At 44.4% G+C, this 57,671-nt stretch carries 53 protein-coding genes (1 of these 53 only partly in view); 23 read left to right on the top strand and 30 right to left on the bottom strand.

Translation table 11 applies throughout. The features are described 5' to 3' along the window. On the bottom strand, positions 1–244 hold the beginning of the coding sequence (locus H6G17_RS16175; RefSeq protein WP_192158848.1) for an alkene reductase. 869 nt of this gene lie to the left of the window's left edge; the window shows 244 of its 1,113 coding nt (coding positions 1–244); its start codon is at positions 242–244; its stop codon lies beyond the left edge, outside the window. Between the two features lie 88 nt (positions 245–332). Further along, a complete protein-coding gene (gene trxA, locus H6G17_RS16180; RefSeq protein ID WP_192158849.1) occupies positions 333–692 on the bottom strand; it encodes a thioredoxin in 360 nt (119 codons plus the stop codon). A 200-nt stretch (positions 693–892) separates the two neighbouring features. Between trxA and H6G17_RS16185 the strand changes: the two genes are divergently transcribed. The 3 genes from H6G17_RS16185 to H6G17_RS16195 all read left to right on the top strand — a co-directional run bounded on the left by H6G17_RS16185 (position 893) and on the right by H6G17_RS16195 (position 3,919). After that, positions 893–1,249 (top strand): metalloregulator ArsR/SmtB family transcription factor, encoded by a 357-nt coding sequence (locus H6G17_RS16185; RefSeq protein WP_192158851.1) that lies wholly within the window; start codon positions 893–895, stop codon positions 1,247–1,249. Between the two features lie 255 nt (positions 1,250–1,504). After that, positions 1,505–3,568, top strand: coding sequence for an elongation factor G (locus H6G17_RS16190; protein WP_192158853.1), 2,064 nt, complete (start codon positions 1,505–1,507; stop codon positions 3,566–3,568). Between the two features lie 162 nt (positions 3,569–3,730). Further along, positions 3,731–3,919 (top strand): hypothetical protein, encoded by a 189-nt coding sequence (locus H6G17_RS16195; protein WP_192158856.1) that lies wholly within the window; start codon positions 3,731–3,733, stop codon positions 3,917–3,919. Positions 3,920–3,996: 77 nt separating this feature from the next. Here the strand turns inward: H6G17_RS16195 and ctpC are convergent, their stop codons facing one another. From ctpC to H6G17_RS16250, 11 genes are all read right to left on the bottom strand, one after another. Next, on the bottom strand, positions 3,997–5,271 hold the full coding sequence (ctpC, locus tag H6G17_RS16200; protein WP_192158858.1) for a carboxyl-terminal processing protease CtpC: 1,275 nt from the start codon (positions 5,269–5,271) through the stop codon (positions 3,997–3,999). 150 nt (positions 5,272–5,421) lie between these two features. Beyond that, positions 5,422–6,648 carry a (E)-4-hydroxy-3-methylbut-2-enyl-diphosphate synthase gene (gene ispG / locus H6G17_RS16205; RefSeq protein WP_015152693.1) on the bottom strand — a complete coding sequence of 409 codons (1,227 nt, stop codon included), beginning with the start codon at positions 6,646–6,648 and terminating at the stop codon, positions 5,422–5,424. 169 nt (positions 6,649–6,817) lie between these two features. Then, positions 6,818–7,738, bottom strand: a complete 921-nt coding sequence (locus H6G17_RS16210; protein ID WP_192158860.1) for a WecB/TagA/CpsF family glycosyltransferase — start codon at positions 7,736–7,738, stop codon at positions 6,818–6,820. Positions 7,739–8,283: 545 nt separating this feature from the next. Continuing rightward, positions 8,284–9,585, bottom strand: coding sequence for a hypothetical protein (locus H6G17_RS16215; protein WP_192158862.1), 1,302 nt, complete (start codon positions 9,583–9,585; stop codon positions 8,284–8,286). A 54-nt stretch (positions 9,586–9,639) separates the two neighbouring features. Then, positions 9,640–10,803, bottom strand: coding sequence for a glycosyltransferase (locus H6G17_RS16220; protein ID WP_192158863.1), 1,164 nt, complete (start codon positions 10,801–10,803; stop codon positions 9,640–9,642). Beyond that, complete coding sequence (locus tag H6G17_RS16225; protein WP_192158864.1) at positions 10,781–12,040, bottom strand: glycosyltransferase family 4 protein; 1,260 nt, start codon at positions 12,038–12,040, stop codon at positions 10,781–10,783. Before H6G17_RS16225 ends, H6G17_RS16220 begins: the two co-directional genes overlap by 23 nt. After that, positions 12,037–13,185, bottom strand: a complete 1,149-nt coding sequence (locus H6G17_RS16230; protein WP_192158865.1) for a glycosyltransferase — start codon at positions 13,183–13,185, stop codon at positions 12,037–12,039. The genes H6G17_RS16225 and H6G17_RS16230 overlap by 4 nt, the downstream gene beginning before the upstream one ends. A gap of 5 nt (positions 13,186–13,190) precedes the next feature. Beyond that, a complete protein-coding gene (locus tag H6G17_RS16235) occupies positions 13,191–14,336 on the bottom strand; it encodes a glycosyltransferase (RefSeq protein WP_192158866.1) in 1,146 nt (381 codons plus the stop codon). Positions 14,337–14,678: 342 nt separating this feature from the next. Further along, positions 14,679–15,368, bottom strand: coding sequence for an ElyC/SanA/YdcF family protein (locus H6G17_RS16240; protein WP_192158867.1), 690 nt, complete (start codon positions 15,366–15,368; stop codon positions 14,679–14,681). A 198-nt stretch (positions 15,369–15,566) separates the two neighbouring features. Continuing rightward, the gene (locus H6G17_RS16245) at positions 15,567–16,226 is read right to left on the bottom strand and encodes a DUF2301 domain-containing membrane protein (protein ID WP_192158868.1); all 660 of its coding nucleotides are present in this window, start codon (positions 16,224–16,226) and stop codon (positions 15,567–15,569) included. Positions 16,227–16,229: 3 nt separating this feature from the next. Further along, on the bottom strand, positions 16,230–17,024 hold the full coding sequence (locus H6G17_RS16250; RefSeq protein WP_192158870.1) for an SAM-dependent chlorinase/fluorinase: 795 nt from the start codon (positions 17,022–17,024) through the stop codon (positions 16,230–16,232). 129 nt (positions 17,025–17,153) lie between these two features. Here H6G17_RS16250 and H6G17_RS16255 point away from each other — a divergent pair, with 129 nt between their 5' ends. Together H6G17_RS16255 and H6G17_RS16260 are read left to right on the top strand one after the other, a co-directional pair. Further along, a complete protein-coding gene (locus tag H6G17_RS16255; protein ID WP_181245476.1) occupies positions 17,154–17,309 on the top strand; it encodes a hypothetical protein in 156 nt (51 codons plus the stop codon). A gap of 233 nt (positions 17,310–17,542) precedes the next feature. Next, positions 17,543–18,391, top strand: a complete 849-nt coding sequence (locus H6G17_RS16260; protein WP_192158872.1) for a DUF1361 domain-containing protein — start codon at positions 17,543–17,545, stop codon at positions 18,389–18,391. 50 nt (positions 18,392–18,441) lie between these two features. On the opposite strand, the gene H6G17_RS16265 is transcribed toward H6G17_RS16260, so the two are convergent. After that, a complete protein-coding gene (locus tag H6G17_RS16265; protein ID WP_192158874.1) occupies positions 18,442–19,044 on the bottom strand; it encodes a DUF1517 domain-containing protein in 603 nt (200 codons plus the stop codon). Between the two features lie 115 nt (positions 19,045–19,159). Here H6G17_RS16265 and H6G17_RS16270 point away from each other — a divergent pair, with 115 nt between their 5' ends. Beyond that, a complete protein-coding gene (locus H6G17_RS16270) occupies positions 19,160–20,002 on the top strand; it encodes a prephenate/arogenate dehydrogenase (RefSeq protein WP_192158876.1) in 843 nt (280 codons plus the stop codon). Between the two features lie 570 nt (positions 20,003–20,572). Further along, positions 20,573–21,349, top strand: coding sequence for a YdcF family protein (locus tag H6G17_RS16275; protein ID WP_192158878.1), 777 nt, complete (start codon positions 20,573–20,575; stop codon positions 21,347–21,349). A gap of 20 nt (positions 21,350–21,369) precedes the next feature. Here the strand turns inward: H6G17_RS16275 and H6G17_RS16280 are convergent, their stop codons facing one another. Genes H6G17_RS16280 through H6G17_RS16290 form a run of 3 tightly spaced genes read right to left on the bottom strand, consistent with a single transcriptional unit; the run spans position 21,370 to position 23,696 of the window. Next, the gene (locus tag H6G17_RS16280) at positions 21,370–22,665 is read right to left on the bottom strand and encodes a PAS domain-containing sensor histidine kinase (RefSeq protein WP_192158880.1); all 1,296 of its coding nucleotides are present in this window, start codon (positions 22,663–22,665) and stop codon (positions 21,370–21,372) included. 58 nt (positions 22,666–22,723) lie between these two features. Next, positions 22,724–23,377, bottom strand: a complete 654-nt coding sequence (locus tag H6G17_RS16285) for a chemotaxis protein CheC (RefSeq protein ID WP_199316757.1) — start codon at positions 23,375–23,377, stop codon at positions 22,724–22,726. After that, positions 23,337–23,696, bottom strand: a complete 360-nt coding sequence (locus H6G17_RS16290; protein WP_192158882.1) for a response regulator — start codon at positions 23,694–23,696, stop codon at positions 23,337–23,339. The genes H6G17_RS16285 and H6G17_RS16290 overlap by 41 nt, the downstream gene beginning before the upstream one ends. Positions 23,697–23,860: 164 nt before the next feature. Here H6G17_RS16290 and H6G17_RS16295 point away from each other — a divergent pair, with 164 nt between their 5' ends. The 5 genes from H6G17_RS16295 (at position 23,861) to H6G17_RS16315 (ending at position 30,270) form a co-directional block, all read left to right on the top strand. Further along, entirely contained in the window at positions 23,861–26,173 is a 2,313-nt protein-coding gene (locus H6G17_RS16295; protein WP_192158884.1) for a chemotaxis protein CheA, read from the top strand. A gap of 125 nt (positions 26,174–26,298) precedes the next feature. Then, positions 26,299–26,754, top strand: coding sequence for a chemotaxis protein CheW (locus H6G17_RS16300; protein ID WP_192158886.1), 456 nt, complete (start codon positions 26,299–26,301; stop codon positions 26,752–26,754). Positions 26,755–26,916: 162 nt separating this feature from the next. After that, positions 26,917–28,266 (top strand): methyl-accepting chemotaxis protein, encoded by a 1,350-nt coding sequence (locus H6G17_RS16305; protein ID WP_192158888.1) that lies wholly within the window; start codon positions 26,917–26,919, stop codon positions 28,264–28,266. Between the two features lie 31 nt (positions 28,267–28,297). After that, entirely contained in the window at positions 28,298–29,392 is a 1,095-nt protein-coding gene (locus tag H6G17_RS16310; protein WP_192158890.1) for a chemotaxis response regulator protein-glutamate methylesterase, read from the top strand. Between the two features lie 26 nt (positions 29,393–29,418). Further along, positions 29,419–30,270, top strand: coding sequence for a protein-glutamate O-methyltransferase CheR (locus tag H6G17_RS16315; protein WP_192158892.1), 852 nt, complete (start codon positions 29,419–29,421; stop codon positions 30,268–30,270). A gap of 196 nt (positions 30,271–30,466) precedes the next feature. On the opposite strand, the gene H6G17_RS16320 is transcribed toward H6G17_RS16315, so the two are convergent. After that, a complete protein-coding gene (locus H6G17_RS16320; protein ID WP_192158894.1) occupies positions 30,467–32,755 on the bottom strand; it encodes a recombinase family protein in 2,289 nt (762 codons plus the stop codon). A gap of 166 nt (positions 32,756–32,921) precedes the next feature. Here H6G17_RS16320 and H6G17_RS16325 point away from each other — a divergent pair, with 166 nt between their 5' ends. Next, entirely contained in the window at positions 32,922–34,292 is a 1,371-nt protein-coding gene (locus H6G17_RS16325) for a proton extrusion protein PcxA (protein ID WP_192158896.1), read from the top strand. Positions 34,293–34,435: 143 nt separating this feature from the next. Here H6G17_RS16325 and H6G17_RS16330 read toward each other — a convergent pair whose 3' ends face one another. Continuing rightward, positions 34,436–35,380, bottom strand: a complete 945-nt coding sequence (locus H6G17_RS16330; RefSeq protein WP_192158899.1) for a methylenetetrahydrofolate reductase — start codon at positions 35,378–35,380, stop codon at positions 34,436–34,438. 63 nt (positions 35,381–35,443) lie between these two features. Next, a complete protein-coding gene (gene trpS, locus H6G17_RS16335) occupies positions 35,444–36,448 on the bottom strand; it encodes a tryptophan--tRNA ligase (protein WP_192158900.1) in 1,005 nt (334 codons plus the stop codon). Between the two features lie 144 nt (positions 36,449–36,592). On the opposite strand from trpS, the gene H6G17_RS16340 reads away from it, so the two are divergent. Beyond that, positions 36,593–37,153 carry a pyridoxamine 5'-phosphate oxidase family protein gene (locus tag H6G17_RS16340; RefSeq protein ID WP_192158901.1) on the top strand — a complete coding sequence of 187 codons (561 nt, stop codon included), beginning with the start codon at positions 36,593–36,595 and terminating at the stop codon, positions 37,151–37,153. Between the two features lie 140 nt (positions 37,154–37,293). On the opposite strand, the gene H6G17_RS16345 is transcribed toward H6G17_RS16340, so the two are convergent. From H6G17_RS16345 to pstS, 5 genes are all read right to left on the bottom strand, one after another. Next, entirely contained in the window at positions 37,294–37,581 is a 288-nt protein-coding gene (locus H6G17_RS16345; RefSeq protein WP_192158902.1) for a hypothetical protein, read from the bottom strand. Continuing rightward, positions 37,578–38,378 (bottom strand): phosphate ABC transporter ATP-binding protein PstB, encoded by an 801-nt coding sequence (gene pstB / locus H6G17_RS16350; RefSeq protein WP_192158903.1) that lies wholly within the window; start codon positions 38,376–38,378, stop codon positions 37,578–37,580. The genes H6G17_RS16345 and pstB overlap by 4 nt, the downstream gene beginning before the upstream one ends. 106 nt (positions 38,379–38,484) lie before the next feature. Beyond that, the gene (pstA, locus tag H6G17_RS16355) at positions 38,485–39,387 is read right to left on the bottom strand and encodes a phosphate ABC transporter permease PstA (protein ID WP_192158904.1); all 903 of its coding nucleotides are present in this window, start codon (positions 39,385–39,387) and stop codon (positions 38,485–38,487) included. An 84-nt stretch (positions 39,388–39,471) separates the two neighbouring features. Next, complete coding sequence (gene pstC, locus H6G17_RS16360) at positions 39,472–40,452, bottom strand: phosphate ABC transporter permease subunit PstC (protein ID WP_192158905.1); 981 nt, start codon at positions 40,450–40,452, stop codon at positions 39,472–39,474. Between the two features lie 63 nt (positions 40,453–40,515). Beyond that, entirely contained in the window at positions 40,516–41,565 is a 1,050-nt protein-coding gene (pstS, locus tag H6G17_RS16365; RefSeq protein ID WP_192158907.1) for a phosphate ABC transporter substrate-binding protein PstS, read from the bottom strand. A 533-nt stretch (positions 41,566–42,098) separates the two neighbouring features. Between pstS and H6G17_RS16370 the strand changes: the two genes are divergently transcribed. The 3 genes from H6G17_RS16370 to H6G17_RS34670 all read left to right on the top strand — a co-directional run bounded on the left by H6G17_RS16370 (position 42,099) and on the right by H6G17_RS34670 (position 45,207). After that, entirely contained in the window at positions 42,099–42,410 is a 312-nt protein-coding gene (locus H6G17_RS16370) for a hypothetical protein (RefSeq protein WP_192158909.1), read from the top strand. Between the two features lie 170 nt (positions 42,411–42,580). After that, positions 42,581–44,308 (top strand): succinate dehydrogenase/fumarate reductase flavoprotein subunit, encoded by a 1,728-nt coding sequence (locus H6G17_RS16375; RefSeq protein ID WP_192158911.1) that lies wholly within the window; start codon positions 42,581–42,583, stop codon positions 44,306–44,308. Positions 44,309–44,586: 278 nt separating this feature from the next. Further along, positions 44,587–45,207, top strand: coding sequence for a TMEM165/GDT1 family protein (locus tag H6G17_RS34670; RefSeq protein ID WP_192158914.1), 621 nt, complete (start codon positions 44,587–44,589; stop codon positions 45,205–45,207). A gap of 8 nt (positions 45,208–45,215) precedes the next feature. On the opposite strand, the gene H6G17_RS16385 is transcribed toward H6G17_RS34670, so the two are convergent. Further along, positions 45,216–45,779, bottom strand: coding sequence for a Uma2 family endonuclease (locus H6G17_RS16385; protein WP_192158916.1), 564 nt, complete (start codon positions 45,777–45,779; stop codon positions 45,216–45,218). A 329-nt stretch (positions 45,780–46,108) separates the two neighbouring features. On the opposite strand from H6G17_RS16385, the gene H6G17_RS34675 reads away from it, so the two are divergent. After that, the gene (locus tag H6G17_RS34675; protein WP_199316758.1) at positions 46,109–47,512 is read left to right on the top strand and encodes a polymorphic toxin type 33 domain-containing protein; all 1,404 of its coding nucleotides are present in this window, start codon (positions 46,109–46,111) and stop codon (positions 47,510–47,512) included. Between the two features lie 18 nt (positions 47,513–47,530). Then, positions 47,531–47,953, top strand: coding sequence for a DUF4279 domain-containing protein (locus H6G17_RS16395; protein WP_192158918.1), 423 nt, complete (start codon positions 47,531–47,533; stop codon positions 47,951–47,953). Between the two features lie 227 nt (positions 47,954–48,180). Here the strand turns inward: H6G17_RS16395 and H6G17_RS16400 are convergent, their stop codons facing one another. Beyond that, on the bottom strand, positions 48,181–49,518 hold the full coding sequence (locus H6G17_RS16400; RefSeq protein WP_192158921.1) for an FAD-dependent oxidoreductase: 1,338 nt from the start codon (positions 49,516–49,518) through the stop codon (positions 48,181–48,183). A 164-nt stretch (positions 49,519–49,682) separates the two neighbouring features. Here H6G17_RS16400 and H6G17_RS16405 point away from each other — a divergent pair, with 164 nt between their 5' ends. Next, positions 49,683–50,108 carry a universal stress protein gene (locus tag H6G17_RS16405; protein ID WP_192158923.1) on the top strand — a complete coding sequence of 142 codons (426 nt, stop codon included), beginning with the start codon at positions 49,683–49,685 and terminating at the stop codon, positions 50,106–50,108. Positions 50,109–50,432: 324 nt separating this feature from the next. Here H6G17_RS16405 and H6G17_RS16410 read toward each other — a convergent pair whose 3' ends face one another. Both H6G17_RS16410 and queA read right to left on the bottom strand, forming a co-directional pair. Then, complete coding sequence (locus tag H6G17_RS16410) at positions 50,433–53,384, bottom strand: zinc-dependent metalloprotease (protein WP_192158926.1); 2,952 nt, start codon at positions 53,382–53,384, stop codon at positions 50,433–50,435. A 269-nt stretch (positions 53,385–53,653) separates the two neighbouring features. After that, entirely contained in the window at positions 53,654–54,844 is a 1,191-nt protein-coding gene (gene queA, locus H6G17_RS16415; RefSeq protein WP_192158928.1) for a tRNA preQ1(34) S-adenosylmethionine ribosyltransferase-isomerase QueA, read from the bottom strand. 177 nt (positions 54,845–55,021) lie between these two features. Between queA and H6G17_RS16420 the strand changes: the two genes are divergently transcribed. Further along, the gene (locus H6G17_RS16420; protein WP_015152735.1) at positions 55,022–55,411 is read left to right on the top strand and encodes a hypothetical protein; all 390 of its coding nucleotides are present in this window, start codon (positions 55,022–55,024) and stop codon (positions 55,409–55,411) included. Between the two features lie 61 nt (positions 55,412–55,472). Here the strand turns inward: H6G17_RS16420 and H6G17_RS16425 are convergent, their stop codons facing one another. Continuing rightward, positions 55,473–56,054 (bottom strand): YraN family protein, encoded by a 582-nt coding sequence (locus H6G17_RS16425; RefSeq protein WP_192158931.1) that lies wholly within the window; start codon positions 56,052–56,054, stop codon positions 55,473–55,475. Between the two features lie 13 nt (positions 56,055–56,067). Between H6G17_RS16425 and H6G17_RS16430 the strand changes: the two genes are divergently transcribed. Together H6G17_RS16430 and H6G17_RS16435 are read left to right on the top strand one after the other, a co-directional pair. After that, complete coding sequence (locus H6G17_RS16430) at positions 56,068–56,577, top strand: pentapeptide repeat-containing protein (RefSeq protein WP_192158933.1); 510 nt, start codon at positions 56,068–56,070, stop codon at positions 56,575–56,577. 67 nt (positions 56,578–56,644) lie between these two features. Continuing rightward, positions 56,645–57,646, top strand: coding sequence for an NAD(P)-dependent alcohol dehydrogenase (locus H6G17_RS16435; RefSeq protein WP_106169011.1), 1,002 nt, complete (start codon positions 56,645–56,647; stop codon positions 57,644–57,646). Positions 57,647–57,671 lie beyond the last annotated feature (25 nt).

The following is a 57,671-nucleotide window of genomic DNA, read 5'->3' on the forward strand; positions in this document are numbered from 1 at the left end:
CTACCTGTTCTTGAGAGTGAATACCAGGGGTAAACGGATAACCTAAGCCTTGTGGCGACACCTGAGTCGCTTCTGTAATAATCAGTCCTGCCGATACTCTTTGAGCGTAATATTCTGCATTCAATTCTCTCGGCACGTTACCCTCTCCCGCACGGTTGCGCGTTAAGGGAGCCATCACCATTCGGTTAGGTAATTCGTAACGACCGAGCCGCACTGGTGAGAATAGATCGATGTTGGTATTCATAGGCTTTACTAGGGTAAATGGGTAAAAAGTGTATGAAATAATGTGGACTGTAGAAGCGCGAAATTTCACGCCTCTACAGATGTAATGTCTAAGCAGCTTGTCGATCTACTGCTGGCTCTAACAAAGCATTCAATTTTTGCGCGATCGCTTTTGCCGGAACAACACCAACAACTCGATCTACAACTACGCCATTTTGGAAAAATAACAGCGTCGGAATTGCCTGCACCTGATATCGAGAAGCAATTTCTCCGTACTCGTCAACATTCAGCTTGCCTACTGTGGCGCGTTCGGCAAAATTGGCAGCAATCTCTTCCACAATCGGGTTAACCATCCTACAAGGTCCGCACCAGGCTGCCCAAACATCTACTAGCACTGGTGTTTTACTCTCAATGACCTCTATTTGAAAGTTCTCGGCAGTGAGAGTCAACGGCTTGACACGATCTGTCATACCTATAAGTCTCCTTCATCATCAAAACCGGATTTGTACAGGCAACAAGCAATTACCAACTACCTATTACCAATTACCAACCGTAGGTTAAAATTTAAGTAGTTAAACAACCACTTGACTATTATGTTAGACAATATAAATTAAAAAGTCAAGTAGCTATTTAACTATTTGACAAGTAGCGCGATCGCGGACGAACGACCATGAAAGAGACTAATTCAGAAAAGCTCGTGTCCCTACCTGTAGCTGAAGTTGACGATAGCTGTCGTCGGGCAAAAATCTTTGCAGCCCTTGCCGACCCGACCAGATTGAAAATTGTAGAGTTACTCGCCTGTGCTGGAGAATTGAGCGGTACGGAGATTGCTCAAAAATTAAGTATTAGCCTTGCCCTCTTCTGCCACCACTCTAAAACTCTAGCGGAAGCAGGGTTGCTCGATATTCGCAAGGAAGGGCAGACAAAATATAACTCTTTGAATTGGGAGTTACTCAATGCTTGCTTGCAAAGCTTGGAGAGAGGCAGCAGGGAGCAGGGAGCGGGGAGCAGGGGAGAAGAGAGCTGAGGGAGCAACTATCAATTCACAATTAAAATACGCACCACGCACCACTCTCTCCTTGATAAAACTCCAAATATCTGCATAAAACTTCAAGCTAATTAACTTTAATTTAGCTAATTCTTACGAGAAACTACAATTTTCATTCTTACGATTAAAGACAAGATAAGGTCGGATTAAAGACGGGATAATTCTCTACAACATTATCCATTGTCTACTCACGATCGTGCGGCTTCTCATAAAAGAATCCGCGTAGGAGGTTGTATGAATGAAAATGTCAGAGCGAGTACGCGCAATGTTGCAATTGTCGGTCCTTATTTGAGCGGAAAAACAACTTTGCTCGAAAGTTTGTTATCCGTCACGGGAGCTATTACTCGTAAAGGTAGCGTCCGCGATGGTAACACCGTAGGAGACAGTGCAGCGGAAGCGCGCGATCGCCAAATGAGTGTAGAAGTGAGTGCCGCTAGTACCGAGTATGAAGGTGTTCGCTTCACGTTTGTTGACTGTCCGGGTTCAGTCGAATTTGCCCAAGAGACATATAACGCTCTCATGGGCGTAGATGCAGCAGTTGTTGTTTGCGAACCAGCAAATGATAACAATGAAAACGGTTTGCGTCAGAAGGTACTTACCCTCGCTCCCTTATTTAAATTTCTTGATGATTGGGAAATTCCCCATCTCGTATTTATTAACAAAATGGATCGGGTTAGCAACAATTTTATGGATATGTTGCACGCCCTCAAAGCTGTTTCCAAGCGTCCGCTCGTACCGCATCAATATCCCATTATTCAAGACGAACAGCTAACTGGATTTATCGATCTAGTCAGCGAACAAGCATATCAATACCATTCTGGCGCACCAGCCGACCCGATTCCATTGCCAGCATCTTTAAAGGCGCAGGAACAGGCAGCTAGAGCGGAAATGTTGGAAGAATTAGCTAACTTTGACGACCATTTATTGGAAGAACTTTTAGAAGAGATCGAGCCGCCTCAAGAAGAAATTCTGCAAGACTTGAGATTAGAACTCGGAGCAGATTTAGTCGTTCCAGTATTTTGTGGAGTTGCAGACCGAGATTTTGGAGTTAGACCGCTTTTAGAAGCATTGTTACGAGAAGCACCTGAACCACAAGACACTGCCCAACGGCGAGGGCTTAATGCTGCTGCGGAAGCCCCCTTAGCCCAAGTGCTAAAAACCTATTACACGCCCCAAGGAGGCAAACTTTCCCTAGTACGGGTATGGCAGGGTAAGTTAACCGATGGCATCGTGTTGAATGGTACTCGCGCTGGCGGGATTTATCGACTGCTAGGACAGCAACAGAACTCGATAAATGAAGCTGAAGCTGGTGAAATTGTTGCCCTCAGCCGTCTAGATAGCGTGAAAACTGGCGATACTCTGTCTGCAAACGGACAAGCCACAGAACTACCTAAAGCAGATATACTCAGACCAGTTTATGCTCTAGCGATCGCCCCGGAAAAACGCAACGACGAAGTTAAACTGAGTGCAGCGTTGACTAAGCTGTTAGAAGAAGACCCATCATTGATGTGGGAACAGCACGGCGATACCCACGAAGTGATCCTGTGGGGACAAGGTGAAATTCACTTGCAAGTAGCCCTCGATCGCCTGCGTCGGAAGTATAACTTACCGATGGGGACTCACTCACCACAAGTCCCTTACAAAGAGACAATCCGCAAAGCAGCCGCCTCAGTTCACGGGCGCTACAAGCACCAGTCAGGAGGACACGGGCAGTTTGGCGATGTTTACTTAGATATTAAACCGCTTGGACGCGGAGAAGGCTTTAATTTTAGCGAAAAGATTGTAGGTGGCGTTGTCCCGAAGCAATATATTCCTGGCGTTGAAGTTGGCGTGAAGGAATTTTTGGTACACGGTCCCTTAGGTTTCCCCGTAGTTGATGTTGCCGTCACCTTGACCAACGGCTCATATCATACAGTTGATAGCTCCGAGCAAGCATTTAAACAAGCGGCACGGCTAGCTATGCAAACGGGAATGACTCAGTGCGAACCGACGCTATTAGAACCGATTGCCTCAATTGAAGTCAATACGCCCAGCGAATTCACCTCCAAGGTGATGCAACTGGTGAGCGGGCGAAGGGGACAAATTCTAGGCTATGAAGGAAGATCTGATTGGTCTGGTTGGGACAAGCTGATTGCTTACTTACCCCAAGCCGAGATGCAGAACTTCATTGTCGAGTTGCGATCGCTAACTCTAGGTGTTGGTTCTTTCCAGTGGCAATATCATCACTTGCAAGAAGTTCCTGACAAGTTAGCCGAGCGAGTTTTGGCAACTGGCAGTAACGGTAACGGCAACCGTTGATGCATCAGGCTTGATTACCTTTGCTGAAAAGATCTGTCGTTTTCGATTAGATAAATTACACGATCTGTAGGGGCGCACAGCTGTACGCCCCTACAAATGTGCTCTTGTCTGCGAACAGCTTAGAATTGAGGATCCAGATAGAACAGCGCTCAACTTTTTTCTATGATGAATTCACAAACTTGGTTTATTGTCAAGATAGCGGACGGTCATTGTCAAATTGTATCTGACGAGCAGGTGAATGTAGAGCCAGATCCAGAAGCCAGGGAACGTTGGGGACCGTTTCCATCTCAAGCAGAAGCGATCGCCCGTCGAGTCGGACTCATCCGTGCCGGAAAATGCCAGCCTCTGTAAAGGGTATGGGGAGCAGCGATCGATTATCAGTTACCAGTTACCAACAGTCGCAAGTTGTCAGTTTCTTACTTTCGTTCCTATCTTGTCGCAGAGTTCCCCTTAGCCGCAATCTGCTTTTGTAATATGTCTAATGCTTTCGCATACTGCGGATCTGATGGCGTACCAACTTTGTCGCGGTTGCGCAGGAATAAAGCCTGTTTTTCTTTGTCCGTCAGGGACACTACCACATTAGGAGCAATCCCAGACTTATTGATGTCGCGCCCGTTGGGGGTAAAGTACTTCGCGATGGTCACAGCTAAGCCGGAACCATCTCCCAAGCTGCGTACCGACTGTACCAACCCTTTACCAAAAGTTTTTTCCCCAACTAAAACCGCGCGTTTGTTATCCTGTAGAGCGCCAGACAAAATTTCACTAGCACTTGCCGAGCCATCATTCACTAGCACGACTAGAGGCTTATTTGTTAACGGTCGGTGATTAGATCTTTCAATATCTTGTTTTCCTTGTCGGTTCTTGGTTGAAACGATGACTCCGTCTTCCAGCCACATTTGAGCAATTTCTACACTAGCCAGTAACAAACCACCAGGATTATTACGTAAATCCAAAATGTAACCAGAGACCTGCTTCTTTTCTAAATCTTGAATCGCATCGCGCATTTCCGTGGCAGCATTGGCACTGAATTGATTCAAGCGAATATATCCCACACCACCTGCTGGATTATTTTGATAGCTGTAACGCACTGGATGAATTTCAATTCGCGCCCGTTTAATCCGAAAATCTTTCTGCTGTCCGTTGCGCAAAATTGTGATTTGTACTTCTGTACCTGGTTGTCCCCGAATCAGAGACACGGCTTGATTCACATCCATTCCCTTAGTGCTTTTACCATCGATTTTGACGATTGTATCCTTGGCAAGAATTCCAGCACTGAAAGCAGGTGTATCTTCAATTGGGGCAATTACAGTTAGTTGCTTTGTTTTCTCGTCTTGGGCGATCTGAATCCCAATTCCCGTTAGTTCTCCAGAAGTATCTACCTGCATATTCTTGAATTCTTCTGGGTCCATAAATCGGGTATATGGATCTTTGAGCTTTTCTAGCATTTGACGGACTGCTTTGTAAGCATCCTCTCGATTGGCATAAGAGCGGCTCAAGTACTCTTTGCGCACAGCTTGCCAATTGACCTTGTTGAAAGTCCCGTCCACATACTGTCGATCGATAATTTGCCAAACTTCATCGACTAATTCTTTCGGACTTTCACGAAAGAAAGCTTGAGTTTGAGAGCGATCGCTAAAACTGGCAACTGCGGCAGTCGAGAGCATCACTGCTGTTGCACCCAAGAAAATTCCACGCTTATTCATGATCGTATTGACACTGCACAGCCGGAGAACAAAGCAAACCAAGTAAGCCCAATTTAACACAGGGGCGCTTAAACAGTGACCAGTTTTGACAGTCACCAGTGACCGCAGCAGACCAACTTTGGTAACTGGTCACCGATCGCTGGTCACTGCTTACGGATCGACCCAGCGATCGTCTGCCTTAATTAAGTTAATCAATTCTTCCACTCCTCGATCTTCAGGAACGCGCTTGATTTCTTCTCGACCGCGATAGAGAGAAATGTAACCAGGTTGCTTCCCTACATAGCCGTAGTCCGCATCCGCCATTTCCCCTGGACCATTGACTATACAACCCATAACGGCGATATCTAAACCTGTTAGGTGCTTTGTTGCCTCTCTAACTTTATGCAACACTTCCTCTAAATTAAACAGAGTGCGTCCGCAAGAAGGACAAGCAACGTACTCTACCATTGTTTTCCGCAAACCTAAAGATTGCAGAATGCTGTAACAAACGGGAATTTCTTTTTCTGGCGCTTCCGTCAGCGATACGCGGATGGTATCGCCAATCCCTTCAGCTAACAGCGTCCCAATCCCAGCTGTAGATTTGATTCGACCGTATTCGCCATCTCCGGCTTCCGTTACGCCTAAATGCAAGGGATAGTCCATGCCTAGCTCATTCATACGCTTGACCATCAGGCGATTAGCGGCGATCATTACAGGCACTCGCGATGCTTTAAGCGAAATCACTAAGTTGCGAAAGTCCAGCGATTCGCAAATCCGAATGAATTCCAGCGCTGATTCTACCATTCCTTCTGGGGTGTCGCCGTAGGTAAACAGCATTCTTTCTGCCAGGGAGCCGTGATTCACGCCAATCCGCATGGCTTTACCTTGGTCGCGCAAGCAGACTACCAGTGGTTCCAAAGTTTGGCGAATCTTGTCTCCAATTTCCTCGAATTCTGTTTGACTGTACTCAGTGCGATTGGATTTAGGTTTTTCAAATACGTACAAGCCAGGATTGATCCGCACTTTATCGATGTGCTTGGCAACTTCCAAGGCAATTTTCATCCCATTATGATGCACGTCAGCCACGATTGGAACTGGTTGGTATGAGGCATACAACTTTTGTTTGATTTCTGCTAAGGCTTGAGCGTGTGCCATACTTGGTACGGTTACGCGGACTATTTCGCAGCCAATTTCATGTAGGCGACGAATAGCAGCAACGGAACCATCTATGTCCAGGGTGTCTTCGTTGATCATGGATTGCACCACCACTGGATGACTACCACCAATCGTGACGTTTCCTACCTGAATCGGACGAGTCTGGCGGCGATGAATAGTAGTATCAGTGGAAAGTTCGCCAGAAGAAGATTTTACTGTAGCTGGGTTGGGGAGAGTCTGCATAACCTATTGGCTGAATTTTTGTAGCGAGATTATCAGATGAGTCTATCTGTCTCTCAGATTGCCACAAATTAGGGGCAGGGGGCTAGTTATCAGTTATCAATTATCAGTTATCAGTTATCAGTTGTTTGTGAAGAGCGGTGATAGGTAGTTGTTGATTGTTGGTCACCGGTCACTGGTCGCTGCTCCCTGCTCGTGCGCCCCCTGCTCCCTGAGTTAATAGCTGCCTCAAAGCTAGCCAGATAAACAGGGGCATGGTGGTAGTGTATCTTTTCCATAGTCTACGTGGTTCTTGAACTAATCTGTAAAACCACTCTAAACCAAAGTTTCTCATCCACAAGGGAGCGCGTTTGTGAATTCCTGCATACACTGGAAATACTCCGCCTACACCAATCATGACGGCATGAATTTTGTCTTTATGTCGATCCATCCAGTATTCTTGCTTGGGACATCCTAGAGCTACTAACACAATTCCAGCTCCACTATCATGGATTTTTTGAATGACCGCCGCATCCTCTGCTTTTGTAAGCGGACGGAATGGTAATGGCTCCATTCCGGCAATTTCTAAAGCGGGAAAGTCACACTCTAAGCGCTTTCGCATCTGTTCTAATATGGAGGCTTCCGAACCAAGAAAAAAGACTTTTATCTGACGCTGAGGAGCCTGTTGACAAATAGATAACATGATGTCTAGCCCAGCAACGCGATTCTGATGCTGCGCGCCCATTAGTTTCATCATCCATACTAAGGGCATACCATCAGGAGTGACTAAATCTGCACGGGCTAACACTGCATGAAATTCTGGATGCCAGTAGGCTTCTGCCAGCATGTGGACGTTTGCCACGCATACAAATCGGCTAGCACGACTGCTAGCCCACTCCAACATCATTTCTATTTGGCGATCGAAAGGTGCTATCGTGACGGGTGAGCCAATAACACAAATTCTGATTTGAGGAATTTCAGCCGGAATAACTTCTAACTCCGATTTATTTACTGGAGTATGAAACGATTGAGTGATGGCTAGACCGGGAAAATCCGATGTTATTTGTTGGATTAACTCCACTGCTTCTACTTTATTTGTTGTATCAAATCTCATTTCCCTGAACTCTTCACTTGAGTCATTGCCATGAATGACAGTATAGTTTGAAAGTAATTTATAGCATCGCTAATCATTGATTATTTGCGCCTTTAACGATAAAAGAAAGATTTCAAATCCCTCAAAACTTTAGTTTTTACTAGAAATACTTTGGAAAAATCTTGATTTTCTTTCTACTGTTTTGACAGCTCATAATTTATTTGATTAAATTCAATATGCATGGTAAATGAGCCATAGAAGTGATGACAAAAATATAAAGATTATCTGTTAAATATTAATCAACAGAGATAATAGCACCTATAGATTTGAGAAATTGCTACACGTCTTCTCAAAGTACGGTGGGATTGATGAGATCTGCCCTGAAAATTATTTACATGTCTAAATTTATACCAAAACTTACTGGCAAGCAATAGTAGTTCAGTAACTTCATTAAAAAATAATAATTGCTTAGTCATGGTACGATCAGTACCCAGCTATAGTAGCAGATTTGCTTCTATTTAATAGCTCGTAGATTGCTCGATCGCAAAACTCTGAAGCTACAGAAGTTATGAAATCCGTCTCAAGCGATTGGTTTGCCATTGCAGACCGATAAGAGTAGCCATAAACAGCATGTAGCCAGGTTCTTCTATTTGAGTGAAGATCAACCCAAAAACAAATATAGTTAGGAGAAAAAACCGAGAAATATCGTCCGAACACAGCCTGCACCAAACAAGAAACGCAAGATAAAAATAAGCTCCTAACCCCAGAAAACCCAAATCTCCCCAAATTCCTGCCCAACCAAAAAACGGCGAAAACATGCTAGATTTATCGCCAAACCAGCTTGCTCCTACCGCACTCCATACAGCTTCGCTAACGGAGAGTTGAGTTGCCCCTAGAGGTGCAAGCAGATCCCAATAATCACGCAGCATCCATCCTCCTAAACGTCCGATCGTGTGACCAGGACCAAGCCCCAGTAAAGGGTTGAGCGGGGAATGATAGAAAGAAGGAATAATTGAGAATCCTACTAGTTTAAGCTTCATCCCCTCTAAAGTCATATCGACGCTCCAAGCGAGAAACCCATTATTTGCCAACCAAACTGCGATAAATATAGCTAAGATTGCTCCAATCGAGTATTTTACGAATTCTGTAATATCTTTTAATTTAGTACAAAAAAGAAGTATGAGAGCCACTAAAAATACTGCTAGAACTTGTTTGGCATCTGAAACTAATACGTGAACGATAGTAGTAAAAAATACAGACAACCGTAGCCAAAGCGGACGTTCTTTAGCAATAAATAAATAGTACGTACCAAATGTTAATGAAACTGAAGCGCTAACAACATGACCAGAACCTTGGTTTAAAAAAACTCCTTTAATATTGTCTTCTAAACCTTCCAGAAGATGTAAGTTGAGAACAAAGCGCTGGAGCAAAGCCAGCAGGAGATTGATAAAGCCAAAACGCACTAACCAACAGTGCAGTTTTTCCGTGCTAGTTAAAGACATGGGAATGCAGGCGATCGCTACTAGAAGTAAATACGGTTCGGTCAGCATTAAATAATTGAGAACCACATTAATGAATCCAGCATTATTGAGTAGTCCACTAGCACACATTAAGATGAAAAATATTAATAGACCTAAGAGAATTTCCTGGACGATGGTAAGTTGACGCTGGCTTCTAGAGCGAGCTTTGACAAGAGCAATACTACAGGCAAGTGGAACTGTAGCAAAGTGTAAAAAATTAATTGCTGCGGGTACTCCTAATGCCTCAATTATGCGGGCAAAATAAGCAGTAGCAAATGCTAATAGTACAATTGTGGAACTTTTAATGAATCCCTTGCGTTGTTGCTGACACGCTGCTTCTACGTTCATCGATCTACCTCTCGATACAAGCACCAGAGCGCACTGTATACTGCTACGTGTAAGTTAGACATGAGGAGCTAATGTATAAATTTCCATCATGCGGCGATAGTTTTCCTCCGCAGTGTACTTAGCCTCAAATTCAGCCCTAGCTGCTTGGCGCATCTGCATCAGTTCTTCTGGATGTGATAAAGCCCACTCTACTTGTTCTACAAGGTCTTGGGTGTTACCTGGAAGAAAATGAAGTCCGGTTTGCCCAGGCGTAACTAACTCGGCGATCGCACCAATTGCTGAAGCTACTACAGGAGTTCCCTTGGCAAAAGCCTCGATCGCAACTCTGCCAAAAGTCTCGTACCATTCAGAAGGAAAAATCAACAAGGCAGCTTCTCCCATTAACTCGTAAACTTCTTCCAACGGTCTGCGTCCCAGCCACTCCACTCCTGGTACGCGCTTTGTTGCCTCAACAACTTGAGGTGCTAACGGTCCATCGCCAACAATTTTCAAAGGGATTTTTTCACCCAATTGTTCCCAAGCAGCTAGTAGCGTCCCTAAACCTTTTTCTGGCGAAAGCCGCCCGACAAAAATGGCATATCCACCACGTCCTGTTCCTGGTGCGGGAGCGGGATGTAGAAAATTAGTTTTAAATAGAATTTTTTTCTCCGGTAAGCCACCTTGAACGAATTTCTGCAAAGCGAAATGGCTATACGCTACGAATACATTTACTGTTTTTGTCCAAGTACACATCATCGAGTGCAAGTTCACCATTGTCGCGACAACTCCACTCGCTGTTTGACTATCTCGGTAGCAACCGCGAACGATGCCAGGTATAGAACCGCATTTCCCCAAACAGTCTTCGCAGATCTTGCCATCGCGAAAAAACAAAGCGTTGGGGCATAAGAGACGATAGTTGTGCAAAGTTTGGACGACTGGTACACCCTCATCCTTCATGGCGTGATATGCGGCTGGAGAAATCAGAGGAAAAGTGTTGTGGAAATGAGCGACCTCCGGTCGTTTCTGGCGGACGATCGCCCGTAGGTCGCGGTATACATCGTTATTCCAGATTGTTTTTTTCGCCAGAGTCAGAGGATTCATTCCCTCAACGCGCTCGTTATGAATCGTGTAGCGCTGGACTTGATGACCGCGTGTTTCTAAAAGAGCCGATTCGGTAGCAAAGATTTGTTCTTCACCACCTGGTTGTTGGTAATAGTTATGAACTGTGAGAATACGCATGGGGAATCGTTTGTCGATTAAGAATGTTGTCGTAGCACTGAACTAATTGCTGACCCTTATTTGCCCAGTTGAACAGCTCGTTTGCCCTCTTCTGTCCTGCCTTGCCCAATTCGGCACTCAGTTCAGCATCGTTTGCCAGACGAGACATAGCATCAGCAATACCTGCAACAGCTTGCTGAGGCTCGATCGCGGGGACTTTAAAACCTGTTGCCTCGGTGACCTGAACCGCTGGTCCACCTAAATCGAGACAGACAACCGGACGACCTGCTGCCATTGCTTCTAAGCAGACAAATCCTCCAGATTCGTGCAAGCTAGGATGAACCAATGCTCGTGCATCTGCCATCATTTGCCAGATGCGATCGCGGGACATCTCAGGGCAGAACTTGACTTGAGAGATAATCCCTAATTCTTGGGCAAGAATTTGCAGCCGTTTCCGTTCGGGTCCGTCTCCCACAATCCAATATTCGGTATCAGAGGGTAAATCTGCTTGAGCAAAGGCACGTAGTCCCAGGTGAAAACCCTTCCAATGCAGCAATCTACCAATAGAAATAAACCGGACTGGGCGATCGCTAGAAATATAACTCTGACTCAGACGGGCGATCTCTTCTGGAAGTAAAGCGACTTGGGAAAGGACTTTGACGTTTTTCGCTCCCATTTGAGAGAGTTGTCGCGCCGTATCCTCAGTAGTTGCCCAAGCTAAGACAGAGCGTCTGGCTGTCAGGCGAGCAAACGGATCGAGTTCTCCTAAACGACGAGAGAAGTCACGCAGTATTTCGTAGACTTTGCCTCTCCAGCTGAAGTCTTGCCAAAAAGCCTTTGGTGCAGTTTCACCACCGCCCACAGGACCCCAGATGAAGGGAACTGGCAGCAGAGAGAGGAAACTAGGACTAGAGTACTTAACGAAAGTAACGTGCTGAATTAAGTCGAAGCTAATTTGACGATGCAGTTGACGGGCAACAAAATAAGCTTGAATCTGCCAGAGATAGTAGTGAATTTGGAAAGCTCCATTACCCCACTTCCAACCGCCACCCCAGATTGGTAAGGTGAAATAGATAAAATGCAGGTTGGGGGCTAAATGATGGGCTAGCTCTGCCTCAATTGCCTCGCGACCGTCATCAGGTCGAGTTAGTACCCAAACTTGATGGTATTTGGCAACCTCTCGAACTGTGTTCCAGCCCACGCCTAGTTCAGTTCCTCGACCTGGTTCGCAGGCATAGGCAGACAATAGAATCTTCATCGACACAGTACCTCTTGGCGGACTAACCCAGTAGTAGAGAAATCTAAATATTGCTGAGCGATTTTTAGATACTGAAAGTCTCGCGCTCGTTTACGTGCCTGTGTTTGATAATGTTGCTTGAGGTTGGGGTTGCTGAGGATTTGCAAAATTCCTGTTGCCAGTGCTTCTGAATCTCCAGCAGCTACCATCATTCCGTGCTTGCCATATTCGATCAGATCCTTCGATCCGCCCGGGGCATCGTTGACGACAACCGCCGCACCGCAAGCCATTGCTTCTTGTAAAGAGATCGGGCATCCTTCCCAAGCTGATGCGAGTACGAATACGTCACAGGCAGACATGTATCTGTAAGGATTGCGATCGTATCCAGGCATCGCCACGCTATCTTCGATTTGGAGTTCGTAGCAAAGGGTTTCTAGTTGCGATCGCAAGGGTCCTTCACCCAAAATCAACAATCTAGCGGGCTGAATCTTGACAACGCGGGCAAAAGCACGCAGCAATACATCGAGTTGTTTTTGCTTGGCTAGACGAGCTACGGTAACGATGGTTGGTGTTTCAGAGTCTAAAAACCAGGGGTGATCGGTTGGTTTTTTCGCTAGTTGTTGCACGCGATCGAGGTCAATGGGGTTGAAAATGACCCGCATCGGAATACGCGGTGGTACTTTAATTGTTTCAACTAAGTCGGCGATCGTATCTTGAGAAACGGCAATTAAGCCATCACCGTAGGGGTACGTGTACCGCATTAGCGTCGGCAGAGATTGCAGGTGCAGTTTATCTTGATGCTCGATGCCTGTTTCTAAGCTAATAATATTGTGTTCGCCAATAATAATTTTGCTATCAATTCCTGATAAATACCTCGCCCAAATTGCCGTGATATTAAAATACCAAGGCATTGGAAAAATAACATCTGGTTTACTTTGTTTAAGATAGCGAATAGTTGGTAGTAAAGAAAAAGCCGTGCGCTGAGTATTGAGAGTAAATATATTAATGTCTGAATATTGCTCTTTTTCTGCTTGAGTTGCCTTTAAAACTACAAACTCACAATTGATTCCTAATTCCTGAAAGCCGCGAGAGAGTGCAGTTCCTAAACTAGTGAACGCACCACCTCCGATGTCATGCGTCAGGATAGCAACTTTTTTCATATTCATAAAATTCAATTATTTAAAACTAGGTTTGTCACCTGAGCTAGGCATTTTGATGCTGCTTCTGGGGTATATTGAGACATAATTTGTTGCGATTTTTTACCCATGTCCGCGATCGCAGTCGGGCGCTCGATAAACTGACACATAAGTTCGGCTAGTTTTTCCGGCTGATTAGGGTCAAATACATAGCCATTCTCACCATTCACTATAAGTTCTGCCGTTCCCGCACCTGTAGAACATAAAACTGGTTTACCCATCAGCATTGCTTCTAGTACCACTACGCCCCATGTATCTTCTAGAGTCGGTAGAACGAAGACATCTGCATTGCGAAAATATGTACTGATAAGGTTGTAGTCTACTCTACCTACCCACTGTATACAGTCAGTCAGATGATGCTCTTGAACGAATTTTTCTAGTTCTTCTTGTTGCGATCCATTGCCCACAACTTGTAATGTGTATTCTCGATATCCTTGTTGCTGAAGAATCTTGCAGGCTTCTAGCAAAATCTGCAATCCTTTTCTGGGAATAATATGTCCGACGAAAAGAAAAACCGGTCGCTGGAGTTGAGAATTATCTAAATCAATATTTTCTTGAATTACTAAAGTTTTGGGATCTGGAATTTCGTAAGGCTGAACGAAAACGTGGCTGTCTTTAGCGTTAAGAATATTTACTAAATAGGCTTTTCCAGCATGACTGTTGGTAATGCAAGCATCGGCAAACTTTACCATTAGTCGCCGAACTAATAAACGTAATGCTGAATTGCGATAGTCTACACTAGGCGAACTACCTTCATAGGCAATGATGACTCGCCACCAACAAAGCGGTTTTAATAGGAGTGCTAGAATTGTCCAAATGCCAAAAGAACTAGAAAATATGGCATGAGGTCTAAGTCGAAGCAAGTGGAAAATAATACTGGGAGACAGATATGTGAAATTAGATCCGTAGCTTGTCGTTTCTCGCGCCATTTCTAGCACATGAAATTTACCGACAACTTCTACTACAAATGAGTTATCAAATCCTCGTGCAAACCCAGGAAAAAGTCCAGTAAATACTTTAGTTTGAGGAAATATCTGTGTAAATTGACCGATCGCTGGTTGCCAATAAAACCACGTAACAGGCAACAACCATGCAATACGAAAATTATGACTACGATCCACCTAAGGATACCTCTAGAAATACAAATATCAACTGCAAAGTGCAGCCGGAGAAAATGACTACCTAGCTGATTTGAATAACTCTGAACAATATCTTTGCATCTGTCTCTGATGGCGTTCGTAAAGATGTCATCAGAAGATCGGACTTAAAAATATATTTATAATGTAACTATCTTTACACCGATCGGCGCTATCTCTTTACGTAAAATTTGAATTCTACGAGAATATACGTACTCTTTTTAAAGAAGAAGTAAAAATTTGAACTATATCGTGTACTGAAAACCGATGGCGATCGCCACAAATAACTTCTGTAGGCTGCAAAGGCGATTGCTGTTTGTACTTGGTTTAAGTATTCCAGTTAATAAAACGTGCGTAAATATATGCAACTAACTCATTAATCGTTTTCCGCACGCCTGCACTGTAGCGCCACCAGTATTTCGGATCGTAATCGATAGGTGGCATCGCAATAATGCCGACTTTAGTATTTGTTGAAGCTAATGCTTGACGATACAGCAGCCAGCTTCGTCTAGCATGTAAATCGAGCGTCAGTAAATCGATCGATTTTACTGGTGTATTTGTCTTTGCCAACCATTGTTTAAAAGCAATAGCAGAAGCATAAGTTCGGTCTTTACGTACTTCTGGTGTCGGGACGGGAACGATTTTTTCTGACTCTAATCCTAACGTTTTTAAGGTTGCTGCCGCTAGCTCGGCATAATTTTTATATTCAGCTAAGTAGCATCCTCTTTCAATTGGAATACCTGTAGTCACGATCTGGCGATAGGAACCGCGTTTAAATCTAGCTAGTGCCTCTTTAACCGCATAATCTGGTAGCCAGCCTTCAATAACTAAAACTTCAGCGTTAATTGGTTGATTGACAGCTAGAAATGATGGTAAGTTGCTAATACTGACGGTTAATAAGGTAAGAATTAATAAAATTAAAAATAACCATCCCCATACCGTAGGCAACCATATTTCTTGTTGTCGAATGAGAGTGATATTTAGTAGTTTGAATTGCGATCGCTTTTTAGCAGCCATTAAAAATGTAGTTTTGCATAGCTTAGGGTGTAGAATCTACTTTAATCCAAAATTCGATTTCAGTCGTAAACTCTTCAAACTTAGCAGTTTTGAGCGAATAGCATTCGCACCTACACAAACAAAGTTCGCCTGCGCGAACTATAAGAAAGTTAACGATTTTTACGTTGATATTGTGATTTTGCTAGTGTAGAGTCACTTCTACTGGTTATCTACTGTTGCTGTCTTTTGTGCCTTTAAATAAGCAAACACAGATTTATCACCAATATCAGGTGGAATTGGTTGTACTGCTTTACGAATGGCAAAGATAACGAATAGTACAGCCCACGTACCAAGCATGATTTGTTCCCAGTGGAGCGGTAAGATTCCGCTTAAATGTCCTAACAATAGAATTGGTACTAGAGGTGTGAGAAATTTGGTTTCAAACCGATTAAAACAAAATGCCTCTTTGAAGTAAATTCCTGTGAGCGCGGCAAAAATAAAGCCAACACCCAATAAAGTCACTGGATGTTCGTAAACTGTGACAACTAGCGGCGTGCTATTACTCAATGCAATCGCGACTGCGGCGATCGTCCCGATCGCCCAAAATAGTTGTAGGACGCGATGCAGTACTGCCAGATATATATGAATAGCGAGCAAGCTAACACCCAATGCACCGCAAAAACAGAAAAATAGGGGTGTAAGTGCTGGAAAAACACTGGGCTGAGGGTTTGACAGAACTAGAGTACTACCAATCGCAAAGCTGAGGGCAGCGATCGCTAAGCCAGTCCGATAGATAATCACACCGAGGCGATCGCTTTTGTCGATTGTAAACTCACCAAACTGACCTTGATATGTTTCGGATACTATTTGTTGAGTCATAACTTACCTCTCACTAATAACCACTTCTACTCTATCTCCCCAATGCTGCTGCAATTGTAACTGGGCATTGCCGCAATTAATAGCAATTTCTACCCAGCCGTGACTACCAACTAAGGCGAGTGCCTCTTCAGGAGAGACGTTGCTGTAGGTTTGACACCCTGGGACGATTCGTTTGCCTAATTGTACTGTCCAAGTTCGATCTTCCACGTCCCTACCAGGAATATTGGTGACTAAATTGCCAAAGCGATCGACATATTGGATGCAACCAATTATTTCTGTAGGAGTATAGATTAACTGGGGTAAGTCTAACTGTAGTAGCGTAGCAAGATCGATCGTTCTCCCCAATTCTCTTAAAGGAACTCCACTCGCAAGATGCGCCCCTACTGGGGCAAAAATATCTCGTCCGTGAAAAGTCTTTGAGAGTTGGGTAGTGCGCCAGTATTGAGAGTCAGTCAGTTCTACAATGGCGATCGCGTGGCTTTGACTCAATATGCCGCTAAAAATTCCGTTGTCTGGTCCTACTAAGAATCCATGCCTGAATTCTATGGCGATCGCGCGTCTATTGCTACCTACCCCAGGATCGACTACAGCCACATGCACGGTTCCATCAGGAAAATAGCCATAGGCATCCAACAAGCAAAATCTAGCCGCAGCGAGATTTTGGGGCGGGATCTCGTGGGTAATATCGATAACTGTCAGGTTAGGGTTAACTTGGGCGATCGCACCTTTCATGACTCCTACGTACACGTCACTGAAGCCAAAATCACTGGTTAAAGTCAAAATTCGGTTTGAATTCATCTGTAGTTCGGGGATTTACTAAAAAATGTCTTAAAAAAGTTTAAATTTATTTCTGTAGCTATTGTTACTAAAAACTCTCTATGTTAGGATAATTCTACATAAACGAGATAAGTAAAAATAATGTTTCCTATGAGCAGAAATAAACAACAAGCTGTAAAACAAGCTGCCGAAGCTCACCGTCAGAATATTCAAAAAAGTCTACAACATCGTTTAGATGTTGCCAGAGCTAACGGAGATGAGAATCTCATCCGCCAGCTAGAAGCAGAAATGAGATACTTCAACTGAAGTTACAACTAAGTTTTTGTCACAAGGTTTGATGCCACTGACTTGATAAATTACAAATAACAGATAAAATACTGACATTCGCAGGATGCATTTCAAGTGCATCCTTTTTGTTTTCATATCCTTTGTTTGACTATCCACGCGATCGCGCTCAGAAAACTAAGCATCAATTGGGAATAGCTATACTGGTTGGTTAAAGTTCCTACTCAAACACCAACTTAACTAAGGATATGCCTATGCAAGCGGATCTATCAGCCGTGATGACAGACGTATGGCACGTACTAACTAAAAATAATCGTTGGATGAGCTGGAATTTGTTTCTAGCTTTTGTCCCTTTAACTTTGAGTGCGTGGCTATTTCTCAGAGGAAGCCAAAAGCGGCGTTGGCTATTTTGGCTATTATTTATAGATTTGTTGACTTTCTTACCGAGTGCGCGTCATGTTTTAACTAATATATTACGTTTCAGTACGAGTATCGTTACATCTGAGCTAATATGGGTCGTACCCTTAGTTTGTATTCCTTTGTATCTATTATTCATCTTATCCGGTAGAGAACGTTGGCAAACCTTTAATTGGTCAATTTTATTTTTAGTATTTTATGCTTTTTTGCCGAACGCACCGTATGTTTTAACTGATATCATTCATTTATATCGAGATATTAGAGATATTCACTCAGTCTGGCTAATTACTTTGGTTCTTATCCCAGTATACGTATTATTTATGGGAGCTGGATTTGAGGCATACGTACTATCTTTAATTAACCTGGGTTCTTATTTACAAAGAATTGGTAAAAGTACGTGGGTTTTGGGCACAGAGCTGATCGCTCACGCTTTGTGTGCAATAGGAGTCTATTTAGGTAGATTTTTACGGTTTAATAGTTGGGATTTCATCACCCAACCCGATATTCTCCTTACTGCTGTAGTTGAAGATTTATTCGGCAAACGTCCGGTTGTCATTATGATTGTTACCTTCGCAGTTATTACTGGTTTGTACTGGTTGATGAAGCAGGTTACGCTTAGAATTATGGAAAAAAATCATCTAGAAGCTATTTCTGCCCGGGAAGAAGGTAAAATCGATTTGTTGTAAAGTAGAGACGCAAAATTTTACGTCTCTATTGCTTTTACACTCTATTCCTTTTATAAAGGAACCAATTCGGGGAAATGTAGTAATAGTTGATCGTTTGTTAGTTCTTCGCCAAATTGAGCGGGGGAAAACTGGACTTGAATTGCCCACAGTCTTTTTTGATAGTGAAGATTAATCAGGGCTTTTAATCCAGCCTTCATCGCATTTATATCTGCCAGATTAGTTTCTAATTCCGGCACTTCTCCGTCATAAACCACGCTTAGCATGACGACTAAGTTACGAGTAACGGGCAAGGAAAAAGATTCATCTGTAGTAGCGGGTGAACTTAAATCTGGTTCGCTTAAATAGCGTTGGGCAGAATCAGTAAATAATTCATTGAAATAGTCGCTGGCTGCACCTTCATCCCAAAACACATCGCCTTCGTTTGCACCGGAAAGCCAATACTCGTCGTATTGCAGCAAGCTTTGACAAATTTCTACCAAACCTTCGCCTACGACTTCAATCTCGCCGTCAGTGTCTATGGCTTCCCTAGCCTGACGGTTGAGAATTCCTAATAGCGGTGCTACTTCTTGCCCTGCAAGATGGAGAAATATCCGACAGCCAACAAACCGAGTCCGCCCTGACATCCGATTCATCCGATCGCGCCATGAACTCATGATCTTCCCTCCATATCCTCTTACTCAATTTATCGCGCTCTCACAAATCTTTCTCCCCCTCGATCGCTAGATTTAAGGGAATTGACGGTAAGATCGGAAGCAAAATTGTCAAGTCATGAATATCGGTATTATCGGACTGGGGTTAATTGGTGGCTCGTTGGGCTTAGACTGGCGATCGCAAGGACACAAAGTTTTCGGTGTCAGTCGGCGCGAATCTACTTGCGCCCAGGCGATCGCTTGTGGTGCTGTCGATCGGGCTAGCGCCGATCTTACCAGTCTCAAAACCGCAGAAGTTATTTTTATCTGCACTCCTTTGGCAGCGATTCGCCCTACCGTAGAACAACTGATTCCCCATATAGATCCAGCCACAGTTTTAACCGATGTCGGTTCGGTAAAAGCCCCAATTGTAGATGCGATCGCCCCCTTGTGGCACAATTTTGTCGGCGGACACCCCATGGCTGGTAAAGCCGAGAGTGGGATTGAAGTTGCCCAAACAGGACTGTTTATCGGCAAGCCTTATGCGATCGCTGCAATTGATACTACGCCACCAACAGCCGTGAAGGTTGTCGAGCAATTAGCGCGATCGCTCCAAGCTACTATATATCACTGTCACCCAGCCGATCACGACCGCGCCGTCAGTTGGATTTCTCATTTACCAGTCATGGTTAGTGCCAGTTTGATTGCTGCTTGTGCCAGCGAACCTAACCCAGAAGTGCTGGAATTAGCACAACAGCTTGCTAGTTCTGGATTTCGCGATACAAGTCGCGTTGGAGGTGGGAATCCTGAATTAGGAGTGATGATGGCGCGGTACAATCGCCCAGAGTTGTTGCGATCGCTACAACAATACCGCGATCGATTAGATGAAATGGCGCAATTAATTGTACGAGAAGATTGGCAAGCTTTAGAAAAACAATTAAATTCAACTCAGATAGCTAGACCAAAGTTTCTCCGAGAGTAAGGTCATACTTTTTAGTTTCAAGTTATTAGGTGAGCATTCAGTCAATTTTGGCAGATTCATCAATTGAACTGCCAATTCTACAATCTCTCAATCTAGAGTGAAATCAAATTTATCTCTAGATTTATTTCTAATTTCTACTCATTAAAGACAACTTACATCCGCTCGGAAGCTATAGAAAATACTAAGCGGGATAAGCAATAAAACAAATTCGGCAGCGATCGCAAATAGTTTCAGTCGATTGCTAAAAGCTCGATGGTAGATTGCAGGTTGCGATTATATTGTATTCCTAAAAATGCTTATATAACCAAATAAATATAAATCGATACATGTATTTTCAAAAATGCAGGAACATAAAAAGAGGGTAGGAGGTCTTAAATTTGGGAATGCTTTGTCTCTCATCTTCTGTATTCTTAACATTTAGTAATTTATGTATATTGCAACACTGAAAATTACAGATAAATAACAGTAGATTTAAGATTTACAACTCGTAGCGAAAAGTTATAAATCTACCTAGTATGTTTACATAGCTTAATGATATAGTGAGTATTTGTACTGCTGAGAGTAACTTCAATGCTAGACCCTGCTTTATGCGCTCGTCCTCTGAGCCAGTGGCTTGTCTTGAAGTCCACGCTTTCCCACTGGCTGATGACTCCCGTACTGGTTGTCATACCGCTAACAGCTTTCATTCTGCTAATCAAGTTTTTTCCCAAATGGCGTTGGAAGCGTTACATGTTGGTGATGGGAAGTTTATCGTTAGTAGCTTACTTTCTTGCTAGTTTTCCGGCTACAGTCGCGATCGCTAGTAAGGGATTAATTGCCTTTTTACCTGACGATCCAGGTAGGAAAGCAGATGCGATCGTGATTTTAGGTCGCGGTGCGTACATGAGAAAGTCTAGAGTAGAGGTTGCGGCTGACCTATGGAAAAGCAAACGCGCTCCCTTAATTTTTGCCAGTGGTGCAGGGGATGGGGCAGATATTGTGAAGATGCTCAAAATGGAAGGAGTCCCCAAGTCAGTATTGAAAGCCGAAAGTTGTTCTCAGACAACAGAAGAGAACGCACTATTTACAGCGACGATGTTGCAACCGATGGGAGTGAAGCGAATCGTTTTGATCACGGACTCGCCACATATGATGCGATCGCTATTAACCTTTCGCAGTCTGGGATTTACTGTTTTTCCCCGTCCTACTCCTTTGCCTGCAAACTTGCCACCCACAAGAAGAGCAATGATGATTTTTTACGAATACATGGGTTTATTTAACTATGGCATCAAAGGGTACTGGCAACCTCAGAATGCAGAAATGGAGCAAAACCCATACATAGCTCAACAGCAAGCAGCAAATGGTTGACAGTTATCAGTTATCAGTTATCACTGGTCACTGCTCCCTTCATAAATAGGTAACTCTACCGTTAATGTTGCTCCCATACCCTCACCGTAGCTTTCTGCCCAAATTGTTCCGCCATGTAATTCGACCAATTGACGAGCGATCGCTAAACCAAGTCCCAAACCGCCGTAGGCGCGAGTCATGCTACTATCTGCCTGTCGAAAATATTCAAATATGTAGGGGAGAAAATCTGCGCTAATGCCTTTACCTGTATCGCTCACTTGGATTTGGGCGTAATTGGTAGTTGGTAATTGGTAGTTGGTAGTTGGTAGTTGGTAATGGGTAATGGGTAATGGGTAATTGGTTGTGATTCTCCCCTGCTCCTCCGCTCCCCTGCTCCTCTGCTCCCTGCTCCCTACTCCCTGCTCCCTGCTCCCTACTCGTGCGAGCGAGATCTCTATCTGTCCGCCAGATGGGGTAAATTTAACTGCGTTAGAAAGTAAATTCCAAACGACTTGCTGAAGGCGGCTGCTATCACCCCGCACCAATCCTACACCAGGATTCAAACTGAGTCCAATCTGAATTGATTTTGCTTCTGCTGCCAGAACTACGGTATCTAAGGCAGATGTAATTGTATTTGCCAGATCGACTATTTCCCAATTTAGTTTCAGCTTTCCCCTCAGAATGCCGGAGACATCTAATAGATCTTCGATTAATTGTGCTTGTAGCTTAGCATTGCGTTCGATCGTATCGAGAGCGCGATCGATTGTTGCAGGATTTAACTGATTTGTTCGCAGCAGTCGCGACCAACCTAAAATTGGGTTGAGAGGGGAACGAAGCTCGTGGGAGACGATCGCCAAAAACTCGTCTTTAACACGGTTTGCTTTCTCTGCTGTTTCCTGCGCTACCAATGCTCGATCGCGCATCTGGCGATATTCTTGGACTCTAAATGTGAGATCTGTCACATCTTGAATTGATAATAGGGCGTAAAACTCATCCCCCTCTAAAGCAGGTAACGAGGTGACAGTTGTATGCTGAATGCGCATTTGCCCTTGGGGTAGGGAGGCAGGAATTACGTGTTTGTGTAACTGAGAAGAAAAGATTGTGGGGGGTCCGCCTTGAAATATTTGCTGCAAGCGGTTGGCATACTGAGTTTGATGAAAGTGGGGGTAGCGATCGCCGATACAAGTCCCTAACATTTCAGCTCTAGATAGCTTAGTCCATTCTTCTAAGCAGCTATTCCAGAACAAGATCGTTAGATCCGAACGCAAAATACAAGCCCCTAAAGGTACTTGGTCTAGAATACTAAACTTTTGCTGGGCTTGTTTCAGTTGCTCCATACTCAAAAATAAATAGCGATCGCCAAAAATTTTAGCGCTAAACTTGCATCTCTAATAACTATGACATTTCTTCGATCGCTGCAATGAGTTGGTCGAACGTTTGCAATTCAAATATAAAAATAAGATCGCCAATCACTTGAAGCTGTTCAATTGTAAAACTTGCTTGCGCCAATACAATTGTGGAGTCATCTGGTTCAACAGCAGCAAATAAATTTTCTACAGTATCTTCCGTGTATGTAGGAATTAAGTAATTCATTCGCTGCTTCAACAGATTGCCCAACGAACCGATTACGCCGTTAATGACAATGTTACCCACTTCAGTTAAAGTGCCAATTTTTACTGCGTCAAGATCGGGAGAGCCTAGATCTTCTCCTGTAAGAACAGATACGAGTGTCGATGCACTCTCAGTAGGAAATACTAGCTCTGCGCTGCCATTAATGGAGCCAGTAAATCCCAACCTTACAGTAGCTAAATAGTTCTGATTAAATCTAGCAATTAATTCTTGCTGCAAATCTTCTATAGCAAATACCTGAATGAAGGGAATCTCCAGGTGGATAGGGAAACCAACCATTTCATTTAAAAGACTAGCAGCTCGACCCACGCCAATATTAATCAATTCTTTTAATGCATCAATTTGGTCTTCTGTCAATTGCTGCACAAGAGATATACCTCTAGAAGCTAAAAACTTGTCTGACGGTTTGGCGTAGCTCATCTTCTTTTGGTGGCTTATTGATAAAAGCAGCTGCTCCTAAGTTATATCCTCGCTGACGGGAACTTTCTTGAATATCTGCCGAAATAACTATTGTGGGAATAGTTAATCCCTGCTCTTTTAAAGTCTGAAGCAATTCAAAACCATTCATGTCAGGCATGAGAATGTCTGTTACTAAACAATCTGGAGCGCGATCGCGAACGATACTTAATGCTTCTTTGCCGTTCGTCGCCTCCCAAATCTCATAGCCATCAGCTTGCAAAAATTTGCGAATCATCCGGCGGCTGAATGCAGCATCATCAACTATCAAAACAGATACCATTGCCGATTTTCTAAGCTATTCACTATCATCTTATCGAAAAGATAGACAGAAAGTATTTCACGCATCACTCACCGACGACAAATAGCAAAAGACAAATTTACATCTACCTACAGTCAGTGTAGTATGGGCTATCAAATATACGATGTATTTAATTCCTATCAGTCATGGAGTCACTCGAAATCGATGACGATATCAAAGCATTTTTAGTTGAAAGTTACGAAAATCTGAATCAGATCGAGCAAGTTATTCTCGATTTAGAAGATAATTCTGCAAATTCCGAACATTTAACTCGGATTTATCGCGCCCTTCATACAATTAAAGGTAACTGCGGTTTTTTACCGTTGCCCAAACTAGAATCAGTCGCCCATGCAGGAGAAAATTTACTAGGCAAATTGCAGGAACAGCATTTTACCCTCAATTCCCAGATTGTCAGTATTTTACTTCAAACTGTCGATGCAATTCGACAAATTCTAGCCCAAGTTGAAGCGACAGGCAATGAGGGAGATGGCGATTATGTCGCACTAATTGCAGCGTTGGAGGAAGCTAGGAGCAAAGAGCAGGGAGCAGGGAGCAAAGAGCAGGGAGCAGGGATGAGCAGGGAGCAGGGACGAGCTGGGAGCAGGGGGGAGAAGAGAGCTGAGGGAGCTGGGGGAACTGGTGAAGAAACGATCTCTTATCACACACCACGCACCACTCACCACGCACCACTTTCTTACCAACTACCAACTACCAATCCATCAGATTCTACAATTCGGGTGAATGTGGAACTGCTCGATCGCGTGATGAATTTAGTGGGTGAGTTGGTTTTGGCTCGCAACCAAATGGTACGATTTGCCGAGACTTTGGCAGACTCAGATTTGACTGCGACTTGCCAACGATTGAATCAAGTGACGGCTCAGCTACAGGAAGAGGTGCTGAAAACACGGATGCAACCGATCGCCACGATTTGGCAGAAATTTCCTCGTGTGGTACGCGATTTGGCGATCGCCTCTGGAAAGCAGGTGCAAGTAGAAATGAATGGTGCGGATACGGAACTAGACCGCACTATTCTTGAAGCAATTAAAGACCCTTTAACCCACATTGTCCGCAATTGTATCGCTCATGGAATTGAAACGCCTGAAATTCGCAGCAGTCGCGGGAAGCCGATTCAGGGGAAGCTTGCTCTCCATGCATGGCATGAAGGTAGCACTGTTAAGATTGAAATCAGCGATGATGGTAACGGGATCGATCCGCAACAGCTCAAACAGCAAGCGCAAAAACTCGGAATTCTCAGTGCAGTTGAAGCAGAAAAGATCGGCGAAGCGGAAGCGCTGAATTTAATTTTTGGATCGGGTTTTTCGACAGCAGCACAAGTCACCAATCTATCTGGACGGGGTGTAGGGATGGATGTGGTGAAAACCAATCTGGACGCGATCGATGGCAAGGTTGAGGTTGATAGCCAGGTAGGACAAGGAACAAAATTTAAGCTGAAAATTCCCTTAACGCTGGCAATTATTCCTGCCTTGATCGCTGATAGTGGGAACCATCGTTTTGCCATTCCTCAAGCAAGCATTCAAGAATTGGTACAACTGGAAGTAGAGGCATCTTTGCTTGAGGTTGAAACATTCTACAATATTCCTGTATATAGGTTGCGTGGCAAATTATTGCCTTTGGTTTATCTAAATCAAACATTACAACTACAAGCATTAAGAGCCGATGTAGAGATTATTAATATAGTTGTCATCAATGTGGACAATTACTACTTTGGTTTAGTTGTTGATGAAATTCAAGACATCCAAGATATTGTCGTCAAACCTTTAGGAAAACAATTACGAGATGTCTCAGCTTTTGCTGGAGCGACAATTCTCGGTGATGGCAAAATAGCATTAATTATCGATGCCGTTGGTTTAGCAAATTATGCTGGAGTTACTTCGCAATTACAGCAGCAACTCGCGATCGCTACAGCTACAGCAGTAGAAGAACGCACGGGCGATCGCCAATCGATCTTGCTTTTTCATGGCGGATCGGGCGCACGCATGGGACTGCTGATGTCTCAGGTTTTCCGTTTAGAAGAATTCGATCCGAACGCGGTGGAAATTGTGGCAGATCGACCAGTGGTGCAATACCGAAATACAATTTTGCCTTTGATTTACTTGCATCAAATATTCGGGAATTTTGATTTTCCTGAAAGTAGATCCCCCCAACCCCCCTTGACAAGGGGGGCAATATCTCCTCAACTGTCCTGGGCAAGGGAGGTTATAAATGGGCAAGATGATAAACTGCAAGTCATTATTGTGGAGCTAGATCGAGAGCGCAGCCTTGGTTTGGTAATAGAACGCATTCTCGATATTGTTGAGGAACCATTGGCGATCGCGGGCCATGCGACTCGATCCGGTATCCTGTATTTGGCAGCTATTCAGGGTCAAGTTACCGAAATTCTCGACCTGCATACAATAGTTCAAATTGCTTATCCGTATTTACTTCAATCAGTTAACTGATAACTGTTAATAGTTATCAAGGAGCAGGGAGTAGGGAGCAGAGGGGCAGAGGAGAATAATCACAAATGACAAATGACAAATGAGCAATAATAAATATTTTACAAATTAAATAGAGTTATATAAACATGACTGAAGTTCAGCAATACTGTACTTTTTTTATTAACGAAATTCATTTTGGGATCGACATCAAACAGGTAGAAGAAGTCATTCGGGTTCCTGAGATAACTCCCGTACCCCTTGCGCCTGTTGATATTTGCGGTTTAATCAATCTGCGGGGAAAAATTGTGACGATAATCGATTTGCAATGTAGGCTAGGAATGGGTCAGAGCTTGCTGTCTTCTACCTCCGATCCAGAATTAGATGAAGAATTTTTGGCTCATAACATTATAGTTCAGACTCAGGATGAGATTGCAGGTTTGTTAGTAGAAGACATAGGCGATATGTTGGAGTTTACATCAGATCGATTTGAATCTTCACCCGCTACGCTAGCGGGTCAAATGCGGAAATTATTACGAGGTGCATATTCATTATCACAAGGTTTTTTAATGATTTTAGATATTGAGAAAGTTTTAAAAGTTTAGATGAACGATTTTGGTCGCGCAAAGCCAAGGACACTTACGTGCGGGGGTATCCCCCGTTGAGTAAAGTGTCCGCGCAAAGACGCAGAGCGGATTCTTGTATGGTAGGTGCAGAGAATGCATCGCATACTCAAAATTTAAATTAGCAAGGGAGAAGTTCTACTAATGGCTGATGTCAATAAATCTAGTCAATCGGCTACAGAAAGCTGGGAATCTTCAGAAAATTCTGAAAGATTGCCAAATAGAAAAGCAGCTCAAACGGTTAGTAAAGCTAGAACGAGTACGAGACAAAGAAATAATAATCAAGCCCAACTAAAACCGCTATTGAAAGCTATGCAAGCGGTCAAAAATGGCGATCTAACCGTGCGTTTGTCTGAAGAAAATGGGTTAGGTGAGGTTGCCCAAGAGTTTAATCAAATGGTAGCTCAAATCAATCTTTTTGCGGGCGAAGTGACGCGGGTAGCGCGAGAACTGGGAACCGAAGGCAAACTAGATGCTCGTGCTACCGTTGAGGGTGCTGCTGGGACTTGGAAAGAACTGATCGACAATACAAATGTCATGTCTGGAAATCTCACAGAGCAGATTAGAAGTATTGCCGAGGTGACATCAGCAATATCTCAAGGAAATCTCTCTAGCCAAATTGAGGTGCAAAACGCAGGGGAGTTTCAGGACGTAACGGAGAGCGTTAATCAAATGATTGCTAATCTCAGAGCTTCCATGAAGCAGATTGGCGATATATCAATTACAGTTGCTTCTGCGGCGGAAGAAACGACAGCAGTAAGCACCGAAATGGCAGAAAACGCGAATCAAACTGCCGAACAAGCAACATCTGCTTCCGCATCCGCCGAACAAGTGAGTACAAATGCTACCAGCGTCGCTACAGCGGTAGAAGAAATGAACGCCAGCATTCGCGAGATTGCTAAAAACGCAGCCGTAGGAGCGCAGGTAGCTAATACAGCCGTTAAAACTGCCGATCGCACCAACGATACAATTACCAAATTAGGGCAAAGTAGCGGTGAAATTGGCAAAGTCATCAAGGTGATTACATCTATTGCCCAGCAGACAAATTTGTTAGCGCTGAATGCCACAATTGAGGCAGCAAGAGCAGGAGAGGCAGGTAAAGGTTTTGCTGTAGTAGCAAGCGAGGTGAAGGCATTAGCCAAACAAACCGCCAGTGCTACAGAAGATATCAGTCAACGAATTGAAGCAATTCAAACCGATACCAAGAGTGCGATCGAGGCGATCGTTCAAATTACTGATATTATCAATCAGATTAACGATATCCAAAATACGATCGCCAGTGCTGTAGAGGAGCAAACTGCAACGACAAATGAAATCTCCCGCAGTGTTGCCGAAGCCGCCAAAGGGACTACTGATATTGCCAAAAATATTGGCATCGTCGCCCGTAACGCTCAAGTTACAACCGCAGGTGCTAGCAATACATACCAAGCAGCTGCCGAACTAGCTCGTATGGCTGCCCAACTGCAAAAAGTCGTAAATCAGTTCATTTACTAATCATTTCATTGACTAAATTGTCAAATGACTAATGCCAAAAATCCGAGTTCTCGTAGTTGACGATGCAGTGGTTGTGCGCAGCCGCCTGAGTAAGCTGCTAGCTGAAGATCCAGAATTGGAAGTGGTGGGAGTAGCGGCGAATGGTCGCATTGCACTAGCAAAAATTGCTCAACTCAATCCTAATGTGGTGATTTTGGATGTGGAAATGCCAGACATGGATGGCTTAGCAACATTAGCAGCGCTTCGGCAGACTTATCCCCATATAGCTGTCATTATGTTTAGCACTTTCACCCGTGCAGGGGCGATCGCAACTTTGGATGCTCTATCTCTAGGTGCATCAGATTATGCTACCAAGCCGAGTCACATAGGCGACATTGAAGCTATCCGCCAACATGTTTTTGACGACTTAGTGCCGAAAATAAAACTGTTTGGGACAAAGCAACTCAAAAGTCAAACTAGTAAGGGCGCACAGATGTGCGCCCCTACCGACTCCCGACTCCCGTACGGGCGGGTTTCCAAACCCGCCCGTACCGACTCCCGACTCCCGACTCCCAAAATCGTCGCCGTCGGCGTTTCTACCGGAGGACCAAACGCTCTAGCCGTGTTGCTATCGCAGTTGCCAGCAGATTTTCCCGTACCAATTGCGATCGTGCAGCATATGCCACCAATGTTTACTCAACTGTTAGCAGAACGGCTTGCTGCCAAGTCCCGCTTAAAAGTAGCTGAAGCTGTTTCAGGGAGAGTGCTGGAGCCTGGACAGGTTTGGATTGCCCCAGGAAATTTTCATCTCGCCGTGCAACGGGATGGCAAGGTTGTGCGCCTAGTCACCCACCAAGCGCCACCAGAAAACTCCTGCCGTCCCTCCGTCGATGTCTTATTTAGCTCAGTCGCAGAAGTCTTTGGTGCAAGCGCGATCGCAATTGTCTTAACAGGTATGGGTCAAGACGGATTGCGGGGTTGCCAGCAGCTACGCGAGGCTGGGGGGCGAGTTTTCGTGCAAGATGAAGCGAGTAGCGTAGTTTGGGGAATGCCGGGGTTTGTAGCTAATGCCGGACTTGCTAACCGAGTGCTGCCGATCGACCAAATGGCAGATGAAACGATCCGCCAAGTGTGTAATAATACCTAAAACATAGTCAATATTTTTAGAGCGCAATGTTCAAAGTCTGTAACAAACAGACAACAGACATTAGTAAAATTAATTTTCAGTATCTTTGTCAACTAGTTTATCAACATTCGGCGATCGTGCTGGATGCCAGTAAAGACTATTTAGCAGAGCTACACTTAAAACCAATAGCAGAAACAGCGGGATTTGATTCTTTAAACAGTTTAGTAGAACATTTACGATCGCACCCATTTGGCAATCTGCATGTCCGAGCGATCGAGGCACTGAGCGTTACTGAAACATCATTTTTCCGCGATTGTTATCCATTTGAGGTACTCAAAAATTTCACCCTACCAGAATTAATTTCGCGACGGGCAGAAGAGCGATCGCTCAAGATTTGGTGTGGAGCTTGCTCTAGCGGTCAAGAACCTTATAGCCTTGCAATACTGATCCGCGAACATTTTCCTCTACTAACAACTTGGGATTTGCAGATAATTGCTAGCGACTTCTCTAGCCAGATCCTTGTCCGCGCCCGTCAAGGTCGCTACAAGCAGTGGGAAATTCAGCGCGGATTGCCCGCCGATCTACGAGAGAAATACTTTCAGTTTCAGCAACAGCAGCAGAACTGGCAGATTAAAGACCAGATCCGCCAGATGGTTGAGTTTCGTCAAATTAATCTCATCCATCCGTGGTTATCAATGCCAGCAATGGATATTATCTTCCTGCGAAATGTGTTGATTTACTTTGATACTGATACAAAGAAATCTACTCTCAAAAAAGTTAGACAGCAATTAAGACCGGACGGCTACTTATTTCTCGGTGGTAGTGAAACCACAATTTATCTAGATGACTCGTTTGAACGAATACAGCAGGAAGGAGGCATATGTTATCGTTTGCGGTGAACAGTTATCAGTTATCGTAGGGGCGGGTTTAGCCAAGAAATTAACAATTCAAATAGTAAATCTTCGAGCGAAACCCGCCCGTACAGAGGTCAGTTATCGTAGGGGCGGGTTTAGCCAAGAAATTAACAATTCAAATAGTAAATCTTCGAGCGAAACCCGCCCGTACAGAGGTCAGTTATCAGTCAACCAACAACCATCAACCATTGTCTATAACTGGAATTGCCGAGTTGACTAAAGATAACAAAGTACCGTTCTGTTCCTGTCCGTTGGCGGCTAAATCACTGTGACATAGATAAACTCTTTCTCCCACACGCCCTAATAAATCGCGTAAAATTCGCTGCAGTCTTTCTGTGTCAGCGCTTAAATCGTCTTCCGCCGTCCAAGGGCGACCGAATCGATCTTGTAAAAATAACGGCGCACCGTACAAAGTTGCCGCACCACCACGCGACCATAAAGGAGAACCAGCATCTAACCAGAATTGCCAGCGATGAAATCGCCGACTGGAACGATACTGGAAGATAGTTGCTAAGGTGACAGCACGACTAGCAGCACCAATCGGACGCACGGGATAAGAATTTGCTGTAATTGTACCTCGTCGTAGCAGTTGAATGAATTGAGCGATCGTAATGTGAGCAGGAGTATCGATCCCTTCAGACTGCCGCAGCCGCGCATCGATTTCCCAATAGTGTTGAGCGGTCTCTAGTAATTCTCGTAATGCTGCTAACTGGTCGTAAGGAAGGTTACTGCCTTGCCAGAGAAATTTCTGAATAGCGCGGTCGAGTAGAACAATGGGACTGGGGAGAAGCCGTTGTTCTTGCTGCGATCGCTGATCTTCAATCCACTGCACGATCTGAGCATAAGCTAAACTTGCCGTATAGCCCAAGCGATCCCAGCGATCGTAGGTCGTTGCTGGGAGTAAATTTGGGTGTTCTGGATGCGGTTGGAAGCAGTAATCGGCAATCAAGCCAGCACGGACAGGATCGATTTGGAATTCGGAATTCGGAAGTCGGAATTCGGAATCAATTGTGACTTGTGAGGAGTAAGGAGTGACTTGTCTTGCTCCCTCAGCTCCCTCAGCTCTCTTCTCCCTGCTCCCTATTCCTTGCTTTCCTGCCTCTCGCCTCGTACTTAATACTACTAACATTTCCGCTACCATATCTCGATCGACTAAACGTCCTAAACCTGGGTAGACGAGGGAGAGGAGGGTGAGTAAGGCTCGGATAATTGGAGAACTTGTCAATGGGCGTTGGTCGTTCAGGGATTCGACAAAGATCCCGTGTTTAGTCAGAATTTCTACTAGGGTATAACGGGCGATCGCATCTAAACCAGGAGCAATTAAAGCAATTTCCTGCGGCTGAATCTGTCCCGATTTAATCGCTTGAATGATGAAATCGGCAGTTTGTCGCAGTAAGTCGCCCCGCGATATGGTTTGGATTGCTTGCACTGATTCTGGTAGCGAAAACAGTGCCAGTGGTTCCGTGACTAACTCTACTACTGGCGTTGCCAAATCGTCAGCCAGCGCGATCGAGGAAGGTTGGATAAATTCTATCTGACAGCGCTTTGCTAAGCCTTGCAAGTATTCGGGATCGGCTCCTAGTCCCAAACGCACGGCTCCATCGGGATTATAAGTAAACGCACCAACCGCCCCTCGGTCGAGGAGAAACTCAAACAAATCGCGGGCTATAGCTGGATAATCATCGACATCATCCGCCAGAATGTAGCGATAGCGTCGTAGTAAATGCTGCTGATAGTAGGGATCGCCTAAAAGATACTTGCTGTAGAGTTCTGTCGTGATTCCATAAGTCAAAAACCCCCTCTCCCAACACCAATTACGCCACTGTAAGATTAGGGAGTCGGTACGGAATTCGGAATTCGGAATTCGGAATTCGGAATTCCTTTTGAATTTTGAATTTTGAATTTTGAATTGCTCCTCAGCTTCCTCAGCCTTCTTCTCCCCTTGTCCCTGTTCCAGTGCTGCGAGAATAGACCCTACATCTTCAATCGCAGTGCCGCTATTTGCTGCTAACTGCAAGATATCCAGCAGGCGACGCACCCAACGAGACTCGCCGATCCCTGCTGGACGGGGAATTTCATCTAGCTGCTGTCGCCACAGGCGCGTGGCTAATTCCTGTTCGGTTTCTGGGCGCAAACGCACGGGAAACTGAGCTTTTAGTCCCAAAATCTGGAGCAGCAGGGGCCAAAATAAAGTGACTTCATCTTGAAAAAAACCTAATAAGGTTTTAGCGCGAATCGGATATTTACCATCTGTTGCTGCTGCTAATTTATCTCGTAATTCCCGCCGATTATCGTCATTTGCGGCTAAGACTAAAACTGCTGGTTCTCCTTGATGAGGATATAAGCGCTGTCGTCTCCCGGGGGACTGTTGGCGATCGCCTGCTTGCAACCACGTACAAAACTGTTCGACTAAACGAGTCGTTTTGCCGCTGCGAGTAGAACCAACCATCCAAACCGAAATAATTCGCACTAACTCTATCCTCGGAGATTTGTTAATATACCCGGTATGTTAATCAGTGACCAGTGACCAGTTATCAGTCATCAGTGACTAGCGAGCGATTGCTGATGACTAGACATCAGAATCCAACCACTAGCCACTAGCCACTAACCACTATAAACTTGACTCAAGGCTGGCGATGAGAAATTATAGTTGGACGCAAAAAATTTATGCTTTCTTACGCTCTGCCCAACAGTGGTATTTTGATACGCCAGAGCGATCGCTCGATGAAGCTTACAAAGCTGCACTTCTAATTAAGACGATCGAAGATGAGCATTTTGGTGGTCGGAAAATCTCACCAGAATTTGCCAGTTTCGGACGCAATACGATGGCGATGTTTGAGTCAGATCTGAAAAAACATCTGAAAACGATTCGCATGAGACTCGTTGAGTTTAATGCCAGTCGTACTATTTTTGGAGATCCCAATCAAACTATTACTAAATTATCTAGGCAAGATGGGATAAATTCCAACAGGGATTCTTTTGCCATACAACAGAGAAACAATCCATCATTGATTTTAGAAAAACTTAGATTTATTGATGAGATCGCATCGAGATATCAGGAAGAGCAAAAAGAAAATCTTCCTGCGATTAAGCCTCAAATTATGCAACCGGATGCAGTTTTCAATAATCGAGATCTTCAAAGTACTCCAGAAAGACTTCGCTCCAATTCTATTGAAAGTTCAGAGAAAAATAAGAAACCTAGTAGTAAAACTGAAGAGACAGGTGTATTACCTCGCTCGATCTTAAGTACCTTGAACCGACTGAAAGTAGAATTAGATCCGAGCGCTGAAGAAGAAGTTGTCAAAAATTTTCGTACTTCGCAAAGAAGAACTCTCATTTCAGTTAGATTAGTATTGTTACTTGTTATAGTTCCTTTCCTAACTTTTCAAATTTCAAAAAATCTAGTTATTGGACCGCTTGTCGATCGCTTCCGCAATCCCGAACAGGCTACGATGTTCCTCAACTATGAGATGGAAGAGAAAGCATTAGAAGAAATGCGGAAGTCTGAGGAAAGATTGAAATTTCAAAGTTTTCTAAATGGAGGTGAAGAAATCTCTCCAGGTGAAATTGAAAAAAGGTTGCAAGAGAGAGTAGCAGAAATTGCTGAGGAATTCCGTGCCGAAAGTTCTAATGCAATTAAAAATGTTTTTGCTGACTTACTTTCTGTTGGTGCTTTTATCTGGTTGCTACTCATGAGTAAGCGAGAACTCGCTGTTTTGAAAGAGTTTTTCGATCAAATTGTTTACGGTTTAAGCGATAGTGCCAAAGCATTTATTATTATTTTATTCACGGATGTATTTGTTGGATTCCACTCTCCTCATGGTTGGGAAGTGATTTTATCTAGCGTGTCCAGACACTTAGGATTACCAGAAAATCACGATTTTATCTTCTTATTTATCGCGACATTTCCCGTGATTCTCGACACGATTTTTAAGTACTGGATTTTCCGCTATCTCAACAGAATTTCTCCTTCTGCTGTAGCGACTTACCGCAATATGAACGAATAGTAGGGCAAAAATCAAAAGGCAAAAATTTGTATGGTGTATTAGATAATGCACTGAAAAGTCAAAAAAATGTAGGTAATTTTAAATGATGGAAATACATCTAAAATAGCCTGCCTCCACGGCAGGCTGATTTGTATAGCGTTATTTCATCTGAGCGAACTGACTGCCTGGGATGGCAAACTATAACTAACCACCGGAGGAATTCCTGCTAAGTCGAGAATTTGGGGGATCAAATCTTCTCGTTTCACTGCCATCATATGTACGCCGTCGCAAAGTTGACGAGCAATTTGCACTTGTTCGGCAGCAATTTTTATCCCTTCTGCTAAAGGCTCTTTGGCTTGAGCAAGGCGATCGATAATATGTTCGGGAATGTTTACGCCAGGAACGCAGCGATTGATAAATTGAGCGTTTTTAGCTGATTTTAATAAGAAGATACCTGCTAAAACTGGCTTGTTACAACCAGAGGCAATCTGCGTCATAAACTTTTCTAGGCGATCGAAATCAGTAATCAACTGACTTTGGAAAAACTGCGCCCCTGCTGCTAGTTTGCGTTCAAAGCGACTTTGCAATCCCGACCAACTTTTGCACTGCGGATCGACAGCCGCACCAACAAACAAATCTGTCGCCCCATCTGTCAAAGGCTTATCATCGCAGTCTAAACCTTGATTCATTTTGCCGATTAGTTGTAACAGCCGTACCGATTCCAGATCGAAGACACTTTTAGCATCAGTGCGATCGCCTGCTTTGACAGGATCGCCAGTTAAAGCCAAGATATTGTGAATGCCAAGGGCATGTGCGCCTAGCAAGTCAGCTTCTAAGCCAATGCGGTTGCGATCGCGACAGGCGACTTGACAAATCGGTTCGATCCCCTGCTGTGAGAGAATAACGGATGAGGCAAAAGAAGACATCCGTACTACGGCACGACTACCATCGGTGATATTGACTGCGTGTACCCGTCCTTTAAGCGCCTGCGCCATTTGTAGCATGTGGCTGGGATCGCCACCCTTGGGAGGGGCAACTTCAGCCGTAACTAAAAATTCTCTGGCTTTAACGGCTTTGCGAAATGAATTTAAACGGGTTGTATTATGCATCAGATTTCAGTTTTAGTTATTAGGTATAGGTTATAGCACTGCACCCTGAAAACCTGACTCACTCTAAAGCGGTACGGAGAAGCCCAAAGCTGTTTTAACTTTGCTCAGGGTATCGTTAGCGATCGCGGCTGCTTTTTGCTTGCCATCGCGCAATACTGACTCTAGATAGCCCTTATCTGCCATTACCTCGTTGTACTTATCTTGAATCGGTTTAAGGGCAGCGATCGTTGTTTCGGTTAGCAGTGGTTTAAATTGTCCCCAGCCCATATCTTGACACTCTGCTGCAACTTCCTGCTTGGTTTTGCCAGATAGTAGCATATAAAGAGTCAGAAGATTATTACATTCCGGTCTTTCGGGGTCATCGAATACCAAGCCGCGAATCGGATCGGTCTTACAGCGCTTAATTTTTTGTTGAATTTGGTCTGGTGTATCCAGCAAATTAATTCGACTCAACTCTGAGGGGTCTGACTTCGACATTTTTTTGGTTCCGTCTGTCAAACTCATCACCCTTGCGCCTTCTGCCCGAATTAGGGGTTCTGGTAACTTCAACACTGGGTGTTCGCGGGCAAATTGATAGTTAAATCGCGCCGCAATGTCGCGAGTAATTTCTAAATGCTGCTTTTGATCCTCTCCTACGGGGACTTTATCAGGTTGGTAGAGTAAGATATCCGATGCCATTAGTACAGGGTAGTCTAATAAGCCAACGCTAACATTCTCTCCCTGTTTTACTGCCTTCTCCTTGAACTGGATCATGTCTTCTAACCAGTTCAACGGCGTTATGCAATTAAATAGCCAAGTCAATTCGCTGTGGGCGGGAACGTGAGATTGAATGAAAATAGTGGAGTGTTTTAGATCTAGACCACAAGCTAAGTATAGAGCTGCGAGCGTGTAAGTATTAGCTGCTAGTTCCTCTGGTTTGTGTGGCACGGTAATGGCATGTAGATCTGCCACAAAGAGATAATTTTCATACTGGCTTTGTCCTTCTACCCAGTTGCGAATTGCCCCTAAGTAGTTACCTAAGTGTAGATTGCCAGTGGATTGAATTCCAGAAAGAACGCGCATCGCCATAAATTATTAACTTGAACTTGAACTGGGTGTGGAAGGGATTTTATTGGTGGTGTGGGTCTATTTACTTTAGTTTCCCATTTTCTCCCGCTCTCGGCACGCGATCGCGACTGATAGAATCGAAAAATACGCGCTTGATTCTCAAAAATGGCTAAAGTCTTCGATCGCATCACGGACGAACTACAAGCATTCATCGCTAACCAACACATCTTTTTTGTAGCGACTGCACCCATCAGTTCAACCGGGCATATTAACGTTTCACCCAAAGGTTTAGACAGCTTTCGCATTCTCTCCCCCAATCGCGTCGCTTATTTAGACTTAACGGGTAGTGGAAACGAAACATCAGCCCATTTACAAGAAAACGGGCGCATCACCTTGATGTTTTGCGCCTTTCAAGGTTCACCATCCATTCTGCGACTTTACGGCACAGGCTATACAGTATTACCAAATAACCCTGAGTGGGACAGCCTACACTCTTTATTTCCACCGACACCAGGAACACGCCAAATCGTTGTAGCGGAGATCGATCGCGTACAGACATCCTGTGGCTTTGGCGTACCACTATACGAACACCAAGGCGAACGAGATATTTTGATCGAGTGGGCGCACAAAAAAGGCGAACAGGGATTACAAGACTATCAAAAGCAAAAAAACCTTGTCAGTATCGACGGTTTACCCACACCCCTAGCAGCTAAAGAACCTTCGTAGATATATTTGCAACTACCCAGATCCCTCGCTAACCCTTTGCGCCTCTGCGCCTTTGCGCGACATGACACGTGACTTGTGAGGGCGGGTTTACAAAGCAACTCCGAATTTAGTCAATCTAGTCGATAAACCCGCCCCTACGGTCATGACGATCGCTTAAAAAACCTACAGACTACCTCACCAGGATCGCCCGATCTAAAAGGCACAACCCGATCCTTTTGAACTTTAACGCGATCGCGGCAATTATAAACCTCCGTATCCCCTTTCACACCATCTATACTGACAACAGCCCGATATTCCCAATAATTTTTGGCGCTGCGTTGAAGACTCAAAATGCAGATCTGATGTCCGTCGCGAGTCTGACAAACACTAGCAGCCGCAGGAAACGCGATCGCTAACGAAAGTAATAATATCGCAACAATAATCCTCAACCGAAACGACCTTCCACATAATCCTGAGTACGAGGATCGTTAGCATCGGAGAAGATTTTCTCCGTTTCGTCGAACTCCACCATCTGACCGATTCGGCTCTCATCCGTGCTGAAAAATGCCGTATAGTCAGATACGCGGGCGGCTTGTTGCATATTATGCGTGACGATCGCGATCGTCAGTTCTCCCCGCAAACTGTGAATTAATTCCTCAATCTTCATCGTCGAGATCGGATCGAGGGCAGATGCGGGTTCATCCATCAACAAAATTTTAGGTTTGACAGCTAGCGCCCTAGCAATACAGAGACGCTGCTGTTGTCCGCCCGATAAACCCAAAGCCGATTTTTTCAGATTATCCTTTACTTCATCCCACAAAGCCGCACCCTTGAGAGCAGATTCAACGATGTCATCCAACTGCATCCGCGACGGACGAGACTGCGCCCTTACGCCATAAGCCACGTTATCGTAAATACTCATAGGGAAAGGATTAGGCTTTTGGAATACCATACCAATCTCGCGGCGCAGGCGATTCAGGTTGACACGGCGATCGTAAATATCTTGACCGAAAAACTCTACCTGACCCTCAACTTTAACTTTGCCTTCCAGTTCGCTAATGCGGTTAAGAGCTTTAATAAAAGTCGATTTACCACAGCCAGAAGGACCGATAATTGCAGTAACGTGTCCTTGGTAAATATCCATTGTCACCCGATCGATCGCCTTCCGAGTGCCATAGAAAAAATTGAGGCTTTTCACTCGCAGCGCTGGAATTAAATTTGTTGCTACTGATTTTGTGTAATTCATGGATTGGGGAGTCGGGAGTCGGGAGTCGAGAGTCGGGGGACAAGGAGGACAAGGGAGACAAGGAGGACAAGGGAGAGCTTCTAGTCACTAGCCAACTAGCCACTAGTCACTGCCTTCTGCGGGTTGCTAGACGCGAGATAATACTAATACATAAGACCAAACCTACTAAAACTAAAGCCGCTGTCCATGCCATCTGATTTTGCCCAAGGTCGGGAGAGTTAGCGTAGTTGTAAATCAGGACGGATAGCGAGGGGGTAGGATTAAACAATCCATCAGGCCAGCTAATACTAAATAAAGCGGTAAATAGTAACGGTGCTGTTTCACCAGCGGCGCGGGCAACAGCGAGTAAAACGCCAGTGGTGATGGCGGGAATTGCGGCAGCAACGACAACGCGAAATGTTGTTTGCAGACGATTTGCACCCAAGGCGGCGGAACCCAAGCGTTGGTGATTGGGAATCAGTTTCAAAGCTTCTTCCGTTGTCAGCGCTACGATGGGCAGCATGATGACTGCCAGGGCAAAACCTCCAGCTACAGCAGAAAATTGCGTAACTTTGTTCAAGATCAAAACGCCGTAAGCAAATACGCCTGCGATAATTGAGGGGATGCCCGTGAGAATAGTAATAATAAATCGGATCGAGCTACCAATAGCTGTATTTCTACCAAATTCAGATAAGAAAATTCCTGTCAGCACTCCTACTGGAATGGCGATCGCCGAAGCAATACCTACCATCATTAAAGTACCCAAAATCGCATTACCAAAGCCATTAGGAACGTCCGTTACGCCTACGGGGGCAGGTATATTTGTAAATACAGCCCAGCTAAAATTTCGCCCACCCCTCAGCAGAATTTCGAGCAAAATCGATCCTAAAGGTAATAGAGCTAGAGCCGTTAAGATTAGAGCGATTGCAGTCATACCGCTATTAAAAACCGCTCTATAAGTAGGCAAAGGACGGCGTAATTCTGCTGCCAAAGATGGGTCTATCTTTTCTACGATTGGGCGCTCGTGCATAGCTATTGAGTCTAAAAATTAGTGCGAGTAAAGATTGAAGATAGCAGAATTGATTTACATCGTGGCGATCGCTATTTAATTTAATCAATTGTGTCGGCTAATAAATTTTACCAGAGCTACTGAAGCAATATTTACCAGTAGCGTAACTAAAAACAAAATTAATGCTAAGTACATCAACGCACCGACGTGTAATCCATCTAATGCTTCGCCAAACTCATTCGCTAGCACAGCTGGAATCGTATATGCCACATCTAACAATGAAGGGCTAATCTGTGCTGTATTTCCAATTACCATCGTCACAGCCATTGTTTCCCCTAGCGCTCGTCCGAGTGCTAGAATTGCTGCTCCAACTATACCGGAAATACCTGCTGGTAAAAGCACGCCGAAGATAGTTTCCCAACGGGTTGCACCTAAAGACATCGAACCACTGCGTAATTCTTTTGGTACGGCAAGTAGAACTTCGCGGCTAATTGCTGCCATTGTAGGCAAAATCATAATTGCCAGAATCACACCTGCACTTGACATTCCATAACCTACAGGTGGAGTGCTAAATAGGGGTATCCAAGCGAAATGGTCGTACAGCCATTGTTGGATTGGTTGCAAGAATGGAATGAGTACGAAAATGCCCCACAGACCAATAATGACGCTGGGGATAGCAGCAATCAACTCTACCATGAAAGCAATGGGCGATCGCACTGAAGCAGGTAAAATATCTTCGCTCGTAATTAAAGCTACTGCTAATCCCACGGGAACGGCAATTAACATAGCGAGTGCCGAACTGACTAGAGTGCCAAAAATGAATGGCAGCGCCCCAAATTTGAGATCTGCTACATTCCATTCTTGACTCCACAAAAAACTCAGCCCAAATTGTCGAATAGCTGGCAGGGCATTTTCAAAGATAATCAAGCTAATCCAAAAAAGCAGGGCTACCATAGCAAATGCTAAGCCATATACCAGCCAGGTAAACCCTTGGTCGAACCACGCAAATTTTCCCGAAGATGCAGTTAAATTTATCTCTGACTTAAGAGGAAACTGCTGATTGCTTTCTATCTGTGGTTCTGACATACATTATTTATTTGAAATCAACTATGTAGAGACGTTAAATGTAGCGTCTCTACATGTAACTATCTACTTCACTTCGCTTTTCACAGTCTGTACAACTTGAGTAGCAACCTTGGCGGGAATCCGCGTGTAGTTGAGTTGACCGTTAATTGCCTGACCGTCAGTCATCATCCACTCTACCATCCGTTTGACGGCATCAGCTTTACCTGGCTGTTGGTAGTTTTTGTATACCATAATCCAGGTCAGACCGACAATTGGATATCCAGAGTCAGGATTGCCAAGTAGGGAATAATTCACGCGAAAATCAGGATTGAACTTCACGCCTTCTAAAGCTTGGTCTGCTGCCTCTTGAGTTGGTGCGACAAATTCCCCTTGACTATTTTGCACTTGTGCCGTCGGAATTTTATTTTCATTAGCAAAAGCAGCCTCTACATAGCCAATGCTACCAGGAGTCCGCTGCACGATTTGAGCTACACCAGGATTGCCTTTACCTTTGAGAGGACTTCCAGGAAAAGATGGAGAACGATTAGCACCAATTCTACCTTTAAAGTAGGGACTCATAGCGCTAAGGGCGTTGGTGAAGATAAAGCTCGTACCGCTAGCATCAGCACGGACAGCAAGTCTAATAGGCTGATTTGGTAATTTTGCCCCAGGATTATCGGCAGCGATCGCCGGATCGTTCCAATTTTTAATTTGACCGGCAAAAATCTGCGGTAAGACTTTACGAGATAGTCTGAGATCGTTAACTCCAGGTGCATTGTAAACCACGGCAACAGGACCACCAGCTGTGGGGACAAACACTACGCCATTCTTGACTTTTTTCACTTCTTCATCGGTCATGGCATTATCGCTAGCGCCAAAATCAACTGAGCCAGCAATAAACTGTCTCACGCCGCCACCGCTACCAATTCCTTGATAGTTGACTTGTAGTGGTGGGTTAGCTTTACGCAATTCGCTAGCCCAGCGCTGATACAAGGGTTCTGGGAAAGTTGCGCCAGCACCGTTGAGGGTGGCAGCTTGTTGGGCAATTCCCGTTAAACCCGCTCCCAAGGTCACCGTAGCTGCGACTGCTGAAGTCGCAATAACACGCTTCAGCGTAATTCCAGATAGCAGCATATTTCTCTGAGTCTCCTCATCCACTAATAGTAGTCAATCGCACAGACAATCTTAATAATCACGCACATAGTGGATGAACTCATTATCTAAAGCTTAATAGATGGTTAATTTTAGATTAAGTAAAGTTTAAGCGACTGAGGCGTTTCAACGTTAACTATACCAATAGAACGCTAGTACCCGTAGATACGTGCAACCAAAAGCCAAATAAATACTGAGTTGTAAATTATACTAAAATAGCGTTTGATGCTAACTGACTTCATCAAGATAGAGAGTAGAAGGAAAAAAGAAAGAAGCATTGCCATTTATCAAGCTGAAACTGCATTATGCAATTTCCCTCAGCCTATATCGAAAATACTTAAATTAATTGAGCTAAAAATCTACTTCTATCTTGGGATATACATTGCCAGAAAAACGTCTAGCAAAATGTAAACAACTGTTGCAAAACTGTCAAAAATCTTTAGAAACTGTCCAGAAACCTATCAGAGCTTTAACCTAGAAAAATAAGAGATGTTAAAAGGAAATCTGCTGGAATTATGAATAACATTCAAAAGTATCGCTTTGTCTGCACTCTGACCTTTGGGGATATTTACGGTCAGATTATTGTCTGGTTGATCACTATCACTGTTAGTTTGGCTGCGGCAATGGCAATGATGGGTGCAAGAAAACCAATCTACGCCTTAGCGACTGTAGGACTGATTGTATTACTTTCTTTACCTTTCCTACTGTTTGCCTTCGTCACAACCCTGCTCAATCATATCGAACTTACAGCAACAGAACCAGGCACAAAAACTGAACCTATTCCTGGTAACGTTTCGCAGCAACAACCAGCACAAGCAGCTAGTTAGGGATGAGGGGCGAGAGAGAAGACAAAGGGGACAAGGGAGATAGGGAGGACAAAAAAGCAACTCCAATCCAAAATATAAAATAATTTTCTCACTCCTCACTCCTCACTCCTCACTCCTTCTTAAGCCACTATAGAGCTAGAGAACACTTTTTTAGCAAATAATGTAATTAAATGCTAGAACACGATGTCATTATTGTTGGCGGCGGACTGGCTGGCTGTCGTGCCGCAGTAGAAATTGCCCGCCTCGATCCGAGTTTGAATGTGGCTGTAGTGGCGAAAACTCACCCGATCCGCTCTCATTCTGTCGCCGCTCAAGGAGGAATTGCTGCAACGCTGAAGAATGTGGATGATAAGGATAATTGGGAAGCTCACGCCTTCGATACTGTGAAAGGTTCCGACTATCTAGCCGATCAAGATGCAGTGGAGTTGCTAGCCCGTGAAGCCCCCGATGTGGTGATAGACCTAGAACATATGGGGGTGTTATTTTCTCGCTTGCCTGACGGGCGCATCGCCCAAAGAGCCTTCGGCGGACACTCCCACAATCGTACCTGCTATGCCGCAGATAAGACCGGACACGCTATTTTGCACGAACTCGTTAATAATTTACGACGATACGGCGTACAGGTTTATGAAGAATGGTACGTGATGCGTCTGATTTTGGAGGACGGTCAAGCTAAGGGCGTGATGATGTACCGCATTCTCGACGGACACATCGAAGTCGTACGCGCCAAAGCGGTGATGTTTGCTACGGGCGGTTACGGTCGAGTCTACAACACGACTTCTAATGACTATGCTTCGACGGGCGATGGATTGGCGATGGCGGCGATCGCGGGTCTGCCTTTAGAAGATATGGAATTCGTCCAATTTCACCCCACGGGATTGTATCCAGTAGGCGTATTGATCTCGGAAGCCGTGCGGGGGGAAGGAGCGTATTTAATTAATGCCGAGGGAGAGCGTTTTATGGCAACATACGCCCCCTCGCGGATGGAATTAGCGCCACGAGATATTACATCTAGAGCGATCGCCTATGAAATTCGTGCCGGACGCGGGGTTCATCCCGATGGTAGGGCGGGTGGTCCCTGCGTGTATCTTGACTTGCGGCACATGGGCAGAGAAAAAATTATGAGCCGCGTCCCTTTTTGCTGGGAAGAAGCTCATCGACTCGTAGGAGTTGATGCCGTCCATCAGCCGATGCCTGTGCGTCCCACAGTCCACTATTCTATGGGTGGGATACCCGTAAATACAGACGGACAGGTGCGCCGGAGTGCCGAACAGTTAGTAGAAGGATTCTTTGCGGCTGGGGAATGCGCTTGTGTCTCCGTTCACGGTGCTAATCGTTTGGGGAGTAACTCTTTGTTGGAGTGCGTAGTCTACGGACGGCGTACTGGAGCTGCGATCGCGCAATACGTCCAAAATCGTAAATTACCGGATATCCAAGAGCAACGCTATATTAACGAGGCAAAACAGCAGATTCAAGCCTTGTTAGAACAGCCAGGAAAGTACCGGATCGAGCAAGTTCGTACGGCTTTTCAAGATGCTATGACGCAGCACTGCGGCGTATTTCGGACGGAAAGCTTGATGCAAGAAGGCTTACAACAATTGCAACAACTGCAACAGCAATCCGCGCAAATATATCTAGATGATAAAGGCAGTTGTTGGAATACGGAAATTATTGAAGCCTTAGAATTGGGAAGTTTAATTGTCGTCGGACAACTCATTTTAAATTCAGCCCTCAACCGTCAAGAAAGCCGTGGCGCTCACTTCCGCGAAGATTTTCCGCAACGGGACGACAGTAATTTCCTCAAGCACACCCTCTCGTATTATTCTCCTGCTGGTATCGATCTGCAATACAAACCCGTCGCAATTACTATGTTTGAGCCACAAGAACGGAAATATTAGGGATCGGTGTTTGACGATGCATCTCAGCAATGATATTGTGATGGTTAAATAATGAAGGGGAGTAGCTACTGGCAATAACTAGCCAGATACCTGAATCAACACACTGGCTTGTAGCCTGGTTCAGGTGACAATTAAGCGTCAAACAAATGACAAAGACGCTCAGTTGTCAGTGAGACCTTCACTAAGTTCACAGAGGAAGATTGTGAGCTTGGTGAGGTCTTTTGTAACTCGTCAAGCTCGCAAGCTCAAGTTAGTCAGCTACAAAGGAGCTTGAGAGAGTGCTAGCAGCCTTCATTGCCAGTTTTTTACTGATTGCGGTATCAGAATTAGGAGATAAAACTTTTTTCATCGCGGCTATTTTGGCGATGCGCCATTCGCGACGGCTGGTATTTGCTGGTGCAGTGTCCGCTTTGGCAGCGATGACAATACTTTCTGTTTTAGTGGGACAAGTTGCGGCTTTGTTGCCTAAAACATACATTCAATATGCAGAAATTGCCTTGTTTCTTGGTTTTGGTTTGAAGTTGCTTTACGAAGCAAGTAGAATGCCAGCTAGTTCTTGCGATACAGAAATTATTCAAGAGGCAAAAACTGCGATTGAGAAAGCAGAATTTAATTTACCGAAAACTCAAAATGCCGGAGCAATTATTGCTGAGGCTTTCACGCTAACTTTTTTATCAGAATGGGGCGATCGCACTCAAATTGCAACTATTGCTTTAGCAACTCGATACCCAGTTGTAGGCGTGACTATTGGAGCAATTTTAGGTCATGCTTTGTGTGCGGCGCTTGCAGTTGTTTGCGGACGCATGTTAGCCGGACGTATCTCCGAGCGCAAGTTAACTATTGCCGGAGGAGTTCTATTTATTATCTTTGGTATTATGGCAGCGGTTGAAGCAGCATGAGTCAGATTTTATTCTATTAACCAGCCAAATAAGTTTCCTATAGTTAGTTGAACTTCTTGTGCAAAAGATGGAACAGGAATCTGTTGTTCTGGTTCATCAAATACTTCTGGTTGTTGGTTGGGAAGATAAACAAAGACAGTTTGTTCTTCTGGATCGATTAACCAACCCATTTGAGTTTCATATTTGAGGCAGTGTAGGATATTTTTAGTAACTTTTGTTTGGCTTTGGTCGGGTGAGAGAATTTCAATTGTCCAATCTGGAGCAATTGAAAAGATATTAGCAACTCCGCCATTTTCCTTACGTGGAATTCGTTTCCAAGTAAACACAGATACATCTGGTACAGTTGAACGTCCACCAAAGGTACAGCGAAGCTCTGTAAAAGCTCGTGCAATGCGCTGCGGTCTTAGAATTGCATTGACTGTTGCTGGCAACTCTGTTTGAATAGCGCTATGTTCTCCTTGAGGCATTGGTTTTTGAATAATTTCACCATTAATATACTCGCTAGCAGGTTTCGTTTCTGGTAACTTTAGAAACTCTTCCAATGTTAAAGATTTAGGTGATATTTGTATCATGAGTCGTTACCTCAAAGATAGTTTCGGTAGCTTTATTTTCCATACTAAGTCATTTGCTGAAGAATGTGACTTACAGCATATTGACCCAGTTGTACTACAGGTTATTCAGCTCTGAGTCTATATTTTCTAGTCTGAGAAAGCAGCCTGAAAAATGTGTAGCTGCTAATAGAATTCGCTTTAGTTAAAAAGGCGTGAGTTTTACCACTTGTAAATTTAATGCAATCTTTACCAAAAACTACTAACTCCTCTCAATCGCCTTACCTAATCCGCCAATTTTTCAGCTCGCTTAGATAGAGAATTTTCTATCTAAGTTATAAGGATTAACATTAGTGTCAGTAAGATTACGTAAGTCTCTATCCAAGTCATTAGGAATTTGGACATTTCTTCTCATATTGCTGTTGCAAAAAGCTTTTCCTCAAGCTGCATTTGCATTCTCTTCAGTCGATGCTTGTGCAGCTCAACCTACTTGTGCGGCAGCTCTCGGTTCGGAAGTATCTTCTGCTGTTGCTGCACCTACGACCACTGGTGTCAGCACAGCGGTTACTGCTACTAGTAGCGGCGGGGGTATTCCTCCTGTAGTGGTTCAAGCTGCGGCTGGGGTTGTGGTTGCTGGGACAACATTTGTGGCAACACAACAACCAGTTGCAGACGATACAGGTACAATCTCCTGGTATTACTGGAGTTACGAGCTGAATCAGGCAGCACAGGAGTTAGCCAAGCAAAGATTCTGCGCTACCTATCCAACTGATTATGTTTGTACGCCTTTTACTGGTGGGCAATCTCCGGTTTATTATTACGTTTATGCGGTAAGAAATGGCGTTGAATACGTTTTGCATTGGACGGATCAATACGATAGTCCACTTCCGGTACTAGGACCAATTACAAATATCATTCCTAACGGTAGCTGGGGAAGGTACGGTCAGACTTACGGACATGAATATTTGGTTTACGATGCCAATGGCAACCTTGTAGGCAATAAACCTTTAATAAGTAAGGAATATACGTTTGAATTAATTGGGACAGTCCCCAATCCACTAACAATTGTTCGCCGCGTTGACGGACTACCGGATACAAATGGCAATCCACCTCCGCTACCTTGGAAAGATTGGACGCAAGAAAAGCGAAGTCTGGCAGTAAGTTTACTCACAGCGGCTGACTGGCAAGCATTGTCAGGCGCTATGACTAAAGGAGGTGACGCGAAGCCAGGAGATACGATTAGTGGTGCAGACAGGTACATCATTCCAGGGCAAGAAGCAGACGACCCAAATACTCCTCAAGACGATCGCCTCCCCAAAACCATCCCAGCACCAACATTCACCGTTCCCACTCCCGCACCATTTGTTCCTCCTACCAATCCCTTACCTGACCCATCGCCATCACCCGATCCTTCACCCAGTCCCTCACCTAGTCCAGCTTTACCACCACAAGGCAACAGCGACCTACCCAGCACACCAGATGCATCTCCTGGTGATTCATCACAGCCGCCTAATAGTGAACCAGCGCCAGCAGAAGAAAATACTTCGAGTAAGCCGAACTCAGCGCAATACAAAAAGCTCACCAAAGCTGAAATTGAGAGGTTACAGGCAGGAGGAGAAGATATACATGAGCTTAAGGGTAAGAGGAATGCATCTAAAAGGGATTTGTACAAGGATAGGGAGGGAAATATTTATGTTATGCCAAAGGGTGGTAGAGGAGCGGGTGAACCCACAGGTTTAAACATTAATGACTTTTAAAATATTAGGAGCTTGAGCATGACATCATCTAAAATTTCTGTATCTTTCACAATACTAGGCACGGATAGTAATTCTGAAGACCTCGATCCTGATAAGATTACTGCTATTGTGGGTATACAACCAACAAAAATGTGGAAGGTTGGTGACTTAGTTAGTAAGAGATCCACATTGCGCCACAAACAAAATGGTTGGAGTTTCAAATCTAAACTCGAAGAGTCAGCTACTTTGGAAGACCACATTAGTTATATTTTTGAACAACTGAAACCCAACTGGCAAAATCTAGTAGAAATATGCACTCATTACTATACTGAGATTGAGTGTGCGATCTATTTTTACGAAGATGACATACCAGCTATTCACTTTGAGCGACAGTCTCTCAAACTTATCTCTGAGTTAAATGCTGAGATTGATATTGATATCTACGATCTATCTGAATCTTAGAAAATGTAACTTATAGCCGATTAATAGAAAAGGTGGGCAAGACCCACCTTTTTTTGCCAACTCTAAATTGCCAGATTTAATTACTTTCTCATTATAATTTCAGCTCTTGAGTAAGACGACCCCAATACCCCACAAAGCGATCGCCTCCCCAAAACAATCTCCGCACTAACACCTTTTATTTTACTTATTCTGAATAGCAAAACTTCAGCATTGAAAGAGTTACCAGACTAAGTTATCTGTTGAAGAACCTGCTTTGCGGCGTGTTGACCCGATCGCACTGCTCCATCCATATAATTAATCCAACGTCTAGAACGCTCTGTTCCTGCCCAATAAATTCTACCTACAGGTTCGTTTAGTGCTGCTCCTGCTTGCGTCAACAATCCAGGTGGTAAAGCTGCTACACAACCACTCGTCCACGATTGTTGAGTGTAATCAATTTCAAAATATTCTTCTGGTGTAGCGGCTGCATTACCAAACATATCTGTAACAGTTTGAATCGCAAATTTGCGCCGTTCTACTTCACTTAAATTAGAATATTTTGGATCGAAAAAACCAATTAATAAACCATAACTTTCATCAGCCGGAGAAACGTCAAAAACCTCTGCTTCAGTATCCATACTGTAGTAATGTCCGCTAGCTGCTTTTCCCCACCACAACGGACGCGAATAGAGACAGAAAAACTTGATCCAGCTCATCTGCTGCCATCCCGATATTAATTGCTGATGAATTGCTGGTAAAGGCGGATCGAAGTTTATTTTCCCTGCATCTTTAGGCATCATTGCCACGATCGCGTAGTCTGCTTGGATGACTCCCTTTTCTGTCACCAAACATACCCGATCGCTATGCGAAATTTCTCGTACTCTTGTATTCAACCACACGCGATCGCCTAAATGCTCGGCGATTTTTAACGTCAGGCTGTGGGAACCACCCACGAGGCGATAATCTTCGGCTGTCTCGCGTAAGTCAAAAAATCCTGCATTCGCCATGAAGTAAAGAACGAACAGCATTGATACTTGATGCGGATCGCTTGCGATTCCTTGACGAATACTACCCGCCATCCAAGCTCTTGCTTCTATTGTCTCCGTATGGCGATCGATCCACTCTCCCGTAGAGATAGAATCCAAAGTCTCAGCATTAGGTGTTTTCCAGGGTGCGTCTAGCAGCACAGTCTGGCTGAGTTGCTCGAATTTTGCCATCACCTGAGCAAAATCTTTTTGTGCTGGCGTGGCGGACTCGCTAGGGTTGTCTTCGTGCGTTGTCCAGATTCGCTGATAGCCGTAAATCGTGGCTCCATCAACTTTACCTTTTTTGGTGGCGACTCCTAATTGTTTTGCTAAGTCGAGAACGGCTGTTTGCGTGCGTCCTACCCAAGTACCACCCATTTCTAGATATCCAATTTTAGGATGGAATTGGTTAAACGTGCGTCCGCCAATGCGATCGTTTGCTTCCAAAACCACGAGTGAATCAATTCCTGCTTTATACAATTCCCAAGCTGCACTCATACCGGAGAGTCCACCGCCGACAATAGCAACAGATACTTGAGTGTTTTGGCGATCGCCTATCATATTTCTACAGCTATTGATTGAAATTCTGCCTCAGACTCTACCACTCTGGATAGATTTTGGCAGTATCGAACCTATTTGATTCTTCGATCTGTGCGATTCTTGCATAGGATCGAGACTGAATCTACTATATCGTCAGTAACAGGATAGTTAATTTGGGGGCGATCGTGAGTTTCAAGAAGATTTTTGTTGCCGTTGATGGCTCAGCTCAAGCATCTGTGGTATTCGAGCAGGCTGTAGAATTAGCTACAAAAGATCTAGCAAACTTGATGGTGTTTCACGGCGTTGAGTTGGGAGCAAGAATGAATTATCCATCTCAAATTGAAGCTAAAACGGAAGAAGGACAAGATGTTTTGCAAGTTTATCGGGAGAAAACGAAAGATTTAGGAATTTCAGTTGAGTTTAATTGTCGGGTGGGAAATCCAGGTTCGACAATTTGCGACGCAGCAAAAGAGTGGGGTGCAGATTTAATTGTTTTGGGGCGTAGGGGGTATAAAGGGATTACAGAAGTGTTATTAGGTAGCGTCAGCAATCATGTTGTTCGTAACGCTCATTGTTCGGTACTGGTAATTCAAGGAGATGTAAGTGGTTAAGAATGTCTAAATTTTTTGCTAGGAAGCAAGAGAGCTGATTTAATATCGCGCAAAGACGCATACGCGCAGCGTTCTCGTAGAGTAGACGCGAAGATTAAGAGCGCAAAGATCTCTTTGAAAGTAGCTAAGATTTGTTGACAAAGAGCGGCTTCATAAAGCTTCATGACAATTCTGGCACTTGGCGATTAAAATCGCAGCTACACAGGCAAAACCCGCCTGCGCGGGTTAATGAATTAGTTAATCAATTATGAGATTCTCTTAAAAGTCTGCGTAGGCAGACTTAGTTTGTGTAGCGGCAAATTTCATTCGCTCAAATTTATCGCGTTACCTCGACTCAACTCTTGCATCGAGGGTTTTGGCAATGCGATCGCGGGTTTCTGCTAAATGTGCTTTCGTATATTCATCTAATGTGCCAGAACGAGCAACTGCTCGATCCAATTTATCGCGTAAATGCCGCAAGTTGTACCATGCAAGCGTTCGTGCATCCTCAGGAACGTTAGATTTGCGTAACATCATATCTGTCATGATTTTCAGGTGTTCCCGTTGGACGGCTCGTCGCAAACTGGAAATATTTGTTGGTGTTTTGTCTGGATTTAAAATCTCCATCCAGATATCATTTTGTAAGGTGGTAAATAATTCTGGTAGAGTGAGGGCTTGTTTTGGCTGACTCTTGAGTTCGATGTCGCGTAAGCGGGAAAGGCGATCGCCTGAGAGTAGATCTCGTAACACTAAACTTTGCAGCGCGTAAATACTATCGTGGATCGGGTAATCGAGGCGGTTCATCACGGCTTGTTCTCCCCAATGCATCCAGCGAGAGGGTGCGAGTTTATTCAAGAGTTCTGGCGGAAAATTAAATGCATCTGGGGCAAATACGTATTTCTCCAGCACTGCTAAAGCCTGTCGCTGTTTTGCTACAGGTACGGGAACGAATGGTAATCTGCCGTTATCAGCGCTAGCGTGGTCGCGGTAAAATGACTGTCCGCCAATATATTTAGTGGCGTAGTAGGTATGACGCAAGTAGTGTAAGAAAATGCGATCGAATAGTTCGCTTAAATCGCTGTAACTCTCACCTGAAGTTGGATAGCGCCGATTCAATTTTTTCCACATTGCCCGCGCTATATCTAATTGTCCTTGAGAATAGCCCAAGACATCGCTACTGTAGTCCCAAGCATTGACATCGGGGTCGAGATCGAACCGATCCTCATCTGTAGCATAAGCTAAATCTGGACGCGAGGAGCGATCGCCAATTTGGTCTAAAAATCGTCTTTCTGCTAAGGGATGGGCTGCTGTTGTGGGCGTGTAACCGTATTCAATCGCCCACTCATCGTAGGAACCGATGCTGTCAGGGAAAAAGTCGCCCTGTTCGCGCTCGGGTGGAGCCAAATTCGGGGGAAGATAGTCCATAACTGAAGTTGTCAAACCGCGATCGCGAGTTATTTTGGTAGCATTTAACTCATTTGGTGGAAGTTGGGTACTACCGCGAAAATTGTGCCGCAAACCGAGTGTATGCCCGACTTCATGAGCGATAATCAGCCGCAAATATTGATGAATGTATTGCTGCATTTTGTCGCTGTTAGGCGTGGTATTTTGAAACAGCGTGAGTGCCAAAGAACCAAAATCAAATTGGTTTGCTGCTTCCATGCCATAACAGAGGTCGTATTCTGTTGCGAGTTTTGATAAATGGGAGTTGGTAATTGGTAATTGGTAATTGGTAATTGGTTGTTCTCCCCCTTGTCTCCCGAAGCCTTGTCCAAAACCAGAATTACAAACGCTGCGATCGTTTATCATTTGAGATAATACCGATGTTGGCTGCGATCGGCTATCTTGCACCATACGACGGTATTCTTGCTTCAGCACGCGCACGAAACTGGCATCTACTAAAATATCTGCATCTAAGATTTCCCCAGTTAGGGGGTTAACCCGCGAAGGACCAAGGGCGAAAAAGCCATCAACTGTGTTAATCCAGCGAATTACGTTGTAACGCACGTCCGCAGGATCCCATTTAGCATCATCAGGCATTTGTCGCACTTCGATCGCATTGATAAATCCTGCTTTTTCAAAGGCTTTGTTCCACATTAATATCCCTTCTTTGACCGCATCCCGATATTCCAGTGGAACGGCATTTTCAATCCAAAATACGATTGGTTTTTTGGGCGGTGATAGTTTGGCGTTAGGATTTTGCTTTTCTAATTGCCAACGGTTAATGTAGCGAACAAACGGTTCTTTACGGTCTTCAATCGCAAAATCTTGATAGGCAGTGATAAAATAACCGATGCGATCGTCAGCTAAGCGAGGCTTGTAGGTTGAATTAGCCGATAATTCAGATAGACTGTAGCGAATGCGTAAAGTTAGGGCGCGGCTGTCTGGCAGCGTCATCAAATTTGGCGTGGCACTACTCTTAGCACCCCCATAGGAAAAGCCATAAACTGACTCAATTTCCATGTTGAGGGGAAAAGCTTTAGTCGAGCCAAAATAAGATTTATTTTCATCTAATTGATAGGTCGTTCCTAACTGAGTGGAAAGCGATGCTGCTAGTCCTGGTAAATCTTTTAATAGAAGATCGCCTAAGTCAATTAAAATAGATTTACGTTGAGGATGAATGCTTTTGATTGGAATTGAATAAAGCACGGAATCGCTAAACGATCGCGTCAAAGATCGCGTTTGCGGCGAACCAGGAGTAACGCGAAAATTAACGTTACGCACGACGAAATGAATATTATTGTTGACTCGCTGAAAATAAAATAAGAAATCTTGTAGAGGCATTCCGCTATAAATACCTCGCTCTCCAATTCCTGCTTCCATTGTCATTGTACTAAGGAAGTTTTTATTGAATTGCTGCGGTTGAATTTCTAGATAAATTTTGCCTGTATCCTTCTGGCGATAAAGAGTGAATAATCCTTTGATAGCACTACTATTTTTTGTAACTTCGTTAAATGCTTTCAGCTCTGACGGTTTGGGATTTTTTGCTGTTACCTGCTGATTAGATTCTTGAGCTAGCAACAGCGTTGATTGTTGATGATCTTGCCGCTGATTATTAGCCAGCCACAGATAAGATTGTAATTCCGGCTGCTGGCTGTTATTTTTAATCACCCAGACTTTAGATTCTGGTAGCGAGATTGGGGTAATGTTAGGGGCGCACAGCTGTGCGCCCCTACAAGTCTCGTCACTGGTAACTGATAACTGATTGGAAGCTGACGCAGGAAGCCGCGCACCAACAAAAAAGATTGTAAATAACGCGCTGTGCAAGAGAAAAACACGAGCAGACAGACTTTTCATTTCTCATATCCCTAGCAATGATGCCTAGTTATTGCTAATTCAAGCAGCTTAATCGGTTAAAGCTGATGACCAAGCACTCAGTTACGTCATGCATCCGATTGCTTGCTAAAACGATTTACAGCCACCCACTGTTAATAGAGTTCCCAGAAATATTCTTCAATGCGCGGCTCTATCTATTTTTGTAGCGAAACTAGGAAGAAAACTAGGCAGTTATTTATACAATTCAACACATTAGATGAATTCTAGTAGGGGCGCACACCTGTGCGTTCCTACAAATCCTTACCTTGAGGCAAAATCAGCATGGCATCGCCAAAGGAATAGAAACGATATTGTTGGGCGATCGCTTCTTGATACAATGCCAGCAATCGTTCTCTGCCAATTGCCGCACTGACAAGCATCATTAGACTAGAACGGGGCAGATGGAAATTAGTAATTAACCCATCGACTACCCGCCATTGATAACCAGGGTAAATAAACAAATTTGTCTTACCGCAAAATGGCTGTAGTTCTCCCGATGCAGTAGCACCCTCTAAAGCCCTTACCGTTGTCGTTCCGACAGCAATAATTCTGCCTCCTCGCGATCGCGTAGCGCGAATTTGTTCTACAGTAGCAGCTGGAACTTCGATCCACTCTCCATGCATTTGATGCGTTTTTACGTCTGCCACTTCTACCGGACGAAACGTTCCTACGCCAACATGTAAAGTGACAAATGCTTGTTCTATACCGTTTTCTTGCAGGCGTTTGAGTAATTCTGGTGTAAAGTGTAGCCCTGCTGTCGGTGCTGCTGCCGACCCTGGTTTTTCAGCGTAAACTGTTTGATATTGCTCTGATTCCGCCTGAGAATCGGTAATATAGGGTGGCAAAGGTACGTGACCGAATTTATCTAATAATTGAATGACAGATAAACCTTCTGGTAGGTCAAACTGTATCACCCGTCCGCCTGTCTCTTCGTCTGTTTCTAGTACTGTAGCAGTGAGGGAGCAGGGAATATAGGAGTTTTGACTTTTAGCTTTTGACTTTTGACTTTTGACTTCCCGCTCAAAAAATACAATCCTCGCCCCAGGTGCTAAACGCCTCCCTGGTTTAACCAAAGCTAACCATACATTCGGCTGGCGTTCTTCCAATAACAAGACTTCCACAGCTGCACCGCTAGGTTTTTGTCCGTAGAGACGGGCGGGAATTACTCGCGTATCGTTCATAACCAGCAAATCGTCTTTTTGAAGAAATTCTGGTAAATCGCGAAAAATTTGATGGGCGTGACTATCGAGATTTACTACTAACAGGCGAGAACTATCTCTAGGAGAAACTGGATTTTGAGCGATCTGTTCTGCTGGTAATTCGTAATCGTAACTCGATAAAGAGTAATCTAATTCAGATCTAGCAGAAGATGTCAAGTCAAAATTAGGTGATTTTACGGAATTCAATGCAGACACTGCATCTTTAAATTGATTGATATGCATTTTTTGTGAGAGTGACGTTCGGTATTTTAACGGATTTTAAGTAAGATTTTGAGTTGATGCGATCGCATGGGTATTTGGGTGAATCTACCCAGGTGGAGTGGGTGTTTGACGCTAGTATCGTCGCGGTCAATTCGCAAAAATATAAATGTAGGAATAGCTTGTTTCCCCAGCAAGGATATGGAATACCTTTACTATCTTGCCAACGCCAGCCTCACATTGAGGATCGTTGAGCATTTGCATGGCAGACCCCAGATGCCCTTGAGTTTCATTACCGTAATTCATCAAATTGATGGCTGGGTTGTGAAGGTGAAAATGAAATCTCCTCTCAACTCTCAACAAGATGGTGATTTCCGCGCTTTTTTAAATGAATTGGGAATTCCCTACGAAGCACCGATCCGCGTCAGAATGGCGTTATGGAGTTTGGAAGCCGGACAATCTCCGGTAGACGTGATGCGCCGCTATCAAGTCGCAATTGTCTCTCACGGCAACCCAGAACGGGAAGAAATAGAAACATTTCGGCAACAATTTGTCAAGGGTTTGGGTTATTGTCCCGAAACTTTGGCTTAAATCGGCAGCAACAGAATTGCAGGCTGAAATTGAAGCCTGAAATTGAGATAGGGCGATCGCATCAATCAAAAGCAGCGGATAAGTATTCTTGTAGCACGAGTTGATAACCACCGACTATGACTGCTTGTCCCAACTGCACTGACAAAGACGATAAGTCAGGGGAAATGTCAAGTGTAGGCGATGTCTGTCTCAATCGAGCCAACGATAATTTACGATGTTGGACTAGCGCCACATCAAAGCGGCATTGGTAGGTAGCTAAATTTGGAGAGACGCTCAAAAAGTACTCCGCAGCTTGCCAAAGCTGTATTTGTTTTTGCGGTGTAATCGCCAACAAACCACCTGCATCCCAGTTATTTTGCTTGCGGGTTTTGACTTCAATAAAGGCTAAGAGGGGAGTCGGGAGTCGGGAGTTGGGAGTCGGGAATGGGTGGTGCGCGATCGTGTCCCCCTTGTCCCCCTTGTCTCCCTTGTCCCCCTTGTCCCTCTCACGTACATCCAACTTCGCAACCAAATCCAACTCTCCCCAAGGACAGCGCCAACGACGGTGCAGGATTTCCCAACCGGAAGATTGCAGCCACCGAGCGACGAGATCTTCTCCAAGTACGCCAATGTCGGGATAATGAAAGGCAGGATGGTTTGCCATGAGCTGAAAGATTATGAATTCTGGGCTAGGAAATCGAATTTGGAAATCTATATTCGCTGTTGTACTGGGGGGTGCGATCGCATTTTCAGTACTTCTTGCTATTGTTCCCCCTGCTGTAGCACTGGATTACAACAAAGAAAGTTTGATTGAGACAGATTTTTCTGGGCGCGACTTGACGGACTCTAGCTTCAGCCACGCCAATTTGCGTAGTAGCAACTTCAGTCACTCTAATTTAGAAGGAGTTAGTTTGTTTGCTGCTAATTTAGATTCGGCAAATTTTGAGGGGGCGAATTTGGCAAGCGCCACTCTAGACTCGGCACGATTAACTAGAGCCAATTTAAAGGATGCTATTTTAGAAGGCGCATTTGCGGCAAATACCAAATTTGATGGTGCTGTAATTGATGGAGCCGATTTCACAGATGTTTTGATGCGCCGCGACGTGCAAGATAAATTGTGTCAAGTTGCTAAAGGTGTTAACCCAACTACAGGACGCGCTACCCGCGATACTCTATTCTGTCCGTAAGCGATCGCAATCTTTATCGCAATCTTTTACGATGAAGCTTGTCGTGTCATTTCACGAGGACTAATAGATGATTCGTGCCTACGCAGCTTTAGAAAAAGGTGGAGAACTTAAGCCTTTCGAGTACGATCCAAAACCGCTCGGTAGTGAAGATGTAGAGATTGACGTAGAATACTGCGGGATTTGCCATAGCGACTTGAGTATGCTTCATAATGACTGGGGCATGACGCAATACCCCTTTGTCCCAGGACACGAAGTTGTAGGCAAGATCGCAGATGTTGGTAGTGCGGTAAAAAAACTCCAAGTCGGGCAGCGTGTCGGATTGGGATGGTATTCGCGATCGTGCATGACTTGCGAGTGGTGTATGTCTGGCAATCACAACCTTTGTGCTACGGCAGAAGGTACAATTGTCGGTCGCTATGGTGGCTTTGCTGACAAGGTGCGCGCCCACGAAGCTTGGGTTGCTCCCCTACCCGATGCCATGCAGCCAGTGTCAGCCGGACCCTTATTTTGTGGCGGAATTACGGTTTTTAACCCGATCGTCCAATTTGATGTTAAGCCTACCGATCGCGTTGGAGTCATTGGTATTGGCGGCTTGGGACACATGGCATTGAGATTTCTTCATGCTTGGGGCTGCGATGTCAGTGCCTTTTCCAGCAGCGCCGATAAGGAACCAGAAGCAAGGGAAATGGGTGCTAACCACTTCATCAACTCCCGCGATCCAAATGCGCTCAAATCTGTAGAAGGCTCTTTTGACTTGATTCTTTCTACTGTCAATGCCGATTTAGACTGGAGTACCTATATTGCTTGTTTGCGTCCTAAAGGACGATTGCATTTTGTGGGTGTGGTTCCTAACCCTATTTCTACGGAAATTTTTCCCTTAATTATGGCTCAGCGATCGATCTCTGGCAGTCCCTTAGGTAGTCCGGCTACTGTCACCCAAATGCTAGACTTTGCCACCCGCCATCAGATCGAACCCATAATTGAAACCTTTAGTTTTGACCAAGTGAACGAGGCATTGGAACACCTACGTAGCGGTAAGGCAAGGTATCGGATCGTGTTGAAACACTAGTAGGGGCGGGTTTACCAACAATATT

The sequence above is a fragment of the Chroococcidiopsis sp. [FACHB-1243] genome (assembly GCF_014696895.1).
GTDB lineage: Bacteria > Cyanobacteriota > Cyanobacteriia > Cyanobacteriales > Chroococcidiopsidaceae > Chroococcidiopsis.

Coding starts and splice junctions, on each gene's coding strand:
- H6G17_RS16340 (WP_192158901.1), top strand. CDS start 36,593: ATGGCTAAAGTCTTCGATCGCATCACGGACGAACTACAAGCATTCATC.
- H6G17_RS16190 (WP_192158853.1), top strand. CDS start 1,505: ATGAATGAAAATGTCAGAGCGAGTACGCGCAATGTTGCAATTGTCGGT.
- H6G17_RS16295 (WP_192158884.1), top strand. CDS start 23,861: ATGGAGTCACTCGAAATCGATGACGATATCAAAGCATTTTTAGTTGAA.
- H6G17_RS16260 (WP_192158872.1), top strand. CDS start 17,543: ATGCAAGCGGATCTATCAGCCGTGATGACAGACGTATGGCACGTACTA.
- H6G17_RS16430 (WP_192158933.1), top strand. CDS start 56,068: ATGAATTCTGGGCTAGGAAATCGAATTTGGAAATCTATATTCGCTGTT.
- ctpC (WP_192158858.1), bottom strand. CDS start 5,271: ATGAATAAGCGTGGAATTTTCTTGGGTGCAACAGCAGTGATGCTCTCG.
- H6G17_RS16370 (WP_192158909.1), top strand. CDS start 42,099: ATGAATAACATTCAAAAGTATCGCTTTGTCTGCACTCTGACCTTTGGG.
- H6G17_RS16270 (WP_192158876.1), top strand. CDS start 19,160: ATGAATATCGGTATTATCGGACTGGGGTTAATTGGTGGCTCGTTGGGC.
- H6G17_RS16395 (WP_192158918.1), top strand. CDS start 47,531: ATGACATCATCTAAAATTTCTGTATCTTTCACAATACTAGGCACGGAT.
- H6G17_RS16285 (WP_199316757.1), bottom strand. CDS start 23,377: ATGAGCTACGCCAAACCGTCAGACAAGTTTTTAGCTTCTAGAGGTATA.
- H6G17_RS16410 (WP_192158926.1), bottom strand. CDS start 53,384: ATGAAAAGTCTGTCTGCTCGTGTTTTTCTCTTGCACAGCGCGTTATTT.
- pstC (WP_192158905.1), bottom strand. CDS start 40,452: ATGTCAGAACCACAGATAGAAAGCAATCAGCAGTTTCCTCTTAAGTCA.
- ispG (WP_015152693.1), bottom strand. CDS start 6,648: ATGCAGACTCTCCCCAACCCAGCTACAGTAAAATCTTCTTCTGGCGAA.
- H6G17_RS16375 (WP_192158911.1), top strand. CDS start 42,581: ATGCTAGAACACGATGTCATTATTGTTGGCGGCGGACTGGCTGGCTGT.
- H6G17_RS16240 (WP_192158867.1), bottom strand. CDS start 15,368: ATGGCTGCTAAAAAGCGATCGCAATTCAAACTACTAAATATCACTCTC.
- H6G17_RS16425 (WP_192158931.1), bottom strand. CDS start 56,054: ATGGCAAACCATCCTGCCTTTCATTATCCCGACATTGGCGTACTTGGA.
- H6G17_RS16250 (WP_192158870.1), bottom strand. CDS start 17,024: ATGAATTCAAACCGAATTTTGACTTTAACCAGTGATTTTGGCTTCAGT.
- H6G17_RS16435 (WP_106169011.1), top strand. CDS start 56,645: ATGATTCGTGCCTACGCAGCTTTAGAAAAAGGTGGAGAACTTAAGCCT.
- trxA (WP_192158849.1), bottom strand. CDS start 692: ATGACAGATCGTGTCAAGCCGTTGACTCTCACTGCCGAGAACTTTCAA.
- H6G17_RS16185 (WP_192158851.1), top strand. CDS start 893: ATGAAAGAGACTAATTCAGAAAAGCTCGTGTCCCTACCTGTAGCTGAA.
- pstS (WP_192158907.1), bottom strand. CDS start 41,565: ATGCTGCTATCTGGAATTACGCTGAAGCGTGTTATTGCGACTTCAGCA.
- H6G17_RS16225 (WP_192158864.1), bottom strand. CDS start 12,040: ATGAAGATTCTATTGTCTGCCTATGCCTGCGAACCAGGTCGAGGAACT.
- H6G17_RS16325 (WP_192158896.1), top strand. CDS start 32,922: ATGAGAAATTATAGTTGGACGCAAAAAATTTATGCTTTCTTACGCTCT.
- H6G17_RS16330 (WP_192158899.1), bottom strand. CDS start 35,380: ATGCATAATACAACCCGTTTAAATTCATTTCGCAAAGCCGTTAAAGCC.
- pstA (WP_192158904.1), bottom strand. CDS start 39,387: ATGCACGAGCGCCCAATCGTAGAAAAGATAGACCCATCTTTGGCAGCA.
- H6G17_RS16400 (WP_192158921.1), bottom strand. CDS start 49,518: ATGATAGGCGATCGCCAAAACACTCAAGTATCTGTTGCTATTGTCGGC.
- H6G17_RS16215 (WP_192158862.1), bottom strand. CDS start 9,585: ATGAACGTAGAAGCAGCGTGTCAGCAACAACGCAAGGGATTCATTAAA.
- H6G17_RS16265 (WP_192158874.1), bottom strand. CDS start 19,044: ATGAGTTCATGGCGCGATCGGATGAATCGGATGTCAGGGCGGACTCGG.
- trpS (WP_192158900.1), bottom strand. CDS start 36,448: ATGGCGATGCGCGTTCTTTCTGGAATTCAATCCACTGGCAATCTACAC.
- H6G17_RS16255 (WP_181245476.1), top strand. CDS start 17,154: ATGAGCAGAAATAAACAACAAGCTGTAAAACAAGCTGCCGAAGCTCAC.
- H6G17_RS16310 (WP_192158890.1), top strand. CDS start 28,298: ATGCCAAAAATCCGAGTTCTCGTAGTTGACGATGCAGTGGTTGTGCGC.
- H6G17_RS16275 (WP_192158878.1), top strand. CDS start 20,573: ATGCTAGACCCTGCTTTATGCGCTCGTCCTCTGAGCCAGTGGCTTGTC.
- H6G17_RS16290 (WP_192158882.1), bottom strand. CDS start 23,696: ATGGTATCTGTTTTGATAGTTGATGATGCTGCATTCAGCCGCCGGATG.
- H6G17_RS16210 (WP_192158860.1), bottom strand. CDS start 7,738: ATGAGATTTGATACAACAAATAAAGTAGAAGCAGTGGAGTTAATCCAA.
- H6G17_RS16300 (WP_192158886.1), top strand. CDS start 26,299: ATGACTGAAGTTCAGCAATACTGTACTTTTTTTATTAACGAAATTCAT.
- H6G17_RS16385 (WP_192158916.1), bottom strand. CDS start 45,779: ATGATACAAATATCACCTAAATCTTTAACATTGGAAGAGTTTCTAAAG.
- H6G17_RS16220 (WP_192158863.1), bottom strand. CDS start 10,803: ATGCGTATTCTCACAGTTCATAACTATTACCAACAACCAGGTGGTGAA.
- H6G17_RS16420 (WP_015152735.1), top strand. CDS start 55,022: ATGGAATACCTTTACTATCTTGCCAACGCCAGCCTCACATTGAGGATC.
- queA (WP_192158928.1), bottom strand. CDS start 54,844: ATGCATATCAATCAATTTAAAGATGCAGTGTCTGCATTGAATTCCGTA.
- H6G17_RS16230 (WP_192158865.1), bottom strand. CDS start 13,185: ATGAATATGAAAAAAGTTGCTATCCTGACGCATGACATCGGAGGTGGT.
- H6G17_RS16315 (WP_192158892.1), top strand. CDS start 29,419: ATGTTCAAAGTCTGTAACAAACAGACAACAGACATTAGTAAAATTAAT.
- H6G17_RS16195 (WP_192158856.1), top strand. CDS start 3,731: ATGATGAATTCACAAACTTGGTTTATTGTCAAGATAGCGGACGGTCAT.
- H6G17_RS16305 (WP_192158888.1), top strand. CDS start 26,917: ATGGCTGATGTCAATAAATCTAGTCAATCGGCTACAGAAAGCTGGGAA.
- H6G17_RS16245 (WP_192158868.1), bottom strand. CDS start 16,226: ATGACTCAACAAATAGTATCCGAAACATATCAAGGTCAGTTTGGTGAG.
- pstB (WP_192158903.1), bottom strand. CDS start 38,378: ATGAATTACACAAAATCAGTAGCAACAAATTTAATTCCAGCGCTGCGA.
- H6G17_RS16280 (WP_192158880.1), bottom strand. CDS start 22,665: ATGGAGCAACTGAAACAAGCCCAGCAAAAGTTTAGTATTCTAGACCAA.